Source organism: Pseudoalteromonas sp. XMcav11-Q (assembly GCF_040104525.1).
In the GTDB taxonomy this organism is placed as follows: Bacteria; Pseudomonadota; Gammaproteobacteria; order Enterobacterales; family Alteromonadaceae; genus Pseudoalteromonas.
The window spans coordinates 1-57,671 of record NZ_JBECOX010000023.1 but is presented as its reverse complement, the minus strand read 5'-3'; the positions used below and the strand labels follow the sequence as shown (position 1 = coordinate 57,671).

The 57,671-nt window shown below is 43.0% G+C and carries 48 protein-coding genes and 1 pseudogene (1 of these 49 running past the window's edge); 23 read left to right on the top strand and 26 right to left on the bottom strand.

The features are described from left to right. Positions 1–264, top strand: the final stretch of a protein-coding gene (locus ABMY45_RS22610; RefSeq protein WP_010607591.1) for a response regulator. The gene continues 1,368 nt to the left of window position 1, outside the view; the window shows 264 of its 1,632 coding nt (coding positions 1,369–1,632); the start codon falls outside the window, past its left edge; it ends in the stop codon at positions 262–264. Between the two features lie 23 nt (positions 265–287). Here ABMY45_RS22610 and msrB read toward each other — a convergent pair whose 3' ends face one another. From msrB to ABMY45_RS22580, 6 genes are all read right to left on the bottom strand, one after another. After that, entirely contained in the window at positions 288–728 is a 441-nt protein-coding gene (msrB, locus tag ABMY45_RS22605; protein ID WP_174169730.1) for a peptide-methionine (R)-S-oxide reductase MsrB, read from the bottom strand. Between the two features lies 1 nt (position 729). Beyond that, positions 730–1,242, bottom strand: a complete 513-nt coding sequence (locus ABMY45_RS22600; RefSeq protein ID WP_206473052.1) for a DUF2919 domain-containing protein — start codon at positions 1,240–1,242, stop codon at positions 730–732. 4 nt (positions 1,243–1,246) lie between these two features. Further along, on the bottom strand, positions 1,247–3,265 hold the full coding sequence (ligA, locus tag ABMY45_RS22595; RefSeq protein ID WP_206473054.1) for an NAD-dependent DNA ligase LigA: 2,019 nt from the start codon (positions 3,263–3,265) through the stop codon (positions 1,247–1,249). A 66-nt stretch (positions 3,266–3,331) separates the two neighbouring features. Then, positions 3,332–4,057 (bottom strand): cell division protein ZipA, encoded by a 726-nt coding sequence (gene zipA, locus ABMY45_RS22590; protein ID WP_174169728.1) that lies wholly within the window; start codon positions 4,055–4,057, stop codon positions 3,332–3,334. Between the two features lie 18 nt (positions 4,058–4,075). Further along, complete coding sequence (locus ABMY45_RS22585; RefSeq protein WP_349289531.1) at positions 4,076–7,465, bottom strand: AAA family ATPase; 3,390 nt, start codon at positions 7,463–7,465, stop codon at positions 4,076–4,078. 64 nt (positions 7,466–7,529) lie between these two features. Then, on the bottom strand, positions 7,530–8,264 hold the full coding sequence (locus ABMY45_RS22580) for an RNA methyltransferase (protein ID WP_349289530.1): 735 nt from the start codon (positions 8,262–8,264) through the stop codon (positions 7,530–7,532). A 127-nt stretch (positions 8,265–8,391) separates the two neighbouring features. On the opposite strand from ABMY45_RS22580, the gene ABMY45_RS22575 reads away from it, so the two are divergent. After that, the gene (locus ABMY45_RS22575; protein WP_010378819.1) at positions 8,392–8,688 is read left to right on the top strand and encodes a hypothetical protein; all 297 of its coding nucleotides are present in this window, start codon (positions 8,392–8,394) and stop codon (positions 8,686–8,688) included. A 32-nt stretch (positions 8,689–8,720) separates the two neighbouring features. Here ABMY45_RS22575 and gpsA read toward each other — a convergent pair whose 3' ends face one another. The 4 genes from gpsA to ABMY45_RS22555 all read right to left on the bottom strand — a co-directional run bounded on the left by gpsA (position 8,721) and on the right by ABMY45_RS22555 (position 11,005). Further along, positions 8,721–9,728: an NAD(P)H-dependent glycerol-3-phosphate dehydrogenase gene (gene gpsA, locus ABMY45_RS22570; protein ID WP_349289529.1), complete on the bottom strand. Its 1,008-nt coding sequence runs from the start codon at positions 9,726–9,728 to the stop codon at positions 8,721–8,723. A 3-nt stretch (positions 9,729–9,731) separates the two neighbouring features. Beyond that, positions 9,732–10,220 (bottom strand): protein-export chaperone SecB, encoded by a 489-nt coding sequence (gene secB, locus ABMY45_RS22565; protein WP_010607582.1) that lies wholly within the window; start codon positions 10,218–10,220, stop codon positions 9,732–9,734. A gap of 83 nt (positions 10,221–10,303) precedes the next feature. Further along, positions 10,304–10,561 carry a glutaredoxin 3 gene (gene grxC / locus ABMY45_RS22560; protein WP_010607581.1) on the bottom strand — a complete coding sequence of 86 codons (258 nt, stop codon included), beginning with the start codon at positions 10,559–10,561 and terminating at the stop codon, positions 10,304–10,306. A 12-nt stretch (positions 10,562–10,573) separates the two neighbouring features. Continuing rightward, positions 10,574–11,005, bottom strand: coding sequence for a rhodanese-like domain-containing protein (locus ABMY45_RS22555; protein ID WP_010378806.1), 432 nt, complete (start codon positions 11,003–11,005; stop codon positions 10,574–10,576). A gap of 277 nt (positions 11,006–11,282) precedes the next feature. Here ABMY45_RS22555 and gpmM point away from each other — a divergent pair, with 277 nt between their 5' ends. From gpmM to ABMY45_RS22530, 5 genes are all read left to right on the top strand, one after another. Next, a complete protein-coding gene (gene gpmM / locus ABMY45_RS22550; protein WP_045990307.1) occupies positions 11,283–12,824 on the top strand; it encodes a 2,3-bisphosphoglycerate-independent phosphoglycerate mutase in 1,542 nt (513 codons plus the stop codon). A gap of 12 nt (positions 12,825–12,836) precedes the next feature. Further along, on the top strand, positions 12,837–13,982 hold the full coding sequence (locus tag ABMY45_RS22545; protein WP_174169725.1) for a peptidoglycan DD-metalloendopeptidase family protein: 1,146 nt from the start codon (positions 12,837–12,839) through the stop codon (positions 13,980–13,982). Positions 13,983–14,020: 38 nt separating this feature from the next. Next, on the top strand, positions 14,021–15,232 hold the full coding sequence (locus ABMY45_RS22540; RefSeq protein WP_349289528.1) for a S41 family peptidase: 1,212 nt from the start codon (positions 14,021–14,023) through the stop codon (positions 15,230–15,232). An 81-nt stretch (positions 15,233–15,313) separates the two neighbouring features. Continuing rightward, positions 15,314–16,057 carry a divergent polysaccharide deacetylase family protein gene (locus ABMY45_RS22535; RefSeq protein WP_045990310.1) on the top strand — a complete coding sequence of 248 codons (744 nt, stop codon included), beginning with the start codon at positions 15,314–15,316 and terminating at the stop codon, positions 16,055–16,057. A 9-nt stretch (positions 16,058–16,066) separates the two neighbouring features. Further along, entirely contained in the window at positions 16,067–16,540 is a 474-nt protein-coding gene (locus ABMY45_RS22530) for a GNAT family N-acetyltransferase (RefSeq protein WP_174169723.1), read from the top strand. Between the two features lie 21 nt (positions 16,541–16,561). Here ABMY45_RS22530 and ABMY45_RS22525 read toward each other — a convergent pair whose 3' ends face one another. Further along, positions 16,562–17,215 (bottom strand): DUF2987 domain-containing protein, encoded by a 654-nt coding sequence (locus ABMY45_RS22525; protein WP_174169722.1) that lies wholly within the window; start codon positions 17,213–17,215, stop codon positions 16,562–16,564. A 137-nt stretch (positions 17,216–17,352) separates the two neighbouring features. Here ABMY45_RS22525 and ABMY45_RS22520 point away from each other — a divergent pair, with 137 nt between their 5' ends. Next, positions 17,353–17,772: a CBS domain-containing protein gene (locus ABMY45_RS22520; RefSeq protein ID WP_010378791.1), complete on the top strand. Its 420-nt coding sequence runs from the start codon at positions 17,353–17,355 to the stop codon at positions 17,770–17,772. 60 nt (positions 17,773–17,832) lie between these two features. Here ABMY45_RS22520 and pepB read toward each other — a convergent pair whose 3' ends face one another. Then, the gene (gene pepB / locus ABMY45_RS22515) at positions 17,833–19,128 is read right to left on the bottom strand and encodes an aminopeptidase PepB (protein ID WP_102057504.1); all 1,296 of its coding nucleotides are present in this window, start codon (positions 19,126–19,128) and stop codon (positions 17,833–17,835) included. Between the two features lie 76 nt (positions 19,129–19,204). Between pepB and sfsA the strand changes: the two genes are divergently transcribed. The 10 genes from sfsA (at position 19,205) to ABMY45_RS22465 (ending at position 27,404) form a co-directional block, all read left to right on the top strand. Then, positions 19,205–19,924 carry a DNA/RNA nuclease SfsA gene (gene sfsA, locus ABMY45_RS22510; protein ID WP_349289527.1) on the top strand — a complete coding sequence of 240 codons (720 nt, stop codon included), beginning with the start codon at positions 19,205–19,207 and terminating at the stop codon, positions 19,922–19,924. A gap of 174 nt (positions 19,925–20,098) precedes the next feature. Then, entirely contained in the window at positions 20,099–20,542 is a 444-nt protein-coding gene (dksA, locus tag ABMY45_RS22505) for an RNA polymerase-binding protein DksA (RefSeq protein WP_017216564.1), read from the top strand. A gap of 10 nt (positions 20,543–20,552) precedes the next feature. After that, positions 20,553–21,500: a tRNA glutamyl-Q(34) synthetase GluQRS gene (gluQRS, locus tag ABMY45_RS22500; protein ID WP_349289526.1), complete on the top strand. Its 948-nt coding sequence runs from the start codon at positions 20,553–20,555 to the stop codon at positions 21,498–21,500. Between the two features lie 173 nt (positions 21,501–21,673). Then, positions 21,674–22,990 (top strand): polynucleotide adenylyltransferase PcnB, encoded by a 1,317-nt coding sequence (gene pcnB / locus ABMY45_RS22495; RefSeq protein ID WP_029215927.1) that lies wholly within the window; start codon positions 21,674–21,676, stop codon positions 22,988–22,990. Continuing rightward, complete coding sequence (gene folK, locus ABMY45_RS22490; RefSeq protein WP_349289525.1) at positions 22,991–23,473, top strand: 2-amino-4-hydroxy-6-hydroxymethyldihydropteridine diphosphokinase; 483 nt, start codon at positions 22,991–22,993, stop codon at positions 23,471–23,473. It begins immediately after the preceding gene. Positions 23,474–23,493: 20 nt separating this feature from the next. Next, entirely contained in the window at positions 23,494–24,288 is a 795-nt protein-coding gene (panB, locus tag ABMY45_RS22485) for a 3-methyl-2-oxobutanoate hydroxymethyltransferase (protein WP_102057507.1), read from the top strand. An 85-nt stretch (positions 24,289–24,373) separates the two neighbouring features. Beyond that, positions 24,374–25,222, top strand: coding sequence for a pantoate--beta-alanine ligase (gene panC / locus ABMY45_RS22480; protein WP_102057508.1), 849 nt, complete (start codon positions 24,374–24,376; stop codon positions 25,220–25,222). A gap of 9 nt (positions 25,223–25,231) precedes the next feature. Further along, positions 25,232–25,462, top strand: coding sequence for a hypothetical protein (locus ABMY45_RS22475; RefSeq protein WP_349289524.1), 231 nt, complete (start codon positions 25,232–25,234; stop codon positions 25,460–25,462). 329 nt (positions 25,463–25,791) lie between these two features. Beyond that, a complete protein-coding gene (locus tag ABMY45_RS22470; RefSeq protein ID WP_349289523.1) occupies positions 25,792–26,985 on the top strand; it encodes a porin in 1,194 nt (397 codons plus the stop codon). Between the two features lie 11 nt (positions 26,986–26,996). Further along, positions 26,997–27,404, top strand: coding sequence for a phosphate ABC transporter substrate-binding protein (locus tag ABMY45_RS22465; RefSeq protein WP_102057510.1), 408 nt, complete (start codon positions 26,997–26,999; stop codon positions 27,402–27,404). Here ABMY45_RS22465 and ABMY45_RS22460 read toward each other — a convergent pair. The 13 genes and pseudogenes from ABMY45_RS22460 to ABMY45_RS22400 form a co-directional block, all read right to left on the bottom strand. Continuing rightward, a pseudogene (locus ABMY45_RS22460) lies at positions 27,294–27,553 on the bottom strand (hypothetical protein). The gene ABMY45_RS22465 and the pseudogene ABMY45_RS22460 overlap by 111 nt on opposite strands. Before the next feature lie 183 nt (positions 27,554–27,736). Continuing rightward, positions 27,737–29,359: a HAMP domain-containing methyl-accepting chemotaxis protein gene (locus tag ABMY45_RS22455; protein WP_349289522.1), complete on the bottom strand. Its 1,623-nt coding sequence runs from the start codon at positions 29,357–29,359 to the stop codon at positions 27,737–27,739. Between the two features lie 209 nt (positions 29,360–29,568). Then, positions 29,569–30,537, bottom strand: coding sequence for a phosphate ABC transporter substrate-binding protein (locus ABMY45_RS22450; RefSeq protein WP_010607562.1), 969 nt, complete (start codon positions 30,535–30,537; stop codon positions 29,569–29,571). A gap of 77 nt (positions 30,538–30,614) precedes the next feature. Next, positions 30,615–31,943 carry a phosphate regulon sensor histidine kinase PhoR gene (gene phoR / locus ABMY45_RS22445; RefSeq protein ID WP_010607561.1) on the bottom strand — a complete coding sequence of 443 codons (1,329 nt, stop codon included), beginning with the start codon at positions 31,941–31,943 and terminating at the stop codon, positions 30,615–30,617. Between the two features lie 51 nt (positions 31,944–31,994). Beyond that, on the bottom strand, positions 31,995–32,684 hold the full coding sequence (gene phoB / locus ABMY45_RS22440; RefSeq protein ID WP_010378755.1) for a phosphate regulon transcriptional regulator PhoB: 690 nt from the start codon (positions 32,682–32,684) through the stop codon (positions 31,995–31,997). A 301-nt stretch (positions 32,685–32,985) separates the two neighbouring features. Beyond that, a complete protein-coding gene (locus tag ABMY45_RS22435) occupies positions 32,986–33,939 on the bottom strand; it encodes a porin (protein ID WP_010607560.1) in 954 nt (317 codons plus the stop codon). Between the two features lie 528 nt (positions 33,940–34,467). Further along, entirely contained in the window at positions 34,468–35,532 is a 1,065-nt protein-coding gene (fba, locus tag ABMY45_RS22430; RefSeq protein ID WP_010607559.1) for a class II fructose-bisphosphate aldolase, read from the bottom strand. A 198-nt stretch (positions 35,533–35,730) separates the two neighbouring features. Beyond that, on the bottom strand, positions 35,731–36,909 hold the full coding sequence (locus ABMY45_RS22425) for a phosphoglycerate kinase (RefSeq protein WP_010607558.1): 1,179 nt from the start codon (positions 36,907–36,909) through the stop codon (positions 35,731–35,733). 127 nt (positions 36,910–37,036) lie between these two features. After that, positions 37,037–38,047 (bottom strand): erythrose-4-phosphate dehydrogenase, encoded by a 1,011-nt coding sequence (epd, locus tag ABMY45_RS22420; protein ID WP_010607557.1) that lies wholly within the window; start codon positions 38,045–38,047, stop codon positions 37,037–37,039. Positions 38,048–38,156: 109 nt separating this feature from the next. Further along, the gene (locus ABMY45_RS22415) at positions 38,157–38,774 is read right to left on the bottom strand and encodes a 3'-5' exonuclease (protein ID WP_102057514.1); all 618 of its coding nucleotides are present in this window, start codon (positions 38,772–38,774) and stop codon (positions 38,157–38,159) included. 3 nt (positions 38,775–38,777) lie between these two features. Next, the gene (locus ABMY45_RS22410) at positions 38,778–40,616 is read right to left on the bottom strand and encodes a DUF294 nucleotidyltransferase-like domain-containing protein (protein ID WP_102057515.1); all 1,839 of its coding nucleotides are present in this window, start codon (positions 40,614–40,616) and stop codon (positions 38,778–38,780) included. A 90-nt stretch (positions 40,617–40,706) separates the two neighbouring features. Next, positions 40,707–42,431 carry a sodium:solute symporter family protein gene (locus tag ABMY45_RS22405; RefSeq protein ID WP_017216580.1) on the bottom strand — a complete coding sequence of 575 codons (1,725 nt, stop codon included), beginning with the start codon at positions 42,429–42,431 and terminating at the stop codon, positions 40,707–40,709. 11 nt (positions 42,432–42,442) lie between these two features. Next, a complete protein-coding gene (locus ABMY45_RS22400) occupies positions 42,443–42,706 on the bottom strand; it encodes a DUF4212 domain-containing protein (protein ID WP_010607553.1) in 264 nt (87 codons plus the stop codon). 412 nt (positions 42,707–43,118) lie between these two features. On the opposite strand from ABMY45_RS22400, the gene ABMY45_RS22395 reads away from it, so the two are divergent. The 4 genes from ABMY45_RS22395 (at position 43,119) to ABMY45_RS22380 (ending at position 50,464) form a co-directional block, all read left to right on the top strand. After that, positions 43,119–46,544 carry a PAS-domain containing protein gene (locus ABMY45_RS22395; protein ID WP_349289521.1) on the top strand — a complete coding sequence of 1,142 codons (3,426 nt, stop codon included), beginning with the start codon at positions 43,119–43,121 and terminating at the stop codon, positions 46,542–46,544. A 275-nt stretch (positions 46,545–46,819) separates the two neighbouring features. After that, positions 46,820–47,056: a hypothetical protein gene (locus tag ABMY45_RS22390; protein WP_211867030.1), complete on the top strand. Its 237-nt coding sequence runs from the start codon at positions 46,820–46,822 to the stop codon at positions 47,054–47,056. Between the two features lie 60 nt (positions 47,057–47,116). Further along, positions 47,117–47,665, top strand: coding sequence for an ECF-type sigma factor (locus ABMY45_RS22385; protein ID WP_349289520.1), 549 nt, complete (start codon positions 47,117–47,119; stop codon positions 47,663–47,665). An 18-nt stretch (positions 47,666–47,683) separates the two neighbouring features. Beyond that, on the top strand, positions 47,684–50,464 hold the full coding sequence (locus tag ABMY45_RS22380) for a serine/threonine-protein kinase (RefSeq protein ID WP_211867034.1): 2,781 nt from the start codon (positions 47,684–47,686) through the stop codon (positions 50,462–50,464). A gap of 172 nt (positions 50,465–50,636) precedes the next feature. Here ABMY45_RS22380 and ABMY45_RS22375 read toward each other — a convergent pair whose 3' ends face one another. Then, the gene (locus ABMY45_RS22375; RefSeq protein WP_349289519.1) at positions 50,637–56,216 is read right to left on the bottom strand and encodes a choice-of-anchor U domain-containing protein; all 5,580 of its coding nucleotides are present in this window, start codon (positions 56,214–56,216) and stop codon (positions 50,637–50,639) included. Between the two features lie 257 nt (positions 56,217–56,473). Here ABMY45_RS22375 and purU point away from each other — a divergent pair, with 257 nt between their 5' ends. Beyond that, positions 56,474–57,304: a formyltetrahydrofolate deformylase gene (gene purU, locus ABMY45_RS22370; protein WP_349289518.1), complete on the top strand. Its 831-nt coding sequence runs from the start codon at positions 56,474–56,476 to the stop codon at positions 57,302–57,304. Positions 57,305–57,671 lie beyond the last annotated feature (367 nt).

Below are 57,671 nucleotides of genomic sequence, written 5' to 3'. Positions count from 1 at the left end.
ACACAGTTTAACAAAGGACAATATGAAACCGCTTTGGAGGCATTCACTCAAGCATTTAGAATTATGCCTAAAAACTCAGGAATAGCGCTAAATTTACTGCAATGTATGAGTGATAGTTGTGCTAAGTCAGGAAGTACTTTTAATTCCAATTTAGCAAAGCGTTGTACTACCTTGCTAAATCAGTCTGAGTTGGATAGTGAACAGCAGATCCGCTACGGTAAACTCAAAGCTAAACTACATGAAATGAAACTCGACTTTGAGTAATCACTTGTTTTATCGCAATTGAGCTATTTCTTTTCCATTGCAAGGGCATTAACACAATAACGCAGTCCACTTGGTTCAGGGCCATCAGGGAATACGTGACCTAAGTGGCTATCACACACGTTACAAGTGATTTCGATGCGCGTCATTCCATGGCTCTTATCGCCATGATACGCCACCACTTCCACTGCTGCAGGCTGTGTAAACGAGGGCCAACCAGAGCCACTATCAAACTTTTCTTCGGCATCGAATAACAGCTCGCCACAGCATACGCAGTAGTATTTACCAGGTTCAAAAAGCTGACAACTTTGTGAACTAAACGGTCGCTCGGTCCCCTTTTTCCGAGTGATCATGTAAGTTTCTGGAGCAAGCTCTGATTGCCATTGCTGGTCCGATTTATCAACTCTGCGAGGAGCAACAGGATTACCATTTCTGGCAAAGTTTAGTATATCTAACCACTTTAACATCTCAATTCTCTCTCTTGTTTACTTCTGTCTTTTGCTCTTCAACAGGAAGTGGCCAATCGCCAAAAAAGCAGCTTAGATAGCGACTTTTAATTAAATATAAAAGTACCCAACTCACCAATACAATTTGTACGGCAATATAAGGAGAAAAACTATAATGGGTTTTCCCAGCTTGCAGGATCAACCACGCCAAATCGAGTACTGCTGTTAATATAAGTGGCAAACGCATATAACGCCAGACGGCTGCGAGCTTTGAAGAGCTTGTTGGCCGCCGAAGAGAAAACACAACGGTTGGTATGAGCGCGATACAAGCGATCCCTGTCGCGACAAAAAAGTGAAACTTAGACTCAAAAAATAGCGACATCAAATCCAAGTCAGGGCGTCTCGCAAGTGCGGAAAACACCCAAATAAGCAACGGGCGGAGCAACACAACCAGCGCTAAATTAAAAGCGATTGGCGTACGATAAACGCCATATTTATCCCAGTATTCAGGGCCGTATCGTGTTACTGATTTCATTTTACTACTCGTATTTGTTTAACAGTGCGATCAGCGCCTCTTCATCGAACACCTCAACACCTAGCTCTTGTGCCTTAGTGAGCTTAGAGCCTGCTTTTTCGCCGGCATAAACTGCATCCGTATTTTTCGACACACTACCCGCGACCTTAGCGCCAAGCGCTTGCAATCTCGCTTTAGCATCGCTGCGGTTCAGTTGGCTCAAGGTTCCAGTCAACACATAAGTTAGCCCTGCTAAAGGCTGTGCATCCTCTGACGGTGCTGCCACATCTTGCCAAGTTACACCCACTTCAATCAATGCAGTTACCACCTCTTGATTGTGCTGCTCGGCAAAAAAGCTATGAATGTGCTGCGCAACAACAACACCAACATCACTTACTTGCTGTAGAGTATCAATGGAGGCGGCCATCACTTTTTCAAGCGTCAGGAAGTGATTTGCCAAGTTTTGTGCTGTCGCTTCACCGACTTCTCTGATCCCAAGCGAATACAAAAATTTGGCTAACGTTGTTTGCTTTGCTTCTTCAAGTGCCGCAACCAAGTTTTTAGCAGACTTAGGTCCCATACGTTCAAGAGACTCAAAATGCCCTTGTCTTAAGATAAACAGATCGGCAGGGGTTTTGATTAGCTCGCGCTCAACTAACTGCTCAACTATTTTGTCGCCAAGGCCATCTATGTCGAGGGCCTTTCTCGATGCAAAGTGCTTAATTGCTTCTTTACGTTGTGCACGGCACACTAAACCGCCAGTACAACGCGCAACCGCTTCTCCTTCAACGCGTTCAACATGAGAATCACACACCGGACAAGTATCTGGGAACTCAATCTCTTTGGCATCATCTGGACGCCTATCTAACACGACCTGAGTTACCTGAGGGATCACATCCCCAGCTCGGCGTACAATAACGGTATCACCAATCTTTACACCTAAACGCGCAATTTCATCACCATTATGAAGCGTGGCATTCGATACCGTAACACCACCAACAAAAACAGGCTCTAAGCGTGCGACGGGCGTGATCGCCCCAGTACGACCGACCTGAAACTCAACATCAAGCAGCTGAGTGATCTCTTCTTGTGCAGGGAACTTAAATGCAATCGCCCAGCGCGGCGCACGAGCAACAAAACCAAGCTGCTCTTGCTGCGCTTTATCATTCACTTTGATCACTACGCCATCAATTTCATAGGGAAGCTCAGCACGGCGCGTCATGATATCTTGATAATAAGCCAAAGCTTGCTGTGCATTATCGACAAGCTTTGTCTCAGGGCTCATTGGCAAGCCCCAACCTTGTAATTGCTGTAGCTGCGCATAGTGCTCGTTGGCCAGATCACCGCCTTCAACTAAACCCATAGAATAAGCATAAAACATCAATGGACGCTTAGCGGTAATTTTTGAGTCTAATTGGCGCAGACTTCCCGCTGCCGCATTCCTTGGGTTTGCAAAGGTCTTATCACCTTTCGCTTGCGCCGTTTCATTTAGCTTAATGAAACCCGCGGTATCCATAAAGACTTCACCACGCACTTCTACTTCATGCGGAATATGTTCTCCACGCAGTTTCAGCGGAATATTGCGAATGGTTTTGACGTTCTCAGTGATGTTTTCCCCAACTTGACCGTCTCCCCTTGTCGCCGCTTGAACGAGCACACCATCACGATACAAAATAGACACCGCCAAGCCATCGAGCTTTGGTTCACAGCAAAAAGTAACATCTTTACTTGTCAATAGGCGCTCTTTTAAACGGCGATTAAATGCCGTAAATTCACTCTCGTCGAAGGCATTATCGAGCGACAACATAGGTACTCTGTGTGTTACTTGCTCAAACTTGCTAAGCGCTTCACCACCCACTTTCTGTGATGGGGAATCAGGACTTTGTAACTCAGGATGCTGCTGCTCAAGCGCCATCAACTGGCGCATCACACGATCATATTCCGCATCAGGCACACTTGGGTTATCTAAAACATAATATTGGTAATTGTAATCTTCGAGTTGCTGCCTCAGAGCAGCAACTTGGCTTTCAATGTTGTCTGACATTTAAACCTCTAAACGTAAAAAGCCACCAGCGGATGCCAGTGGCTTAAAAATGATTCTAAGTAGCGATTAAGCGGCGAATTCACGCACTTTTTCAACATAACCGCGCACGGCTTCAACCGTTAACGGTTCGCGGTCTTTATCAAGTACAGTTGCGCCAAACTCTTCAGCTAGTTTTTTCGATGCACTGTGAAGCATATTAAATGCAGCCAAGTTATCGCCTTCACAAGGTAAGGTCATAAATAGGCTAATGCCAGCGGTGCTAAATTGCTCCATGTTATCGATATCAAACGTACCTGGGTTGTACATGTTTACCAATCTAAATAACACAGGACCGTTTCCGGACGGCTCTAAATGGCGATTGAAGAAGCCCTCATCAGAATATTTAAATCCAAGGCTTAACACGGTTGGTAACAACCTTGAACCTGCCATTTTCAGGCCTTCAGGCATATCAACGTGAAGAATAATAAAGTCTTGTGGCTCTAATGTACTCTCTTCAGGCTCAGCCTCTTCAGATCCACTGCTCTCAGTTTGCACCTCAGTTTCAGACTCTTCCGTCGTTATAATGCCCTCAGTCGCAGGCTCGTCATCTACCGCACTAAAGGTCATCTCTCCAATTTCAGGTTCGTCAGGCTCTTTATCGTGATTCGGCGTTTGCTCTTTGAGTTCATTGGGCTCCTTTTTAGAAGCTTTATCGCTGCTCTTCTTACGAACAGACCAAAGTCCATGTATGAGTAACCCGCCTATGACCAACGCACTGATCACGATTAATGCCCATCTTAACTCTGTGGCCATTGCTCACCTTTTTTGTTGTTATGCCTGTGCCATTTGCACCGCTTGTTCTATATCTACGGCAACCATGCGCGACACCCCGGGTTCTGCCATGGTTACCCCCGTCAGTCTACCCGCCATTTCCATAGCGACCTTGTTATGACTGATATAAATAAATTGCACTGTTTGCGACATTTCTTCAACCAAACGACAGAATCGCCCTACGTTTGCGTCATCAAGCGGTGCATCTACTTCATCCAGCATACAGAATGGGGCTGGATTAAGCCTGAATATTGAAAACACCAATGATAATGCGGTCAGCGCTTTTTCTCCACCACTTAACAGATGAATTGTCGAGTTTTTCTTACCAGGCGGCCTTGCCATGATAGAAACACCACTTTCTAACAGGTCATCGCTAGTCAATTCTAGATATGCATTCCCTCCACCAAACACTTTAGGAAACAACTCAGCTAAATCTTCATTCACTTGATTAAAGGTGGCACTAAAGCGGGTTTTGGTCTCTTTATCAATTTTTCTGATCACCGCTTCTAACGTTTCTAACGCATTAGTGAGATCATCCAGCTGTGTATCTAAATAGGTTTTACGTACCTTCGCTTCTTCAAACTCTTCAATTGCGGCTAAGTTTACAGCCCCTAACTTACCAAGATCATTACTGACTCGACTCAAATTGGCTTGATACTGGCCCAAGTTTGCGTCTTCAGGTAATTCCGCCAGTTCCGCTTTTAGCGTCCGACCAAGCTCCTGCAAAGGTTCAAGTACCGCTTGCGCCTTTATCATCAAGCTTTGCTCTTCAAGTTTCACTTGTTGCAAAGACTCATTGAGTTTACTCACTTCGCCTTGTGCATCTTTTAATGCCGCTTGTTTTTGGGAAAGGTTTTCCTTGGCTTGGTTGAGCGTATCCAACATCGTTTGCTTTTGCGCCTTAGCTTCTAGATGTTGGGCGAGCAATAATTCAATGTCTTCATGTGCCTCCGCGAGCGGCTCTTCACAAAGCAAAATATCTTCTTGTGTTTGCTCGATGCGCTGGTTTATTTCATCGCGACGATGTTGCAAGTGTTCCAACTTAGAATTGCTGAGCTGTAGTTCACTTTCTGCCTGCTGCGACGCAAGTTTAGTGGTATGAACTAATTGCTGCGCTTCTTGTAATGCGGCCCGTCGAGATTGACTATATTGCTTGAACTCGGTCAACTTAGCCTCGGCCAGCTGTTGTGTTTGTTGTGCTTGCGCTAGCAGCTCATCACGTTGTAATTGCTGTTCAGTATAAAGCTCAAGTTGTTCGATGACCTCGCCTCGTTCTTGAGCAATGACATCAAGCTGTTCCTGAATTTTCTGTCCTTGCTCACGCCAAGCGCTCAGATTCTCATCCAGCATTTCAACTTTGGTTTTATGGCTGGCGATTGCTTGGGCCTTTTCGTGAACACATTGCTGTATTTCTAATAAACCAACTTGCGTGTCTTCAAGAGCAATACGCTTTTGTGCTACAACCTGTTCAGCCTCTTCTGCGAGTTGTTGCAAATGAGGAAGTTGAGTATGACATGACTGCAATTGGGCATAGCGTTTTAACGCGCCACTCTCTTCATTGCTTTTCGTCTTGGCCTTAAAGTTATCTCCCACAATAATGCCACCGACCGTCACGCCGAGAAGGAATTGTTCACACGATTTAAAGTCTGTAGATTCAGCACATAATTTTATTTTCGTTAAAAAGCTGGGGAACAGCCCTGAGCTTATTTTTGTCGCAACGGAATCAGCGGGAACTTCGAGTTCAGTGGGCCATAGCGTATTCATTTCGCGTTGCTCAACGACTAAATGCGTCAACCCAAGCAGTGCCGCCTCCACGCACTCTTCATACCCAGACTCAACAACAAGCTGCGATAACATAGTCGTAGCAGAAGTCTCCGACGTTTCCTCTGCCCAGCGTGATAACGCCTTTATTTCAGATTGCACTTCTTGTAACGCCTGAAGCGCTTTTTGAGCATGAGTCTGTGCCTGTAAGATTTCTTCTTTATTGGTTTTCTCTTGACCTTGCAACTTACCAGCTTGGCTTTGTAATTTAGCCATCGCTTGAACTAACTGATGATGTGCATCCTGAGCTTTAGCCAAGTCATTTTCCAACATAGATGCGTGATGCGCGTCAGCCTGTTCCTGCAACTCAGCCTGACGCTTATCTATGTGCAGTTTAGCTTGCTGTTGTTGCGCTAATTGGCTTGCCCCTTGCTGTACCTGAGCATGTATTTGTTGATACTGCTTCTGCGCGTCATTATACTGTGCTTCTAATTGAGTTTGCTCTGTGTCACTTTGCTCATTTGTGAGTTGAATTTCTTCCAATTGCAATAGCGCAATCTCAAGTCGCTCAGAAACTTCAGCGACTTTTTCAGCACTGCTCGCCACATACTCGGCTTGCTCGTCTTGCGCCTCAATCACTTCTTGCTGTTGTGATTTCAGTATTTGGGACTGCTCAATAAGCTGACGCTTTTTTTCAGTTAGATTGACCTTCTGTTGCTCAAGCGTTGCCAACTGGGTTTCAATTCGGTGCACGCTATGTTGTGCTTGCTCATAGCCATCATTGAAATGCTTAATTTCATGTTCTAGCGTCGCCAAAATGCTGTCATGGCCACTGTGAGCTTCATTAAAAAATGCTAATTTTTCGTTGAGTTTGGCAATTTCTTTGGCTTTTATTGCCTGCTTTTGCTCAAGGCTTTGCCACTTTAAAATTGCTATCCACGACTTTAAGTCACGCTCTTGCGACTTTAAAGACTTATATTCGCTCGCCTGTTGTGCTTGAAGTGCCAGTTTATCTAGCTGACTCTGTAGCTCTTGCCTAACATCGAGCAAACGCTCCATGTTTTCGCGAGTACTCTTGATGCGAGTTTGAGTTTCTCGTCGACGCTCTTTATATTTTGAAATTCCGGCGGCTTCTTCTAAAAAAACTCTTAACTCTTGCGGCTTACTTTCGATCAAGCGAGAGATCATCCCTTGCTCGATAATTGCGTAACTGCGAGGACCTAGGCCAGTACCTAAAAAGATATCCGTGATATCGCGCTTACGGCACTTACTACCATTTAAAAAATAAAGAGATTGGCCATCTCGCGTCACTAAGCGCTTAATAGCAATTTGGTTACGATCTGCAAACGTGCCGGGCAACCGGCCTTGAGTATTATCAAAAATCAGTTCTACAGAAGCTTGCGAGATAGGTTTACGTTTGGTCGAACCGTTAAAAATAACGTCCGTCATGGCATCGCCACGGAGGTTTTTCGCGGAGCTTTCTCCCAGTACCCAGCGAACTGCATCAATAACATTAGACTTACCGCAGCCGTTTGGCCCAACCACACATGTCATCTGGTCAGGAAACGGGATCTTGGTTGGCTCTACGAAAGATTTAAAGCCGGCCAGTTTGATGCTACTCAGTCGCATAGCTTATTATTATTGTTCGCGGTTACTTTTGAGAATAAGACAATTCATTAGTAAGATCTATGAGTTAGCAATGACAGCGTTTAATATTATCCAAAATGATCCCGGTAGCCATCGCCACATTCAATGATTCAGCACCACCAAACGCAGGAATAGTCACCTTTTTATTGATGTGCGCCGCTATGGTATCGCTAATACCATGAGACTCGCTGCCCATCACCAACACGGCATTACGACTAAATTGGCACTGATGTACGCTCTCACCACCAAGGAATGCACCATAGCACTCGCCTTGATATTGTTTTAAAAAGGCCTCGAGATCGGTTCTCACCACATTAACACGCACAAATGAGCCCATAGTGGCACTGATCACTTTAGGGTTAAATTGATCGGCGCAGTTTTCGCTTACCACGAGCTGCGTTAATCCATACCAATCAGCAAGACGAATAATGGTACCGAGATTACCCGGGTCTGAGACTCCATCTAATGCCAACACCAGCCCAGCAGTATTGATTTCTTCTGCTGGCGGCATTGCAACGACCGCTATCGCCGCATTATTTGACACCAAAGTACTCACCTTGCTCAACACTTCCTCTTCTGCTTCTACACAGTCAATATTAACGAGTTTGGATTTATACTTTGTCATGAACTCATTGGTCGCGAGCAGCTGTTCAACAGCCAACCCAGCATCAACTAACTCAATCACATTCTTTTCGCCTTGTACTAAATACAGGCCATGTTGTTTGCGATATTTTTTTTGCCCTAAAGCACGAAGTAGTTTTTGTTGATTCTTGGAGATCATGTGCACCTCAAAAGTTGGATTTACCATTATACCTGTTCAGTATCAGATAAAAAGCGTTTCCACGAGGCATTAAGCTAAGAAATTATGTTATCTTGTGCCGAATGACACACAAGGCATAGAGGTAATCATGTCACCTGAGCTAACGCTTATTTTACTCAACTTTATTCTACTTTTTGTGGCCTACGTATTCGTTTACCCAAAGTTAAAAGAGAAAAGTCTCGCCAGTATCAGCAAACAAGATTTATTGGTTACTGCGGTTTCTTTAGTCGTGTCTGGAAGTTTGTACTATGGCAAGGATATCGAATTTTCGTTAGTGTTTTTTAAGAGTAATTGGGTGGTGTTTACGATTGTCGCATTTAGCGTGATTGAAATCCCATTTTTACTGTGGTTTAAGCGTCGCTATAACATTAAGTTTGGAGAGTAATAGAGAGGTAGCTACGCCTCTCTATTCGATTATCACTCAGCTCGCTTCTCGCGACCAAGTAACGCCATTGCGGCTTCTTTCACATCTTTTTGCTCATAAAGCACTTGATAGATCTGCTCAGTGATAGGCATTTCAATACCCGTGCGTTTGGCAAGTAGATAAACTTCTTTGGTATTGCGATAACCTTCGACCACCTGACCTATACTCGACATCGCCTCATCGACCGACTTTCCCGAGCCAAGTGCAAGGCCAAAACGGCGATTACGCGACTGGTTATCCGTACAAGTGAGAATCAGGTCACCAAGCCCCGCCATACCCATAAAGGTTTCAGAGCGCGCGCCTAACGCACATCCTAAACGACAAAGTTCAGCGAGTCCTCGGGTGATAAGCGCCGTTCTAGCATTCGCACCAAAACCAAAGCCGTCAGACATGCCCGCGCCAATTGCGATAACATTTTTGACCGCGCCGCCGAGCTGAATACCAATAAAGTCTTCGTTGCTATACACCCTAAACGAGCGACCGCAATGCAACAGCTCTGCGAGCTCTTCACGAAACTTTGCACAAATCGAAGACACTGAAATAGCAGTAGGTAATCCTGCGGCCATTTCTTTTGCAAAAGTAGGTCCACTTAGCACCGCCAGCGGCACATCGTCACCTAACACATCCAGTGCCACCTCTTGCAATAATCGCCCAGTATTTGGTTCGAGCCCCTTGGTTGCCCAAGCTACTTTTGCATTCTCAAGTAGCATAGGTTTAATCTTCTTTAAGGTGTCTGCAAACGCATGACTTGGCACAACCACCAAAATACGCTCGCTAGACTTAACAGCCGTTTCTAAATTGGCCTCAAGTTCAAGCGTGTTTGGAAACTGGATGTCAGGAAGATAACGTTGGTTTTTGCGCTCAGCTGCTAGCGCCTCAACGTGTTCACTATTGCGTCCCCATAGTGTCACTTGGTGACCATTTCGGGCGAAACAAATAGCAAGGGCGGTGCCATAAGACCCCGCCCCCAATACAGTTACAGCTGATTTTGCTGTACTCATCAATTATGCGTCAGCAGTTTGCTCAGGCTGTGCTTGAGCCGCACGTTGCTGCATATACTGAGCGAATAATGCGTCAAAGTTAACTGGCGCAAGGTTTAACTGTGGGAAAGTACCACGGTTAACCAGGCTAGCTACCGCTTCACGCGCATATGGGAATAGGATGTTAGGGCAGAATGCGCCTAGCATGTGTGCCATTTGCATTTCTTCAAGATCTGCAATTGCAAAGATACCAGCTTGTTGGATTTCACATAGGAATGCAGTTTCTTCACCAATAGTTGCCGTTACCGTTAGCGCGAGAACAACTTCAAAAACGTTGTCATCAAGCTTTGCTGAACGTGTGTCCATGTCTAGCTTAACTTCTGGTGTCCACTCTTTTTGGAAGATACCTGGTGAGTTTGGCGTTTCAAACGATACATCTTTAGTATAGATACGTTGAATGTTGAACTGAGCGCCTTCTTGTTGTTGTTCTGCTGCTTGGTTTTGTTCTGCCATGATAATTTCCTAAATTCTGTTGTGATCCTGCTAGTTCCTAGCAGTCATTATAAAAAGTAAGCTGAGCCAAAGCTCAATCAATCTTATGCTTGTAATAGCTTATCGAGTTCGCCTTTCGCTTCAAGCGCCATAATATCGTCGCAACCACCAATATGGCGCTCAGCGATAAAGATTTGTGGCACGGTATAGCCACCGTTGGCTTTTTCGATCATCTCGTCACGAAGCTCTGGCTGTGCGCCAATATCATACTCAGTGTATGTGACACCTTTTGCATCTAATAGTGCTTTTGCACGATGACAAAATGGACAATAGTCTTTGGTGTAAATTACGACTTGGCTCATCATAGACCTCAGTTATTTTCCGTTAGAGATTGGTAAACCCGCACTTTGCCATGCGCCAATACCACCTGATAATACGTACACTTGCTCGAATCCAGCTTTGTGCATGTTATCAGCAACAGCAGATGCCGTCATACCTGTGTTACAGACCAATATAATGGGCTTAGATTTATGTTTTTCAAGACCAGCAAAATCTTTTTGCTTGAGTTTTTCCGCATTCACCTGCTCAGAACCTGCAATGTGACCCTGGTTAAACTCTTTTGCTGCACGCATATCGAGTACCTGACCATCTTGGCGGTTAACAAGCATAGTCAACTGCTGGGGGTTAATTTGTCTAATTTTAGAAAACTGACTCTTAAACCAACTACTCACTAACATCGCGGCTAACACAACCCAAATGATGCTAAGTACCGGATGGTTACCTAAAAACGCAACGTATTGTTCCATTAATTTATCAACCAAAAATTATTAAACGATAAAGTGGCAGCAAGTATACCTGCTTTATTCTCGACAAAACAGACTTGTTCAACATGAGCAAATATCAATCTCAAAGTTGATAATTCATCACTGTGGGGCTGAATATTCATACAAAAACAGGTATTCTACTTACCAGCAACCAGAGCAAGCTTATCGAAGCGCTGCAGCCCAAGTTAGTAAATCTAACCTTGTAGCGTTTGCTATAAGACATCAACATCGTGCCTAATTCAGGATTTCAGGAGCGCAAATGACAGCTAAGAAAAAGCCATTGGTATTAATGATTTTAGACGGTTGGGGCTATCGCGAAGAAAGCGAGAGCAATGCTATTTTAGCAGCCAATACCCCAGTATTAGATGAACTATGGCGCTCTGCTCCGCACACCTTGATTTCAGGTTCAGGCCTTGATGTTGGTCTACCGGATGGACAAATGGGGAATTCCGAAGTTGGCCACGTTAACCTCGGTGCAGGACGTGTGGTTTATCAAGACTTCACGCGGATCACTAAAGCGATTGACGATGGTGAGTTTGAGCACAATCCAGCTCTGGTTGAGAATATCGACAAAGCCGTGGCAAAGGGAAAAGCCGTTCACCTAATGGGGTTATTGAGCCCAGGTGGCGTTCACAGCCATGAAGATCACATTGTTGCGGCAATTAAATTAGCAGCTGAGCGCGGTGCAACCGTTTATTTGCACGCATTTTTGGATGGCCGCGATACACCACCTCGCAGCGCACAAGCATCAATTGAAAAAATGGAAGCCTTGATGCAGTCACTCAATTGTGGCCGACTAGCGTCTATTATTGGTCGCTACTATGCTATGGACCGTGACAATCGTTGGGACCGCGTCGAGTCTGCATACAACCTGATGGTAAGTGGCGACGCTGATTTTACTTATAGTAATGGCGTTGAAGCGCTACAAGCAGCTTACGCGCGTGATGAAAATGATGAGTTTGTTAAAGCATCAGTGATCACCGAAGCTGGGCAACCTGCCGCTACTATCAATGATGGTGATACGGTTATCTTTATGAACTTCCGTGCAGACCGAGCGCGCCAGATGACCCGTGCTTTTGTCGATGCTGACTTTAACGGCTTCGAAAAACGCAAAGCACCGGACTTAAGTGCGTTTGTTATGATGACTGAATACGCTGCCGACATTAAAGCCCCTATCGCTTTCGCGCCTGAAGCACTTGTCAATGTGCTAGGTGAATGGCTAGCTAAGCACAACAAAACTCAGCTGCGTATTTCAGAAACGGAAAAATATGCCCATGTCACTTTCTTCTTTAGCGGCGGTCGCGAAGATCTCTTTGAAGGTGAAAAACGTGAACTTATTCCTTCTCCACAAGTTGCCACTTACGACTTACAACCAGAAATGAACTCAGAAATGCTAACTGATAAGTTAGTTGAAGCCATTCATAGCGGTGAGTTTGACGTCATTATCTGTAACTACCCGAATGGTGATATGGTTGGACACTCTGGTGTATTTGAAGCCGCAGTAAAAGCATGTGAAGCCGTTGATAAGTGTATCGGTCGTGTGGTTGCAGCGTTAAAAGAAACCGGTGGTGAAGCTCTGATCACAGCAGACCACGGCAATGCTGAGCAAATGCAAAACCCGAAAACGGGCCAAGCTCATACAGCACACACTAGTGAGCCTGTACCGTTTATTTATGTAGGTCGTGATGCAGAGCCACAAGCAGGAAAAGCACTAAGCGATGTTGCACCAACAATGCTGCATTTACTTGGTATGGAGCAGCCTAGCGAGATGACAGGCACTCCAATTATGCGTTTAAAATAACGGCCTGCCTGTATGCCGTTAAAAACGACATTTCACTATGCCGCACTTCTCGGTGCGGCGTTACTCATGACAACAGCGCCCGCTGTTGCCAACGAATCTAGAACCAAACAAGACTTAAGCGAAGTTCAGCAACAGCTTAAAGCTAGCCAACAAGCATTAGAAAAGCAGCGCGGTGAAATTAACAGTCACGAAGCAAAGCTCAAAGCCTTCGAACTTGATATTGCCAAAAGTGCCAAAGCTATCTCACTCACAGAAATCGGGATCAAAGAAAACCAAACCGAGCAGGCCGAACTTAAAAAGCAAGAAAGCACGCTGTTAAACGACAAGAAAAAATTTGAAAAGATCCTTGCGGCTCAGCTAAAAAGTGCCTACATGACGGGCTCTCATGATTATTCTAGAATGTTACTTAATCAAGAGCATGCAACAAAGCTCGAGCGCACCATTGCCTATTATGATTACCTAAATAAAGCACGTATTAAACAACTCGAACAACTGAAATCTATCGGCCAAGAATTGGCACAGACTCAAGCTGAGTTAGCAAGAACACAAGCACGCTTAGAAGCGCTACAAAACCATCAGAATGAACGCTTGGAAGCGCTCAAGAAGGCGCAGCAAGAACGTCAAAACCAGCTTGCAAACCTAAATAACAAACTCAGTGAAACACGCTCTGCCATTGCTTATTTAAAAGAAAATGAACAAACCTTAATCCAAACGTTAGAAGAGCTTGCCAAGGCACAAAGAGAAGCCGAAGTACGTTTAGATGGATTAGCCAAACTCAAAGGCAAAATGAGTTTACCAACCAAAGGTCGAATTAAACATAAATTCGGCCAAAGCAAACATGCAGGCATGAATTGGAAGGGCGTCCTCATTGGTGCAAAAGAAGGGGCTGAAATTGCGAGTGTCGCCCCCGGTCAAGTTGTGTATGCAGATTGGTTAAATGGCTTTGGCTGGGTTATTGTGCTCGATCATGGCCATGGTTTTATGAGTCTATACGGCCACGCACAAACGCTGCTTCGCGATGTTGGCGATCAAGTTCGCAGTGGTGAAGTGATCGCTTTGGTAGGACAAAGCGGCGGACAAAGAGATCCTGGTCTATACTTTGAAATACGGCATAAGGGAAGCGCTGTAGATCCGATAAAATGGTGCAGATCCAGTTAACTGAATAACCCGTGCTGCACCTTGATGAGGAGCAGCACATGAATAGACAAACCCGTTTTTACGCGCTCGCAGCGCGCTATGTTGCATTATTAAGCTTCCTGCTTTTGTTAAGTTTTAGCGCTTTTAGTCACGCGTCTACACAAAAGTTCTCGGCTCAAGAAATCGATGAAATCCTGTATCATATTCACACCTATTATGTTGAAGACTTGCCTCTCAGTCGCTACAACGCGGGCAACTTATCGAGCCTCTTTGATAATTTAGATCCCTACTCTAAATACCTCAATGAGGAAGACTTGGAATCCATCTTCAGTGCAGCAAATGGGCGCTACACGGGACTCGGTATTGAAGTCGAAGAGCAAGATAATTACGTGATTATCTTGGATACCCTGCCCAATTCACCAGCAGCCCAAGCAGGCATAGAGAGCGGTGATAAACTCCATGCAATCAATGGCGCTAATGTCGCGGGTAAATCGATAGAAGAAGTGTCTGCCCTACTCAAAGCTGCAAATAAAAATCTCATCAATTTAGTAGTATTAAGACAAGACGAGCTGGTTGCACTTGAGCTTAAACGTCAAGAGATAGTCATTGAAAGTGTCGCCAGTAAACTCTTAAACGACGGTACCGGTTTTTTAAGCGTCAACAATTTTAATCATCACACCTATCATGATGTTGCAAGACACATAAACCGACTACAAGTACAGTTAGGTAGTCCGTTGAAAAAGCTGGTTATTGATTTACGTGACAACCCAGGTGGTACACTTAATAGTGCCGTGGCAATCTCAGATCTTTTTTTAGATAGTGGCACAATCGTCACGACCAAAGGCCGCTTCTATGACGCCAATCAGGCTTACATTGCAAAGCGGGGAGATATTTTAAATGGTGCGCCTATTTTGGTATTAATCAACAATAATTCCGCTTCAGCTGCCGAGATTTTAGCCGCCGCACTCAAGGATAATAAACGTGCCTTAGTCGTTGGCTTACGTTCCTATGGTAAAGGCTCGGTTCAATCCTTGATCCCGATTGGCAATGGCACTACTGCATTAAAGTTAACGACAGCGAGATACTACACACCTGCAGGTACATCAATTGAAGGTAAAGGCATAGAGCCCGATGTATATTTTACCAAACAAGCGCTTTCCCTGTTGGATAAAAGCGCTATAATCACTGGTGAAGAATCAATCAAAACAACAGGTATTGAACAACTTGCCTCGCATTGGCCTAAGGCACTGGCGTTAGTTCAATCACAGTAAATAAAAAACGGTCCTGTAGGGCTGTAAACTATAATAATAATTTGTGTGCTAAAAAAAATAATCGGGATAATACTGGCCTGCATGACTTTTGCAGTGCCAGCAAAACAGTTTGCCATTGTTATAGACGATATTGGCAATCACCAACGTGACTTAGAGTTGCTGTCCTTACCGGGTGGGATCACCTTTTCGATCCTGCCCCATACGCCTTTTTCTCAACAATTTGCCTTTGCAGCCAGCCGCCAACAACGCGAGCTTTTATTGCATGTGCCAATGCAGGCACAAGACACGGAAAAGGCCCTTGGTCCGGGCGCATTAACCACCGATATGGAAAAGTGGCAGTTGCAAATGACACTTGGCAATGCGCTATCGACACTGCCTCAGGTTAAAGGCGTAAACAATCACATGGGCTCAGCATTAACAGAACAAATAGAGCCAATGAAATGGACAATGGAAATACTAAAAAAGCGCGGATTATACTTTTTGGATAGCCGTACCACTAGCCACAGTCAAGCCCAATATGCTGCCAACCTTTACGGCGTAAAAAACGTCGCTCGACAGGTCTTTCTAGATAATGATATATCCACTGAGGCGCTCAACAAGCAGTGGCAACATATGCTTAAGCTACTTGATAATCACGAGCATGTTATTATCATTGCGCACCCATATAAGGAAACCGCCGCCTTTCTTGCAGCCAAGTTAGCTGAGCTTGAAAGTATTGATGCCAAACTGGTACCCGTCTCTCAACTGGTTGAACAAAAATACGTACGACTTGCAGAAATTGCTGAGCAGCATGCTATTTCCGGACAATTAAGACTCCAAGAATAAAGATTAACAATGATTATCATCAGACAGTTTCAAAACGGCGAAGAAGCCGTGCTACGCAAGCTTATGTTTGACACAATACGCTCGGTAAATGTACAGCATTACTCCAATAGCCAAGTTAATGCATGGGCACATAGCGACGTTGCCGATAAAGGCTGGCAAGACCGATTAAGGAACAATCAGCCCCTTGTCGCCGTACTAAATGGTAAAATTGTTGGCTTTGCCGATATCCAAGCTGACGGTCTTATTGATCACTTTTTTTGCCATGCGGAACATCAAGGCCAAGGCATAGGTAAAGCACTTATGCTCGCACTCTTAGAACACAGCAAAATAACCAACACAACGCGCTTATTTTCCCATGTTAGTAAAACGGCTAAACCTTTCTTTGAATATTTTGGTTTCCAAGTGATAAAGGAACAACAAGTGACGGTTCGTGGCGAAGTGTTAACTAATTACCTGATGGAAAAGAGTATGCCTGCCTGCTAGCAGGCATACGAACTTTCTTCCCTAATCTATGGGCGCAAACCGCGTGGGTAAGGCACTAAATTGCAAGGATGGATTTTGCTTCATCCACGTTTTCTTATTAGGGATTTGGATCTTAAATTCATCATCCGTCACAAACTTTTGGGTTTTACCCTTGGCATTCACAAACTGAATTGATGCAGGCTCGGTAAATGTAAACTCTAGTTCATCAAAGCTTGGAGCAAACCAAGACAAGCTACCTGCCATCAACTCAACAAAAGCGTCCATATCCTCTAAAAGAATAAACAAATCGCGATACATAACCTGCTGCTTAGTCAACGGCGCTATATCGGTATTGACCAGAATCGCAACGGCACCTTTTTCTTGATTGATCACTAAATTAACTTGATCTGCACGAGACTGCGGGAGAATAGGTAAATCAATATTGCCGTCTTTGTCTATGATACCGTTGGCAATGATCTTGTCATCTTGCTCCAGCCAAAGTTTAACATCCTCTAGCGCGATATCAGGCTGCTTCACTTCCACAGTAAATTTAGACAAGATATATTGCGACTGCGCTTTGTTGGCGATTAAATCTAGAATTTGATTAATCTCACCATATTCAACACTTCGCTCAGCGGCGAAAACAGAGTTGCAAAGTAAGCTCGCAACAGCACCTAACATCAGTAACTTTTTCATTGGGTTATCCTTTATTATTGTTGTCTTCATATGAGGAGTTCTTCGAGAAATAGTTCAAAACTTGATCTCAATTCCATACATGCCAAATAGATCAGGCTAAACTCAACATAAGCATATGGAGTGAAAAGGAGTAGCAGATGACCCAAACCGTAGCTGATTTAATGACCCCAGATCCGTTCGCAGTGATTGCTGAAAATACCTTGCAAGATGCGCACAATTTAATGAAAGAAAAAAATGTTCGTCACATTCCAGTGATTGACGAAGCAGGAGCCTTGGTTGGTATGCTCACGCAAAAGATTATGATCGCCAAGGTAATGGGAATAATGGCAACCTATGGCGCAAATGCGCTTGCAAGAAAAGAAAAGCAAACAAAAGTACAAGATATTATGGCGACCGATTTTGCGAGCGTGCGCCCAAGCCAATCACTACAAGATGTGGTGCGCTTTTTTGTCGATAATCGCCATGGCTGTATGCCTGTGGTAGACGAGCAAAACAAATTGGTTGGTATACTGACTTCATCAGACTTTGTGCGACTCGCTGCTGCACTCTTGTCTTAAACGTGGTAACAAGCGAGTGTATTCCACTGACTCGCGGAATACACTCAGCTATTAGCATGATTACGCTTTTTCTTGGAGCGTTCTCGCTACAGTTCTCATACCTAAAGTCGTTGCACCCGCAGCCCATTGACCACTAGCGCTATTTTGGAAAGAAGCCGCAAGGTCGATATGCACCCAACCTTGACCTTCATTTGGTACAAAGCGAGATAGGAAACCCGCTGCATTTGATGCACCACCAAAACCGCCACCTTTTTGCGCTCGGCTGTTAGCAGTATCCGCATAAGGCGATGGACAGTTATTTTGGTGCCACTTTTCTAGAGGCAATGGCCACGCGGCTTCAAATTCGTCACTCGCGAACTGCTGTACATCACCGACAAGTGTTTTGTCTAAACCAAATAATGCATTGTACTCTTGGCCTACAGCAACGAGCGCGGCGCCCGTTAATGTCGCGGCATCAATGATAAGCTCTGCGCCTGTTTCACCGGCAGCCATCAAGCCATCAGCAAGCACCAAGCGACCCTCTGCATCGGTATTTACGATTTCAACTGTGGTACCATTTTTGTAGGTAAGAATATCACCTAACTTATAGGCATGGCCTGAGATAAGGTTCTCAGCACAACATAGGAACAACTTAACACGACGGTCAAAACCACGTTGAATAGCCAGCGCTAAACCAGCCGTTACGGTTGCCGCACCGCCCATATCACACTTCATCGTAAGCATGCCTTCGCTTGGCTTAATCGAATAACCACCTGAGTCAAACGTGATCCCTTTACCCACAAGTGCTGCACTAACTGGTGCGTCATCATTACCTGTTGGGTTGTAGTCAAGCTCAAGCAACACAGGAGGACGCTCACTGCCGCGTCCCACTTCGTGGATACCAATCCATTGCTGCTCTAACAGCGCATCGCCTTTAATAATTTGATAGCTAACATGCTCAGGTGCCAATGACTGAATAAACTCAGCCGCTTTTCCAGCGAGGCTTTCAGGATAAATATCTTCGGCCGTCCCGTTGATCATCTGACGCATCCATGTTGCCGACGCTTTTAGTGCATCAAGTTCGTTAAGACTTGACTGGTCGTTGTCAACAAACACCACACCATCTAATGCTTTTGGTGACACAAAACCTTGATAAAAAGCCCATTGAGATTCAGTACACCACAAGCCACCTTCTAGATGAACTTGTTTAATCCCTTGTTGTGCGATGCTACGAGCCGCCTTTTGAATATTCTTCAGCGTTTCGTCTTGTTGTAAATGGATAAAAGCACCGTCCTTTTCAAACGACAATGCAGCACCAGCAGATAAATACTCTGGTTTTGCGTCTTCACTCAGTCGTACAATAAATTTCTCTGACATTCTCTTTTCACTCTTGTGCTTGTAAGTGTGGTTAAGTGTACACTAGCCACTAAATACACCCAACCTAAAGCGACCAATGAAGTTTTCTAGGCAATTACAACAAGCAACCTTGCTCAAACGATATAAACGCTTTCTTGTCGATTTACGCGCCCCAAGTGGTGACGAATTCACCGTACACTGCGCCAATACTGGTAGAATGACCAATTGTGCTGACCCGGGATTTACGGCCTATTACTCCACCAGCGATAACCCTAAACGAAAGTACATTCATTCGTTGGAGCTGACGCAAGATAATGATGGTCATTTTATTTGTGTAAATACAGCGGTGGCCAATAAAGTGTCTGTTGAGGCCATAGCGCAAGGAAGAATAACGCAACTGCAAGGCTACAAAACACTTCAAACTGAGGTGAAATACGGGGCTGAAAATAGCCGAATTGATATTTTGTTGAGCGACCTCGAAAATGGACAATCCTCGCAATTCTGCTACGTTGAAGTAAAGTCGGTGACTTTGCTCGAGCAACAGCAAGGTTTTTTCCCTGATGCAGAAACCTTAAGAGGTCAAAAACATCTTAGAGAATTAATCCACATTAAACAGCAAGGTCATCGTGCGGTGTTACTGTTTGCCGCGCTCCATACAGGGATAAATTGTGTCAAACCAGCCAGCCATATCGATCAAAAATATGCAGCGTTAGTAAAAGAAGCAATTTCTCATGGAGTAGAAATCATTGCTTACCGAGCGCATATTGACGACAACCAAGTACAATTAATTGAAGAAATTCCTTTTGATTACGCTTGACTTTTTTCATGCTGCCCACATATAGCCGTGATAGTTTTCTCCCCCAAATAGTTAAACATTGAAAAAAGTGGCTGACATTTGCAGTAAAAAAGTGTTTGCTAAGGGGTAAAGATTTTGCTATTTATACCCGCCGGCGAAAGCTGGGGTTATGTATTAAGGATTTAGGAGAATGGTATGCCAGACCAGAAAAAACTAGGGTTATTGGCTCAAGCCGGTGTAGAACCTTATCAAGAAAAGCCAGGCGAAGAATACATGAATGAAGCACAACGTGCTCATTTCAAAGCAATATTAGAAGCATGGCGTGCCGATCTACGTAATGAAGTAGATCGTACTAAGACACACATGCAAGACGAAGCGGCAAACTTTCCTGATCCTGTGGACCGTGCAGCGCAAGAAGAAGAGTTTTCTCTTGAACTGCGTACTCGCGACCGCGAGCGTAAGCTAATCAAGAAAATTGAGAAAACACTTCAACTTATCGAAGATGATGACTTCGGCTTTTGTGAGTCGTGCGGTATTGAAATCGGCATTCGCCGTTTAGAAGCGCGTCCAACAGCTGATCTTTGTGTTGATTGTAAATCTCTCGCAGAAATCAAAGAAAAACAACAAGGCAGAGGATAATCTCAGCCCTGTGTCCCCAAGCTTAAAGCAAACTGGGAGCTATCGCGGTCGATTTGCTCCCTCGCCTTCTGGACCGCTTCATTTCGGCTCTCTTGTGGCCGCCCTGAGTAGCTATTTAGATGCAAAAGTCAATCAAGGTAAATGGCTCGTTCGCATCGAAGACATAGATACACCGCGTGTAGTTACGGGTGCTGCCGACAATATATTAACCACTCTTGAAGCATATGGCCTTTACTGGGATGAAGACGTTGTCTATCAATCACAGCGCCATGCTCTATACCAAGCCTATTTGACGACACTGAAATCAGACTCCCTTGTGTATGCATGTCAATGTACAAGAAAGCAAATTAAAGCAATGGGTGGGTTTTACGACAATCATTGCCGAGCTTTAGCGCTAAGTTGGCAAGATAATGCTTTACGCCTACAGCAGCGCTGTCCAGTTACTGAATTTAATGATGCAATACAGGGCATGGTTGTCATTCCCCCTGCAATTGCGCATGAAGATTACATCGTTAAACGCCGCGATGGCTTATTTGCTTATCAATTGGTGGTGGTCGTTGACGACATAGAGCAAAAGATTAGTCATATCGTGCGTGGTGCCGACCTACTAGAACCCACAGCAAGACAAATTAGTTTATTTCGGCAACTCAATCAGCCATCACCTAAGTACGCTCACGTACCACTGGCTGTCGCAGAGCCCAGATATAAGTTATCTAAGCAGAATCATGCTCCAGCTATTGATAACCATAACCCGTTACCAACCCTTTATGCCGCGCTGCGTTATTTGCATGTGCCGGTTGATTCTCTCCATAATTATCAAGATGTTGAGGCATTACTGACTCACGCTATTGACATTTTTAGTCTAGATAGCGTTCCTAAAGTACAGGAAATTCAACTAGACTCTCTAGAAAATGGTGATTTTGCTTTTCGCCCACTGTTTTCAAGTACTTCAATTTAGTCTCATTTGAGTATATGATAGCGAGCCTTAAATGCGACCTGTTTTAAGACAAAAGCAGTGGTTCACAACGACTAGAATAGAAAACTTGATTGCTCAGGAGACGAGTTATTATTTCCAAGCTTGTAAACTTTTGCCGCCAGTTTGTATCTGGAAAAGGCGATGAGACGGTGAAAATGGCCAGCCCGACACCTGCGATAATTCCTCGCAGCGAGCATGGTATATCTCGTAAACAATTTAGCCCTAACGCTATCAAAGTGCTCTATCGCTTAAAAGACGGTGGCTATGATGCCTACCTAGTTGGTGGTTGTATCCGCGATATCATGCTAGGAATTGAACCTAAAGACTTTGATGTCGTTACCAATGCAACACCTGAACAAATCAAAAAGCTCTTCCGTAACTGTCGCTTAATAGGTCGTCGCTTCCGCCTTGCGCACATTGTTTTTGGACGGGAAATTATTGAAGTTGCCACCATGCGTGGCCATCACCAAAGTGATGACTCTTGTGCCACGACAAGTCAAGCCAGCGAACACGGGCAGCTATTACGCGACAATGTCTACGGCAGTATTGAAGAAGACGCCGAGCGCCGCGACTTTACTATCAATGCGCTATATTATTCGATCAATGACTTTACCTTACGCGACTTTGCAGGTGGTGTTGCTGACATTAAAGCGCGTAAAATTGAGCTGATTGGCGATCCTGAAACTCGCTATCGCGAAGATCCGGTACGTATGCTGAGAGCTATCCGCTTTGCAACTAAACTGGATATGGAGATTGCTACCCCGACCCGCACTCCAATTAAAGCATTAGCGCCGTTACTTGGGCACATCCCAGCTGCACGCTTGTTCGAAGAAACGCTAAAGCTATTTTTAAATGGTAAAGCGGAAGAAAATTTTCTTCAAATGCGTGAATACGGCTTATTTGCACAATTATTCCCCGCGCTCGATAAAATCCTAGCACAGCCTGATAATGACTTTGAACGTCGCTTTATTCAGCAAATGTTTGCCAATACGGATAGCCGTATCAACGCGGATAAAAAAGTAACCCCTGCATTTATCTATGCAGCACTTTTATGGTTCCCTATTTTAGCTAAAAGCGAAGCGCTCGCGGCCGAAGGTATGAATGAATATGATGCCTTTATGCAAGCCATTAATCACGTCCTTGCTGAAAATGCTAAACACGTTGCAGTGCCTAAACGCTTTACTTTAGGTGCCCGAGATATCTGGCATATTCAACAACGCCTAGATAAACGTTCAGGCCAGCGTGCATATCGCCTAAGCTTGCAGCCGAGATTCAAAGCCGCATATGATTTCCTATTATTGCGTGTTGAAAGTGGTGAGCAAGAGCAAGAAGAACTTGCAGCTTGGTGGACTGATTACCTAAAGAATGACGTCACCGGCCAAAAAGACATGGTGCGCAACTTAGGTAACCAAAGCAAACCTAAGCGTCGTTATAATAGACGTAAGCCAAAAAGAAAACCAAAAGAAGATTAAATGAATATTGCGTACATTGGATTGGGTGCAAACCTATCCGAACCGATGGCACAAATACAGCGAGCACTCGATGTGCTCGCCGCCCATCCAGACCTCTCGCTTGTCCAGCACTCTAGCCTGTATGGCTCAAAACCTATGGGCCCTCAAGATCAACCTGATTATGTGAATGCCGTAGCAAAACTGGCGACATCATTAACAGCAGAGTCTTTACTCGATGTGTTGCAACAAATAGAGCTTGAACATGGTCGTGTACGCAAAGCTGAGCGCTGGGGACCGCGCACGCTCGATTTAGATATTCTGCTTTTTAATACCGACACCATTAACAGTGATAGACTGACGGTGCCACATTACGGCTTGAAAGAAAGAGAATTTGTCGTCTATCCACTATTAGAGATAGCGCCAGAACTCAAATTACCTGATGGCACTGAGCTTAGCTCTTTAACACAAAAGTTACCACTTAACGGATTAACAATCCTCAAATAAACCAATCCAAGGGGTTTACCATGGCAAAAATTTCCGTCTCAACACTTGCCAAAATGAAGCGTGAAGGAACAAAAATAACAGCCCTCACCGCATACGATGCAAGTTTTGCAAAGTTATTTCACGACAATGGCGTAGATGTCATCTTAGTGGGTGATTCTCTGGGTATGGTTTTACAAGGTGGTGAAGACACTTTAGCCGTTACCACGGATGACATTGCCTATCACACCCGTTGTGTCAGAGCTGGTAGTAAAGAGCTATTCGTTATCGCCGATATGCCTTTTATGAGCTATTCAGATCCGCAGTCAGCCTGTCAGAATGCAGCTACCTTGATGCGCTCTGGTGCTAATATGGTTAAGCTTGAAGGTGGTGAATGGCTTTACGACAGCATTGCACTGCTTACTCAGCAAGGGATCCCTGTTTGTGGTCATTTAGGTTTAACCCCACAATCAGTGCACGTGTTTGGCGGCTTTAAAATTCAAGGTCGTGAAGAAGCACAAGCGCAAAAGATGATAGCCGATGCACAAGCGTTAGAACGTGCTGGTGCACAAATGATTGTGATTGAATGCGTGCCTTCAGCACTGGCTAAACGCATTACCGACGCAGTGACAATTCCAGTCATTGGTATTGGCGCGGGTAAAGACACCGATGGACAAATTTTGGTTATGCACGACTTAGTTGGTATTTCTGCAGGCTATATTCCTAAGTTTTCTAAGAACTTCCTGCTAGAAACTGGCAACATGCCAGATGCGGTGAAAAAGTTTTGTGCAGACGTGCAATCAGGTGAGTTCCCGGGGCCTGATCACGAATTTAATTAAATTTGCGATGAGCGATGCTTATCGCTGAGTCTGATCCAAGCGTTTTGTTTGGGTTGGTATTGTTATTATTGAGTTAGAGTACAACATGCAATCAGTTACTGAGATTAAATCGTTACGAAGCCAGATTAAAGCTTGGCGCCAACAAGGGTTGAGCATTGCCTTCGTACCAACGATGGGCAACCTTCACCGTGGTCATTTTTCCTTAGTAGAAAAAGCAAAAACCCTAGCGGATAAAGTCGTTGTCAGTATCTTTGTAAATCCAATGCAATTTGGTGCGAACGAAGACCTCGACAGCTATCCACGTACGCTTGAGCAAGACAAGCAAGGCCTTGCAGAACTAGAAACTGATATTGTGTTTACGCCTACCGTTGAGACCATATATCCTAACGGCCTAAATGCGCAAAGTTTTGTTGATGTACCAGGAGTATCAGAAGGACATTGTGGTGGCACACGCCCAGGACACTTTCGTGGCGTTGCAACGGTTGTCACTAAACTGTTTAACTTAGTACAACCTGATTTTGCCTGCTTTGGTGAAAAAGACTTTCAACAGTTACAGGTTATCAAAACAATGGTGAAAGACCTGTCTATGCCTGTTGAAGTGATTGGTGTTGCGACTCAAAGAGAAGTTTCTGGACTGGCGATGAGCTCACGTAATGGCTACCTCTCTGAATCAGAAAAAGACACTGCTAAAGTACTTTTTCAAGCACTAAAAGCAGCAGCTGGCGCTTTAGAAAATGGCGAAAAAGATTTTTCGAAGGTAACAAAAAATGCAACAGAAATGCTGCATAATGCAGGTTTAAAGTTGGATTATTTTAACATTTGTCAAAAAGATAGCTTGAAACCTGCTACACTCGAGGATAGTCAACTCGTCATTCTTGCCGCAGCTTTTCTCGGTAAAGTCAGACTGATTGATAATATTCAAGTCACAGTCTAAGGAATAATAATGAAAATTGCGTTCGCCTTGTTAGTATTTTCTACCACCCTACTGGGGTGTAGTAACTCTATCTCACCTGAGTTGAATCAATGTGCACAACAGAATTATCAATGCGAGCGCAACTGTGAGATGCAAAACACGCCAGAGACAATGTCGTTACAGATATGCACTGATAAATGTATTGAGCAGTATAATGCCTGTAAAGTACAGGCTGAAAAAATTACCGAGAGCAAACGATAGTTTGCTCTTTTTTAGCAAAAAATCCCCTTTATTCTTTTAAATACAAATACCTCCTGACTCCAGCAGTTATTTTTTATTCACCTTTTTAGAATATTTTGCGATACAATAAACTGGTCTGATGAGATAGACATACAACACCAACTTAGCTTGGCTTAAGGCTTGATTTACTAAACAACGCAGGTTGTAAGCAATAACTTTTCTTAATAACTTGTTATTTCTGGTTTTTATTCTAATCTCTAAGATGAAAGTAACACGATTATTGAGCTCAGTATCAGCGCTTTTAATGCGTGTTACAGACACGACTCTTTGCAAAGAAAATGGGAATCAATATGAAAAAATCTGCAATTGCATTAGCGATAGCGCTTGGGACAGTGAGTTTTCAAAGTGCCGCTGAGATCAGAATTAATGGTTTTGCTTCCATTATTGGTGGTCAAACGCTAGATAGTGACGACACACTATATGGCTATGATAATGACTTTGATATGGAAAATCGTAGCTTATTTGCTTTACAGCTGTCCGCCGATCTACAAGAAAGTCTAACTGCCACAGCACAGATCGTAGGTCGTGGCCAGAATGACTTTGATGCCGAGTTTGAATGGGCATACTTAACTTATGCGATTTCAGACTCGTCACAGATAAGCGCAGGTAAAATGCGTATACCATTCTATCGCTATTCTGACTTTTTAGATGTGGGCTATGCATACCGCTGGGTTAAACCACCTCAATCTGTATATAACCTAAGCTTTAGCACTTATAACGGATTGAGTTATATCCATAATTCGACATTAGGGGAGTGGGAAAGCACTGTACAGCTAGCTTTAGGCAGCGTAGATGACGACATTGTTGCTATTACCTACTCAGATGAAGCTGAGTTAAATAACACGGTAGGTATTAACTGGACACTAAGCAGAGATTGGTTCAGTGCGCGTGCGGCCTACTTTGCTACCGAAGCGAGCATTAGCGCAGCTAATAGCCCCGAACTATCTGGATTGTTAGCGGGGTTGACTGGTTATGGACTAACGCAACAAGCGGATGACATCGCAGCCGACAAAGATGATGCTTACTTTGCCGCAATAGGTATTGCTATCGACTATAACGATATCTTGTTCGATGCAGAATACACTCAGTTCGACGTAGACAACAGCATACTTGCTAAACAGCAACAGTACTATGCATCTATCGGTTATCGGATTGATACGTGGACACTCCACCTAACCTACGAACACAATGAAGATAAGAATGACAACGACGAGTTCAACTCTGTCCCACTCACCATCACCGCTCCAAATGGTGTAACCATTCCTGTCACGACCGATCCGACCAATCCAAATGCACCTTATTTAAGAACACTTGTTAATGGTGCGCTTGCAGGCGCTCGTTCAGAATCAGAAACGTGGAGTATTGGTGCACGTTATGACTTCCATCCGTCAGCTGCATTCAAGATTGAACTAAACCAATTCGATAACACGCTAACAGATCAAAAAGTTGAACTGTTGAGCTTCGGTATCGATTTAGTATTCTAACGGAGGTTAATATGATTAAAAAAATAATGACCTTAGGGCTACTATTAGCCAGTCAGGCAGTTTTAGCAGATGTTGCTGTTATCGTGAACTCAGCAAATGCATCTACTGTAGATGATGGTACTATCAAAAAGTTATTCCTTGGCAAAAGCAAATCATTTGCCGATGGCAGTAGTGCGACCCCTGTGAATCAGGATGGTAACGCGGTATTTGACGAGTTTAACGACAAAGTGATTGGTAAATCTAGCTCTCAGCTAAATGCCCATTGGTCTAAATTAGTATTCACCGGTAAGGGAACACCTCCGAAGAAGCTAGATAGCGATCAAGCGGTAATCGATTTTGTTTCGAGCAATGCAGACGCAATTGGTTATATTGATGCTACTAAAGTAACCGGTGCCGTCAAAGTGATTGGTAAATACTAAGGCCTGTTGTCCTTTGCTGTTTGATTTTTGTTCTTCTGAGTGGGTTTTGGTCGCGACGCCCGACTTTTGCCTAGTGATCTAGGCAAAAGTTGAGCAACAATGAACAAAGCGCACTCAGGTGAACCCAAAGGGCAGCGCTTGATTGGCATTTCTACTGTGTTCTCGCCTGACTCACATAGAATGACTATGCTACGCAGGCTCTGCCTTGTATAAATACCAATCAAACTGCTGCAAAAGCAAACTTGAAAGATAAACAGGCCCTAATATTCCTTATCAAATAAAAACAGCCACTTAATGTGGCTGTTTTTATTTATCGTTTAAAAATTAAAGCATTAGACTCTAAATTTTGAGGTTGCATCTTTCAAGTTGTCGGACAGTACATGGAGATTCTCAGCAACGTCTTGTACTTCATTCAACGCTTGCATTGTGTCTTGGAAAGACTGGTGCATAGATGTCACATTGTTTACTACCATAGCGGCTACCGAGGTCTGCTCTTCCGTTGCCGCAGCAATTTGGCCATTCATGCTATTAATTGACAAGATTTGTGCTGCTATCTGCTCAATCGACTGCCCAGTTTGTGCTGCAGCTTCAGCATTATTAATTGCCATACTGCTTGCACTTGTCATTGCTTTCACCGCTTGATTTGCCGCTTCTGTTAGCACATTTAAAAGTTCTCTTATCTCATTGGTCGACTTTGCTGTTCTTGAGGCTAATTCGCGGACTTCATCAGCAACCACCGCAAAACCTCGACCTTGCTCACCAGCACGAGCCGCCTCAATCGCAGCATTCAAGGCAAGTAAATTGGTTTGCTCTGCAATTGATGTGATCACATTTAAGATTTGCGTCACGTTCTGTGTATCATCAGCTAGCTTATTGATCGTCTCTGCTGCGTGATTAATTTCTTCACTTAACGCTTGTGATTCGTTAACTGACACCTGAATTTGGCGCTTACTCTGCTCAACTTCTTGTTCGGCCAGCTGAGCAGCATCAGAAGCTTGTGACGCTGAATGAGAGATATCACCCACACTTAACCGCATTTCTTCCATAGATTGACGTACCACTTCCGCGTCATGCGTTTGTTGATTCGTTGCTCCTTCAGCTTTTTCCATGCCCTGAACAAGACGACTTGAGTCTTTCATCAAAGGCTCGACGACACTCATCACCTCGACAACCGCCCCTTTTAGTAACGCAACAAATTCATTGAAGTTTATGGATACTTGGCCAATTTCATCGTGAGAGCGCACATTGAGCGTAGTAGACAAAGAACCCTGCCCCTGCGCTAATAGTTTCAGATTTTGCGCCGCATCCTTAGCAGAGTTGCCTATACCTCTTGCAATCACAACCGCTAAGAAAACCAAAACAAGTAAAGAAATAACGGCCACAATCAACATTATCGTGAGCGCGTTTGCTGAACGCGCTTCGGTATTTTGAAGTAATTCAACAAAACGATCATTCGCGTTCGTTTTAGCCTTGGTAAAATCTGCGACTAGGCCTTCGTAGATTTCAGTTTTCTTTTTGGCATCTTCTTGGATGCGGGAAAAATCAGCTGTACCATCTATCATTCCCCCAGCAATTTGTTGCGCAATTTTGCCGTATTGTGCAAGTTCATCGCTATTATCTGAAGGCATAAAGCCGCTTTGTACCGACTCAATTTTTTGCAGGTTCGCTTGGATTTGCTGTTGATATTCTTTTGCTTTATCTAGTAATTCAGCATCCCCGAAGGTTACAGCTTGAGTGAATAGCTCATCTAAATTCTGCAGCTTATTTGCGTTTTCTGTGGCGAGGTTAAGAATTTTGTAAGTCTGCTCCTCTAATTCATTTAATGCCCTTTGATTAGAACTAATAGCGTTGTAATTAACAAACACGATAATCACAAAAGCGACAACCGCAACGAGCGTAATTGCGTGGATCTTTTTGGTGATACTAAGATCAGCAAAAGCAGTACCTAGACTCATATATACACCTTTTGAAGTAAGACGAGTTCATTATCGACTGATTTATTATAAATTTTAACTAAATATAGAATATTTCCAGCTTTTTTGCCGCTTGAGGATGAAGATTTAAACAAATTATTCAATCTGGGAACATATAAGTGTGAAAATAAAAAATGCCGCTCAATGAGCGGCATCAATAACAACAAGTAATTAGCGGGTTGAGTAATTGATTAAAGTAAACCTAACTTTTTCAATTCACGTGTCGCCATTTCGCTAGAAAGAGGAACGTAACCATCTTTCTCAACAATCTTTTGACCTTCTTTAGACAATACCATCTTCAAGAATTCAGCCTCGATAGGTGCTAATTCTTTATTAGGGTGCTTGTTCACATATAGGTATAGGAAGCGAGACAGTGGGTATTTGCCCTGTGCCACATTTTCTAATGTTGCATCAACGTAGTTCGTGCCTTTTTTCGCTAATGGTACGGTACGTACGCCTGACGTTTTATAACCGATACCAGAATAACCAATCGCATTCACTGAAGACGAGATAGACTGTACTACAGACGCAGAACCTGGCTGCTCGTTAACATTATTGCGGAAGTCACCTTTACACAGTGCTTTTTTCTTGAAGTAACCATAAGTACCAGATACTGAGTTACGACCATAAAGCTGAATATCTTTTGCTGCCCAATCACCCGATAGACCAACATCACTCCAGCGATTTGCCTGTGCTGCCGAACCACACTTGCGCGTTGAAGAGAAGATTGAATCAACCTGTTCAATTGTTAAGCCTTCAATTGGGTTATCTTTGTGTACAAATACTGCGAGCGCATCAATTGCTACGCGGATTTCTGTTGGCTTATAACCATAACGCTTTTCAAAAGCTTCGATTTCTTTTGATTTCATCTTACGGCTCATTGGGCCGAAGTTTGCCGTTGCTTCCGTTAGTGCAGGTGGCGCAGTAGAAGAACCAGCAGCTTGGATTTGGATATTTACGTTAGGGTAAATTCTTTTATATTCTTCTGCCCAAAACGTCATCATGTTGGCAAGCGTATCAGAACCTACAGAAGAGAAGTTTCCTGAGATCCCGCTGGTTTTATTATACTCTGGTAACTTTTCGTCTAAAGCAGATACTTGAGTAGAAACTAATGTAGTAATAGCCACACCCATTGCGGCAACTAAGCTTTTAAATTTCATTGGGGTCACTCCAGTTGTTGGTCCCAGTTATTTTACGCAGCTCATTGTGCAGCGATAAAATGACAATAAAATTACTCTTAAATTACACTTTTATGACTTTCATCATTTGTCATAAAAATTCGCTTTTGTTTGGGGAAAGCAAACCAAAAGCGAGAGCCTTCACCCACTTTGCTTTCAATATGTAAAGCTGAGTCATGACGAGATAACACATGTTTAGTAATTGCTAAACCAAGACCCGAACCGCCTGTTTTTCGGCTTCGTGCTTTATCCACACGGTAAAAACGTTCAGTTAGTCGGTTAATGTGTTCAGGCGCAATACCATCACCATTATCGACGACACTAAAGGTCGGCAAGTCATTTTCTAAATACCAACGTACACGAATGTGCCCACCGGGTTTGGTGTAATGAATAGCATTAAAAATTAAATTTGAGTAAGCACTGCGTAACTCATCCCCAGCCCCTTTGATATCCAAAGTCGGATCAATATCAAAAACGAGCTCATGGCCCTTTTCCTGATTAAGTGACTTGGCTTCGGTATGAATAAGATCAAGCATGGCAGGAATATTCACGGCTTTGTCATTGTCTTGCTTTCTCGCCCCTTCGATTCGAGACAAGGAAAGAAGTTGATTTACCAGACTATCCATCCGTTTACACTGATCTATCATAGTGCCATGTGCTTTAGCCCACATCGCGGGGGGTGGCATATTATCGCTATCCATCATCTCTAGATAGCCAGCCATGACGGTTAGCGGCGTCCTTAGCTCATGAGATACATTTGCGACAAAGTCTTTGCGCATTTGCTCTAATTGCTTTAGTCGGCTGACATCACGCGCCACTAGCATAAGCTGCTCGGCATAAGGCATGACTCGTATTTCCAACACTTGCTCATGTGCAAGTCCGGTCTCAAGCTCTAATGCTTCATCAAAGCGATGTTCATGCATGTATTTTACAAATTTAGGATCTCGGATAAGGTTATCCAATCTTTGACCATGATCTGTAGGCCATTGCAAACCTAACACTTTCAAAGCTAATTGGTTACACCACACAATACTGAGATCTTGTTGCAGTACAACGACCGCGTCTGGGATAGCTTCAGCCCCCTCACGAAAGCGTCGGATCAGTTCCGCGAGCTCATTACGCTTTTTACGATTACGTTGCTGAAGCTGATAGATCCCTTCAAACACTTGCTCCCAAGCGCCCTTACCTTCAGGTGGATTAAAACTACGTTGGTTGAGCAGCCAGTCGCTCAAACGATAGAGTTGTTTGTAATGCCAAACTAATAAGACGAAAGCACCTATGAAAAGAAACAGAAAAGGTGCACTGACTAAATAGCCAATTAAGGCTAGTGGTAGGAAATACAAAAACAGGCGTCTCGTTAACGCCTGTTTATCAATCACTCGATACATAGACTAAATCCATTTAGGAACCAAATAATTCAGTTCCTCTTGGAATACTAATTACAGTTTACTCGAAAAGCGGTAACCTGCACCACGTACGGTTTGCACTAAGCGATCGTGGCCAAGCGGTGCGATAGCTTTACGTAAGCGACGAATATGAACGTCTACAGTGCGATCTTCAACGTACACATTAGTGCCCCATACGTGATCTAACAGCTGTTCACGGCTATAAACACGTTCAGGGTGTGTCATGAAGAAATGTAATAAACGAAACTCTGTCGGCCCCATATCTAACTCAGTGCCCGCAGATGTCACTCGGTGAGAAATAGGGTCTAAACGTAATCCGTGAACTTCTATCGCTTCTTCTAGCGACGTCGGTGAAACTCGACGCATTACCGCTTTAATACGAGCCATTAGCTCTTTAGGAGAGAAAGGCTTTGTCACATAATCATCCGCACCAACCTCTAATCCTTTAACTTTGTCTTCCTCTTCACCTCTTGCCGTTAGCATGATGATTGGGATCTGACGGGTATATTCACTTTGCTTAAACTTTTTAGCAATTTGAATACCACTGCCTCCTGGCAGCATCCAGTCTAGTAGCACCATATCTGGATAAGGTTCTACCATAGCAGCAACTGCTGAATCATAGTCTTCCGCTTCAATTGCTTGAAAACCATTTTGCTCTAGTACGAACACCAACATTTCTCTGATAGGTGCTTCATCATCAACTACAAGTACTTTACGTGACATTCCCAATGTTCTCTCGTTACCGACGTTGTTGATGTCATTATTATGACTAACTGTGACATTTTTATGAAAGTGTAACGTGTAAACGCAAAACAAGCCAAAAAAATCTCTTTTTTGGCTACAAAGGGAATACCTTATTTATTTGTAATAATATGATTTTAAATATATTTTATACTAAAATATTGGTCTCAAAATAGTGTTTTCGAAATATGGACTACGATCTCCAAACCATACTACAAAAACTACGCTGCAATTCACCGCAAAATCAGCATGCTTTTTGTAAATAGCCTTACGCCTTTGTAAATTAAAAGTCATATCTCAATGTGACCGCCATCGTGTTGTGATCTTCGTTGTTATCCAAAGAAAATTTCGAATACCAAAGATACATACGAGCTTGTTTACTTAGACTTTTTTCCACACCTACTGAGGCTGCATTGCCAGAGTCTTTCAGCTTACCTGCAGCCCCATCCGAATCTTGATATTGAGCCAGTAAGGTATATGACTCAATCTGGTAAGCAGCACTCACCATGAAGCTATCTACTTCTTCATCACTATCAATCGCTTCATTTTGTTGATACATACCGCCGAGTTTAAAGTCCCCTAGTTTTCCTTGTACCGTCACGCGATTAATGTCTTGTCCCGCAACTTTATTGTCGTGGGCAACAGCAACATATACATTGGTTTTTTTGAGTTTGCTATCACCGTAACTTGCCGACAAAGATAAGCCATCTTCACCGTTTTGTTTGCTGTTGTCTTCGGCAATATAACTCACTGTAAACTGCAAATGATTAATAGCCGGAGTTGTATATTGCACGGTGTCACCAAGGCGATTTTCACCAACAAAGAACGAATTAATATCACCAGAAAAGTCATTCATTAAGTCCACTTTGCCTTGCGACTTTTTCATCGGTGTATCATCACGGCCGATCAGGAGCTGACCATAGCTCCCTTTAACCCCAAGATACTGAGAGCGTGCTGTAAGGTTATCACCTGACTTACCATCTTTGTCTTGATCTGTGATCTCAACTTGGAATTCATATTTATAAAAGACCTCAAGCCCATCCTGCAGCTTTGTCGATCCCTTTAACCCCATGCGAGAGTTATAACTCTCAATTGAAGTATCGCTATCACCGTCTTTATCAGAGTTTTGCACCCCGACATGAGCTCTACCGTATAGAGATACAGCTTCGTTTGCATAACTACAAACACTCATAGAGCAAAGGCTTAGAGCAACAAATGGTAGGTATTTCATTTTCATCTTTGATCACCTTGGATAGTATTTGGGCGCAGTACAACAAGGTTTGAGATGCTGAGGCCAGACAGAGAGGAGGTAGCGAACAGATCTCGTATTGTTAAAGTTAGACACTTTTAGCTGGAGATCAAGAAACTGACTCCGGGATCAGTATTTTATTAACTGGTAGGGATCATCCATAGTCAGGATCAGATTTTTACTAACAAGATCGTCCCCAAGATCATTTTCTTACTAACCTCTTACTACTTAACACTGGATCACGTTGGTATAAAAATGATCTAAGCGAGGCTAACTTATTGATCTGAGGTTTTGAAATATATCTACTTAGTTAAACAATGATCTTTGTTAGTAAAGATCTGATCCCTATTTACCTCGCTAGTAAAATGGCGGTCCAAGTGTATTTTCACTTTGCAAACCCTATTAAACATTGGCTTTCAATCAAGGATCAGATACAAAAAAGCCTCTATTTCAGAGGCTTTTTGAAGTATCAGCGTGCGATGCACAATTTTACTTAGTCAAATTTTGATCCGTAAGTTATTTCACTTTAGGATCTAACTCACCAGTTAGATATCTCAAGTGCATATCATCAAGTGAAATTGGCTTGATCTTAGCAGCTTGACCAGCTGTACCAAACGCTTCGTAGCGCGCAACACAGATCTCAGTCATCGCTTTCGTCGCTTCCGCTAAGAATTTGCGAGGATCGAAATTGCTTGGGTTTTGCGCAAGGTGGCGACGAATAGCACCTGTTGATGCTAAACGTAGATCAGTATCAATATTAACTTTACGAACACCGAATTTAATACCTTCAACAATTTGCTCGACCGGTACACCGTAAGTCTCAGGGATTTCGCCACCAAACTCATTGATGATTGCTAACCAATCCTGCGGTACTGAAGACGAACCATGCATTACTAAGTGAGTGTCAGGAATACGAGCGTGGATTTCTTTGATGCGGTTAATTGCTAAGATATCGCCCGTTGGTGGACGAGTAAATTTATAAGCACCGTGTGATGTACCGCATGCAATAGCAAGCGCATCTACATTGGTTTTCTTGACGAAGTCTGCAGCTTCTTCAGGATCTGTGAGTAGCTGATCTTCTGTTAATTTACCTTCAGCGCCAATACCGTCTTCTTCACCAGCTTCACCGGTTTCAAGAGAACCAAGTACACCTAACTCGCCCTCAACAGACACGCCACAAGCGTGCGCCATTTCAACAGTACGACGAGTAACGTCCACATTATACTCGTAGCTTGAAGGCGTTTTACCGTCTTCCATTAGAGAGCCGTCCATCATGACTGATGAGAAACCAAGTTGAATTGAGCGCTGGCATACAGCAGGTGAAGTACCATGATCTTGGTGCATTACAACTGGAATATGAGGCCATTCTTCTACAGCCGCTAAAATCATGTGGCGGATAAATGGTGCACCAGCATATTTGCGTGCACCAGCAGAACCTTGCACGATAACCGGACTATTTGTCTTGTCCGCAGCTTCCATAATCGCACGCATTTGCTCTTGGTTATTCACGTTGAATGCCGGAACGCCATAACCATGCTCAGCTGCATGATCGAGAAGTTGACGCATACTGATTAAAGCCATATTGCTTTTCTCCAATTGTTGATAGCCACCGCTATCGGTTTGAACGGATAATATGTTTACACCAGCCAACGCTGATGAAGTTAACCACTTTATTTGTTGGCTAACCGGACGCTACGCGTCGTCAAGCAAACATCAAGTATGTGAGAGAGTGATGTTTACCTGATATTAAGAGGCAGCTTAACGCTACCTCAATCAATTTTAGTCTCTAGCTCGCTGCTCAAGCATGGCGACCGCAGGAAGCGTTTTACCCTCAAGAAATTCAAGGAAAGCACCACCACCTGTAGAAATATAAGAGATATCTTGCTCAACACCATACTTATCGATAGCAGCTAACGTATCGCCACCACCAGCAATTGAGAATGCTGACGACTTAGCGATAGCATTGGCAATCGCTTCAGTACCATTACCAAATTGATCAAATTCAAATACACCCACTGGGCCATTCCAAACCACAGTGCCAGCATTTGCAATGATCTCGGCAAGTTGAGTTGCAGTATCAGGACCGATGTCGAAGATCATGTCTTCGTCTGAAACTTCGCTCGCATCTTTAATGGTAGCAACTGCAGATTCTGAAAACTCATTACCGACAACCACATCAGTCGGAACAGGAATATCACCGTCATTCGCTCTGGCAGCGGCCACTAGCTTGTTCGCTTCAGGGATCAAGTCCGCTTCGTACAGAGACTTACCAACAGGGTTACCCGCTGCAGCAATGAAAGTATTCGCGATACCACCACCAGTAACGAGTTGGTCAACAACCTTAGACAATGAATCAAGCACGGTTAGTTTGGTTGATACTTTAGAGCCGCCAACGATAGCCACCAAAGGACGAGCTGGATTATCTAGTGCTTTGCCAAGCGCGTCGAGTTCTGCCGCAAGCAATGGACCTGCACAAGCCACCTCAGCGTACAAGCCAACACCATGTGTTGAAGCCTGTGCGCGGTGCGCAGTACCAAAGGCATCCATCACGTAGACATCACAAAGCGCTGCTAGTTTTTTCGCAAGTACTTCATCGTCTTTCTTCTCGCCAACGTTAAAACGCACGTTTTCGAATACGATAACTTCATTGTCTTGTACATCCACGCCGTCAAGATAGTCAGTCACTAAACGTACATCTTGAGATAACGCATCATTAAGATAATCCACAACCGGCTGCATGGAGTATTGTGCATCATATTCTCCCTCGGTTGGACGACCAAGGTGAGACATCACCATCACTTTAGCACCTTTTTCTAGCGCTAATTTGATACTAGGTAGTGCAGCACGGATCCGCGCGTCCGACGCGACTTTGCCATCTTTAATTGGCACATTTAGGTCTTCGCGGATCAACACACGCTTGCCGTTTAAATCTAAATCCGCCATCTTAATGACTGACATTGGACATCTCCTTAAAGAACGATACATTTTGTTATCTACAAGGCAGCAATCGTTTGCTACCTCGGTTTGAATTATTGTTTTAATTTTGTGCAGACAATTTGATTATAACAGCGTCTGAAACAAATGATTAGCCACGCATCATCACGCAAGCGGTATCAAGCATACGATTAGCAAAACCCCACTCGTTATCACACCAAACTAGCAGCTTAACCAAGCGCTTGTGACTCACTCGAGTTTGCGTACCATCTATAATACAAGAATGTGGATCGTGATTAAAATCAACCGATACTAGCGGCTCTTCAGTGTAGCTCAATACCCCTTCTAAACGACCACCAGCGGCCTGCTTTAGAACCGAGTTTACCGCATCAATTGTGACATTTTCATTGAGCGTAACGCTCAGATCCATCGCCGTAACATTGATTGTTGGCACCCGTACCGCGATCGCCTCAAAACGACCTTGAAACTTAGGTAAAATACGCTCAATACCGCGAGCCAGCTTAGTATCAACAGGAATGATGGATTGGCTTGCCGCACGCGTACGCCGCAAATCACTGTGATAAGCATCAATCACTTGTTGATCATGCATAGAGGCGTGAATAGTCGTAATAGCACCGGACTCAACACCAAACTTATCGTCTAGCACTTTAATTACCGGAACAATACAGTTTGTTGTACATGAGCCGTTAGACACAATGGTGTGCTCAGGTAACAATATCTCTTCGTTGATACCGAAGATCACCGTCGCATCAACATCAGCATCCGCGGGGTGTGAAAACAGTACTTTCTTTGCCCCAGCCTGAATATGCGCAAGTGCGTGCTGACGAGAATGATAGACGCCAGTGCAATCGAGCACCACATCAACATCCAGCGCACGCCAAGGCAGGTGACTTGGATCTGGCTCTGAAAATAACTGGATCTTATCCTCAGCTACTTCCAAAAAAGATTCTGTTAACGAAACTGGAAAAGCAAAACGCCCATGTGAGGTATCGTATTTTAGAAGATGCGCGATCCCTTTAGGATCCGCCAACTCATTGATGGCTACAATTTGTATTTCGTGGTGACGACCCGACTCATAGAGTGCTCTTACGATATTACGCCCTATTCGACCAAAGCCATTAATTGCAAGCTTGATTGTCATTAAATTGAAAATCCATGAAGTCGCAAGTACGAAAGTTCCCCTTCGTTTTGATGGCGCTATTGTAATCGACCTGAGTGAAATGTGTAAGAGGCTAGGGCAATTTTTTAACTCAAGTTAAATCCGCAATTTTACATTTACCACCGGCACAGATGGCCTGAGATTGCGCCAACAGTAGCTCCGCTGTCGCTAAAGCATCGCTAAGCGCATCATGCAATTGGTGAGGAGGTAAACCATAACGCATTCTACAAGCGTTTAGTGTTAACGCATCTTGCGCCAGCGGATAGCCTTGCTTTAACACACGACGCTTATCTATCTGCATGGTATCTAACAGCAAGGCAGGTCTTACGTTTAGCTCAAAGCGCTGAAATGCCGCCTTAAGAAACGCCCAATCCATCTGTACGTTATGACATACCAACACTTTACCGTGGAGCGCATGCTGAAGCGCTAGCAGCAGAGTTTGTAAGGACTCACCTTCAGCCAATCTGCTACTATCAATACCGTGGAAAACTGGACTTTGTGCAAGCGTTCTCACTTCACTGTTCAAATGATACTGTGCATCTTTCACTTGGATCCGCATATTTTTAATCGGCAACCAACCAGCCGACACAATTTCATGGCGCTTAGGATCAAGCCCGGTGAGCTCAAGGTCAAGCACCACCAACTCGGCTTGCGCAAACGGCAGATGTTTATAGCGCCACTTAGCAACTGAGTGAGAAAACCAGTTCATTGCTTATAAACTCCCTCGAGCAAACTTAAACGCACTCGCCTGCTGTGCTTGTTTGACTAAATAAAATGCTTCTTTGAGTTGATGGCGTTCAAGAGAGGAGAGGTTTTCTGGGTTAATACAGTTTCCTGGTAATCCTTCACGGTTGATTTGGGTCTTTAACCGCAATTGTGTTAAAAACCGCCAACAGTCTTTTAGATTGTCGATATCCGACTTGGCAAGTAATGGGCTTTTAGTCAGTGCTTCCAGGCGCTCTAATGTGTTAGCTCTTGCAACCCCTACCTTGAGCGCATACAACCTAACCACATCGTTGATAATGGCAACCCCACGTTTTTTCAGATCTAAATACTTATGTTTGCTCTTGTCTTTTTCCAGCTTAAATTGTTGAAAGATCCCAATCGGTACCGAATTTGCGTTGATGTCTGTCGCCATTGCCGCATAAAACAGCTCGTTTCGACTGATCTGATCCAAAGATTGGCGCAGGGTCGCATAGAGATCGCTGGCGCCATCAATAAAACGCATATCAAAGTAGATCTTGCAATTAAGCATCGCTTTTGGCGTAGGAGACAAGATCCACTTGCTAAATTTGGCGGTCCACTGGGCAACTGTGCCACGGCAATCTGCATTACTAGCCATGATATTTCCTGGGCAAGATTGAATACCGCACTCGTTGAGTTGCTCACAGACAAACGCGCCTAAAGCAGCAAAGTAACGACGATCGTTTTCGCTGATATTGTCTGGTAGCAATAAACCATTGTCTTGATCTGAATGTAAGGTCTGCTCTTCTCGTGCCTGAGAGCCAAAACAGATCCACGCAAAACGGCATGGTGCAGCACCGTGCTGCTGTTGATATAAATAGATTAATCTTGATGTTAGCGCATCAGTGAGGCCACTTAATAGCTTGCCAATCAGTGAAATATCTTCGATATGATAGGAAAATTGGCGTAACAGATCTGGGATCTCCTGAGCGCAGTTTTTGATAGCCAGAAGATTTTGCGCTTTATAGATTCTGCCAATAAGTTGCACCGGATCACTTTTTTGCTGTCTCAGCAGATCGGTGCTGGTCAGCATGCCCAGTGGTTTATATGCTTCATTTAACACTGGCAAGTGATGAATATTGTGCTTAAGCATTAAATGCAGGGCCGAAAACACACGGTTGTTTTCGAAAATATGTTTTGGCTTTTCCGTCATGATCTCAGCAAGTGGAGCACTGGGATCTTTGTCTTGCGCTAGAACTCGATTGCGCAGATCTCTATCCGTCACAACGCCAACCAAGCGCGCTTGCTCCGTGACCATAATTGATGAAACACGATGCTGGCTCATCAATTTGGCAGCGTCACGAATACTCGCTGTCGGCGCGATAGTAACCGCGTCTTTAGTCATTAGCTCAGATATTTTCCGCTCTGACCAAGTTTCGCTTTGCTGTTTATAACGAGAAGAAAGTAGTCGGTTAGCATGTGCTCTAACAAAGTATTGCTCAAAAGGTTTATATTCTCGGCGCAAAAAATCAAAGTTCTGCTCATTGAGAATATAAACCAAGCCATCTTTTTGAACTTCGATGCGATTTTGAATGGCATCACCGGTTAATAAAGAAGGATAACCAAAGTAATCTCCCTCACTCATACGACCAATGACTTCGTCTTTTGCAGAGATCAGATCAACCACACCTGAGCGCAGCAGATATAGATTTGGCTTGCCATCTTGAAGCCAATCTTGTTGATTCGTCTGGCTAAGATAAACAATTTCGATATGTTTTGAAAAGTAGCTGGCAGCCGCTTCGGGCAATTCAGAAAACGGGGCTTGTTTATAAACAAACTGAAAGACATCTTGAATTTCTGGCGTCATACCTAACTGTCCTTTTAATCGTCTACAATTTTGCACTATCAAAAACAAATTTGCCCAGCACGCTGGCTGGGCAAATTCGATTAGCATTGCTTAGTGTGCGTGAGCAGCGCTAGACCCTTTAGGGTTACGGATCCCATCAACCATCACTTTGACTTCTTCAGGTGTATCCGCAGTCACCTTCATAACCAGTGCAGCTACAACGAAGTTCACTAGCATACCTACAATACCAATCCCTTCAGGAGAAATCCCAAACAACCAGTTTGCAGGGGCATTTAGCTCAGGGCTAACAAACTTAAAGTAAATAATATAAGCCGCAGTGAAACCTATACCCGTTACCATGCCGGCAATCGCACCTTCTTTATTCATTCGCTTAGAGAATATCCCCATGATAATTGCAGGGAAGAAACTCGCCGCAGCCAACCCGAAGGCAAATGCAACCACCGAGGCAACAAATCCTGGCGGGTTTATACCAAAGTACGCCGAGATTGCGATAGCGACCATCGCTGCTAAGCGTGCAGCCAGCAATTCTTGTTTATCGTTGATATCCGGCTTAATGGTACGCTTCAACAAGTCATGTGATACCGATGTTGAAATAACCAGTAGCAAACCAGCGGTTGTCGATAGCGCTGCTGCAATACCACCTGCAGCGACCAATGCAATCACCCACGCAGGCAAATTTGCAATTTCTGGATTCGCCAATACCATAATATCGCGGTCAATCTTCACTTCGTTTGCACTGGCAGGATCGTCAATCTTACCTGCAGAGTACTGCATTTTGCCATCACCATTCTTATCATTGAATACGATAAGGCCCGTCCTTTCCCAGTTTTTCACCCACTGTGGTGCTTCTTCATATACCGTGCCACTACCATCTTTACCGTTGATAGTATCGATCATGTTTACACGAGCGAACGACGCAACAGCGGGTGCAGTTGTATATACGATAGCGATAAACACTAAGGTCCAAGCGGCTGAAATACGAGTGTCTTTTACTCTAGGAACGGTAAAAAAGCGAACAATTACATGTGGCAGACCAGCAGTACCAACCATAAGTGCAGCGGTAATAGCAAACACATCAACCATACTCTTAGAGCCTTCAGTGTACTGCGCAAAACCGAGCTCGGTACTGAGTCCATCTAGCTTGTCGAGTAGATAGGTGCCCGAGCCATCAGCCAACGTTGCACCAAAGCCGGTTTGTGGTAGTAAATGGCCCGTCATCATCAGTGAGATGAAAATAGCAGGAACTAAGTAAGCAAAGACAAGTACACAATATTGAGCGACCTGTGTATAAGTGATCCCCTTCATACCGCCAAGTACCGCGTAGAAGAATACAATCACCATACCGATGTAAACACCCGTTTCAATATCCACTTCGAGGAAACGAGAGAACACCACACCAACACCACGCATTTGACCGGCAATATAGGTAAAACAAATGAAGATAGCACACAGGATCGCAACCACACGTGCAACCTGAGAATAGTAACGATCACCAATAAAATCTGGTACCGTGAACTTACCAAATTTACGCAAATAAGGTGCTAAACACAGGGCAAGTAATACATAACCGCCGGTCCACCCCATGAGGTAAACACCGCCGTCGTAACCAGCGAAGGAAATAATCCCCGCCATTGAAATAAAGGACGCTGCACTCATCCAATCTGCAGCAGTTGCCATACCGTTTGCAACAGGAGGTACACCGCCGCCAGCAACATAGAATTCATTCGTGGACCCAGCTCTCGCCCAGATAGCGATACCGATATAGAGCGCAAAACTAAGGCCGACGATAATAAAAGTTAAAATTTGAACATCCATCGATTAGCTCCTCACTCATCCACGCCGTATTTTTTATCTAACGCATTCATTTTTGAAACGTAGACAAAAATTAACGCAACAAAAGTATAAATTGCGCCTTGCTGAGAAAACCAAAATCCGAGTTTAAATCCAAAAAAACGAACTTCGTTGAGCACATCAACTAACAGGATGCCGAATCCAAATGAAACGACAAACCAAATAGCGAGTAGCTTAAACATCAAGGCGAGATTTTCTGACCAATATGCTTTCGCTTGTTCTTCACTTTTAAAAGCCATTTTAAATCTCCTATCACCCGCTCCAACATGGAGCAAGTTGTGTTAATAGACCTTAATGAGAGTAGCAACGGCTTGGTAAGTTGAAATTGAGACCTTAGTCGTAACGGCAAATTAACGTTTACGTAAACTACAGATACGTGATATTCATTAGAATTAAAAAGTCTTTATAAACAAATAGATAAGTCAAAACAGGTTGGATAAAGATGTATTTTCAATGAGTGGATACGACAGTAAGACATTAGTCTAACTTGAATGGTGAATGAACCTCTTTACTCACCAAAGAAAACTCTAACACTTTGATTTTAAGTCACATGTAAAGCTCAAATTAAATTATAAGAGTAAACTAGACTATGGGTGCCATTTGTTTGCTAAAGTATGACAATATTAATACCCAAAAACTATAACAAACATTATGACTGCCATTTTACTCCTTGTTGCCGCTGCTTATATTGGTGTACTTTTTTGGCTCGCCAACTGGGGAGATAAAACCACCCCCCGCGCACTCAAAATTAGTCATCATCCGTTTGTTTATGCCTTTTCCTTAGGGATTTACTGTACCTCTTGGACTTATTACGGCTCGGTAGGTACTGCGGCCACCAGTAGCTGGCATTACTTCCCTATTCTTTTGGGGCCCATTTTACTGTTTTTGTTCGGTCAGGGGTTTTTGCGCAAACTCATATTGGTCAGTAAAAAGCAGAATATCACTACCATTGCCGACTTCATTTCAGCACGATACGGTAAACGCCAAACTACGGCCGTCATGGTAACGATGATAGCCCTATTGGCAACCATTCCATATATTGCACTCCAGCTCAAAGCCTTGAGTAGTAGCTTTTTGTTATTACAGCAGGATGAGCAAGTGTCTGGCACTGCGCTCGCATTAGCTGGCACCTTGATCATGGCATTATTTGCGATTTTCTTTGGCACCAGAAAGGTAGATGTGACTGAGTATCGCTCAGGGTTGATGTTGGCCGTTGCTTTTGAATCTATCGTTAAGTTACTCGCACTCGGTATTGTTGCCGTGCTTGCATGGCAATCTTTAGCTCAAGTTCCAGACTCATTTGAAGCATTGAGCGAACATTGGCAATCTTTTGACTTCTTTAACTTCAACTTCGTTGGACAAACGCTTATGGCAGCGGCTGCCATCGTCTGTTTGCCCCGACAATTTCATGTTGTGGTGGTAGATAACCACAATACTTCACACTTAAAAACCGCACGTTGGGCATTTACGCTTTACTTGTTATTGATAGCAGCCATGATCATCCCAATCGCTACCGCCGCTATCCACCCCGATATTGGCTATGGTGCGGCACCGGATAGTTTCGTACTCGCTTTACCTATCATGATGGAGCATCCGATCCTAGCTACATTTGTATTTATCGGCGGTTTATCTGCGGCAACGGCCATGATAGTCGTTGCGACTCTCACACTTAGTACCATGTTATCAAACGATGTGGTATTGCCTCTGTTGTTCAAGCGTAAATTTAAGAAGAACATTCTTAACAGCAGTTTTAAGAGTCAAATACTCTTAGTCCGACGCTTTGTTATCGCCGCAATCTTATTACTTTCATATATGTACCAGCAATGGTTTGGTCATGGTGAAGCACTCGCAAATATGGGGTTAGTTGCCTTCTCATTGGTGACTCAGCTATTGCCTGCAATTGTCGGTGGACTTTATTGGCGCAAAGGCCATGCGTATGGCGTATATGCGGGGCTCATCGCAGGTTTTATCTGCTGGATGCTATTTCTTATGTTTCCAATTCTGGAAGCTGGAGGATTACTTGATTACGAAATGCGCCAGACCCTTATCACCCGAGGAACTTTACTTGCACTGCTCGCCAACATTAGTTGCTATATTAGCTTTTCTATCGGCGCACAGGAGCGCCTAATCGACCGTATTCAGGCCGCGGCATTCGTAAACCCTAAAGATCAGGCTGCGCTCTCTAAACGCTTGAATAAACAAGTTCGCGCTACCGTGTATGACTTTAAAGTGCTACTACAAACCTTCTTGGGGGTTCAGCGCAGTCAGCAATTACTCGGGCACTATGCTCAAAATAATATTTTAGAAGATAATGACGCGTACCCAGCTCCTGAATTTATCTCATTCTGCGAGCGCGCACTCACGGGAGTGCTCGGTGCTTCATCAGCCCAAGCTCTGATCCGTACCGTGTCATCGGGTCGCCAAATGGCATTTGAAGAGGTGGTTAACTTTTTTGATGAAACCACACAAGCACTACAGTTCAACCAAAACCTACTTTATACCTCATTAGAAAATTTAAGCCATGGGATTTCGGTTGTTGATAAAGATCTAAAACTAGTTGCATGGAACAGGCGTTATCACGAGATGTTCGCCTACCCTGATGGTTTCTTAGAAGTAGGACAACCGATAGAAGAAGTGATCCGCTTTAACGCCGAGCGCGGTGAATGCGGACCTGGAGAAATTGATAAACACGTCGATAAACGAGTTCAACATCTGAAAAATGGCACTCCTCACCACTTTATTCGCCACCGCCGTAATGGCCAAGTATTTGAGATGACGGGAAACCCGCTTCCTGAAGGCGGGTTTGTGACGAGTTTTTCAGATATCACCACGCATATTGCGACGCAAAACGCACTGGAAGAAATCAATATGGATCTAGAGAACCGTATTGAAGCCAGAACCCAAGAGATCCGCACCATTAATATGGATCTTAAAGCGGAAATAGCCAATCGTCACGAAACAGAGCAGGCACTAATGGCCGCTAAAAAAGAAGCAGAACAAGCAAATGAGAGTAAAACTCGCTTCTTAGCGCTTGCCAGTCATGATATTTTGCAGCCACTCAATGCCGCACGCCTGTACTTAGCAGCGATTGATACCCACAATCTAATAAGTAAAGATCAGGGTAACTTTGAAAAACTCACCGATAGCCTAGACTCCACCGTGCACCTGATGAGCGCGCTTTTGGATATTGCAAAACTTGAGCAAGGTGCAATGAAGCCCACTCCTAGGCACTTCAACATTGACGATATCTTATTACCACTGGCAAATGAGTATGCCATCATTTCAAAAGAGAAAGGTCTCGAACTTAAGGTAAGAAGCTCCCACAGCATTGTACACAGCGACACCACTTACCTACGCCGAATCATTCAAAATCTGGTTTCCAATGCCGTTAAATATACCGACAGTGGCAAAGTGCTTATCGCCTGTCGACGCCGTAAACATAGTTTGAGGCTTGAAGTATGGGATACCGGTCCAGGTATTTCAAACCATGAGCAAAATAAGATATTTAACGATTTTTATCGTATTCAAGCGGGCGATAATAAAGGTATTGGGCTTGGGCTTGGTGTTGTAAAACGTCTATGCGATCTCTTATCCATCACAATTTCAGTGAACTCGGTTGTCAATCAAGGCAGCCGCTTTGCCATAGACATACCCTATGGCAATGTGGATTTACTCCAAGTAAAAGAAGATATTAGTCAGAAACCGCAAAGCAAAACTCAACTTAATGTCATCGCGGTTGATGACGACCCGAAAAACCTAGAAGCCATGGCGAGCCTGCTAGATAAATGGCATTGCCACTATCAGCTGTTTTACAAAGTAGAAGACGCGCTTGCTTACGCAAAACACAATCCCGCACCTGATGTTATTTTAATGGATTACCAACTTAACGATAACTGTGATGGGATCTCTTTGATCAAATCGCTACGCACCGTTTGGCAGAATACGATTCCTGCTATTTTAATTACCGCCGTGAGGGATGAAGAAGTAAAAATCGCCGCTAAAAGTGAGCAGATCCATTACCTGTCTAAGCCAGTAAAGCCAGCAAAACTCAAAGCTCTGCTCAATCATGGACGGTGATCAAAAAAGCCTAAGTAAACTTAGGCTTGAGTCGCGGATATCAAAGCTTTACCATTATTGTAAAGCTAAGCAAGAACTAGTGTGATGCCAGTGCCAGTAATTGATTTTCAGCTTCTACGACGTCGCTAACTTATTCGGCTGTATAAAAATCTCTCCCTTCACAGTCATCACTAAACTAAACTGGCTCTTGTGCTGTGCAATAAACAACTCATCAACAGTCACATCCGAAATCTCTTCTACCAGTGGTCTTATCCCCTGAATTATCATTATTTGGAATGTCTGAAGATGAATCATCAGAGCCACAACCCGCCAATAGCAAACTCAAAGCAATACAACTCAACGTAAATCTATTGGATATCCCTCCTCGGTCCTTTAAAGTAACGCAACACGGTTCTTTACGTGCTTTCATTGCGATGCAGTTACACCTAAGTGATAGCTTCACTGTTGAACTGTCTGACAAAAATCGTCTTAACGAAAAACCTGTGAGATTTTTTCTGCCAGCTAGAAATTAATTACATTTGATACCTATTTGTTGCTAGGATAATGAAGTAATAACAAGATAGGGAATGCGCATGGATATCATTGCACTGCTGGCCGATTGGCAAAGAGGCTGCAAAGAAAGTGAGAAAAAGCTTAAAGCCTTAGTTTATAACCACTTAAAAACCGTGTGTAGTTTACACCTTGAAGCACACAAGAAACAAATGGACGCGACATTCATTCTAAGCCATTTGCCTAATACTACCTGCCTCTTGCACCAATCCTTAATGGAATTGATCCCTCCAAGCTATGGCATTGAGCATAAGACACACTTTAATCGCTACCTAAGCCTTTTTGTACGTAATATGCTACGAGATGAAATTCGCAAATTAAAAGCACAAAAGAGAACACCACCAACTTATTGGATTGAAGAAGCTACAGAGGCACCTCCTGACCAATATCTAGCACTAGATAGTGCCCTTTCACTGCTTGCGAAACAACACCCAACAAAAGCAGATATTTTTTCACAGCATTATTTTTTGGGCCTTGAGCCTGAACAATTGGCTCAGCAACTTAATATTTCAACAGCGACTGTTTATAGAGAGCTCAAAGCCGCAAAAGCCTTTATCAGGGTAAATGCGTAAAATAATAAAGGAAGCCCTATGACTTTTAATGATGCGCTCAGCGTATTTGATCACTTACTTGACAATTATTCTCAAAACCTGACCGCGGGTTTAAATAGCATACCCGAATTGTCGCCACAACTGAGAGATGAAGTAACGGCATTAATCTCAGCACATGAACAAAATGTGCAGCAAACTTTGTTTAGCAATATCATTGCGGCTCAAGTAGATACTTTAGATGCAGATAAAGATTTGCTTTCACTCACCGGTGAACAGATCCAACACTTTAAACTCAAAACGCTACTGGGCTCGGGCGGTATGGGGGTGGTGTATCTTGCTGAGCGCTGCGACGGCCAACTAGAACAACAGGTCGCCATTAAAATTATTGCGCCATCAATCACTTTGTTAACCTCAAAAGAACTCGCGTTTAAAGAAGCGCAATATTTGGCCCGCTTAAACCACCCCAATATTGCTAAAGTGTACGACGTTGGCACAACAGAAAGTGGCCTAATTTACCTAATCATGGAATACATAGAAGGCGACCCCTTACAGCAGTTTTGTGCAACTGCGACTAATGATGAAATGCTGAAGCTACTGATTAAAGTATGTGATGCAGTAAGTTACTCTCACCAAAATCGAATTATTCATGGTGATTTAAAGCCCGATAATATCTTGGTGGATAAGCTGGGTGAGCCAAAACTGGTGGACTTTGGCGTAGCTCATACGCTAAGCGAGCAAAGTAACGCAACCTATTCAGCATATATCAATGGGCTAAGTAGAGACTACGCCAGCCCAGAGCAGCTTGCTGGAGAGCCATTAACCACACAAAGTGATGTGTATAGCTTGGGCAAGATCTTAAAAAAACGATTAAATTCGGAAACTAATAGGGCTAAAGTTAATGCTGATTTACTTGCAGTATTAGACAGAGCAACTTCAGCGGCCTTATCAGTAAGATATAGTTCAATCGCCTTATTGCAGGCCGATCTTCATGCAGTTTATGAAAAAAAGCCTTTATCAGCTACAACAAAGAAAAATACAATTCTTTATAGGTTGCAAAAACGATTCTACCGTCAGCCATTTCTTACCTCACTTTTATCTGTAGCAGTACTTGCAATCATCACAATGACTGCAGCACTGATTGCTAAAAACCAACACTTAAATGAACAGTATCAGCAAAAGTCGGCAATTGTTAACTACTTAAAAGATGTCTTTTATGCCGCAGATCCGAGATATTACAACGGAGAAAAGCCTGATTATGCACAGCTTCTATATTCTGGTAGCGCTAATTTAGACACTCAATTACCTAAGCAGAACGACGCCAGAATAGAAATTAAAGAAATTATCGCTCGCGCACTATTATCACTCGGAGATTATGAAAGGGCACGAATGCTGTTAGAGTCAGATATAGATAGCAACAAGCTCAATATACCCTTGGCAGAAACCATGTTCTATCAAGGTGCTTATGACCAAGCTGATGAGCTATTAAGCAAACTCACTCTAAGGCATGGTAGTGAAGAGTGGATAGAAAAAATCATCATTAGAAGTGCGATTCAATTAAAGCGAGGCAACAATAAAGAAGCCGTTGAAACGCTAGATAAACTTGCAAACCTAGTTCCAAGCACCGCAAACCAACAAAGACAGCTCATTCAAGCATCAGTAAAAAAAGCCATAGCTTACGATGAGCAGAGCATGTTTCAAGAAGCACTGCAAGAAATACAAAAAGCTTCTAAACTGGCAGAAGCCACCTACCCTGCTGACCATATTGGCCTACTTGATGTTTACAATACTCATGGCAACATTCTAAGTAGCTTAGGTGAGCTTGAAAAGGCCAGTAAGATATATAAAAAGCACCTTAACATTACCAAAAAGGTACTCGGTGAGCAGCACCCTTCCACCGGTAATGCATACAGAAACATCGGCTTTATAGAAGAAATGCAGGATCATTTCGAACTCGCGATCGAGTATTACAAGTCTAGCGAGTCCATTTTTTTAGAAAGTTATGGTGAGGACCATGAACAACTGGCATTTTTATGGAATGACATCGGGATAGCCTCACGCCTACGAGGAGACTTTGAGCAATCAGAGCACTATTTATTGAAAGCAGCTACAACCGCCAAAAAGGTGCTAGGTAAAAACAACCCCAATGTAGCTAGTATTTTAGGTAATCTCGCCATTGCTCAATTTTATTTAAAAAGACACGAGCAAGCTATCGATACGCTAAACTCCGCTTTAAAAATTGATTTATTATCATCGGGAGAGCTTCATAGCCGAACTGGTCATAGGTATTTCTGGTTAGGTTTTGTTCATGCAAATATTGGGGAGCTGGAACAAGCAAAAAAATATAACTCGAAATCAGTAGATGTATTTTCGCAGATATATCCTAAGGGAAATAAAACGACTTGGGACGCAATCATGCACAAGTTAACTATACAGTTGTCAAAAAAAGAGTATAAACAACTTGAAGAAAGCTTTATAGCTGCTGAAGAGTTTATACGAAGTTCAGCTGAACAGACTCGTTTTTCGAATGATATAAATAAGGTAAAGGTGCTTAGTGCGTTAATTAGAGGAGATATTGAGCAAGCGAAAATAGCATCATCTAAAATTGATGTAACGGTTTCGCATGATAGTAGCGAGGCATTACTTAATTTTTGGAAAAATATTCCGCATAAAAAACACACAGATTTATCTAAGGCTAAACAACAAACCTATAATCACCGAGGAGTCAGACGGATAGAAGAACTTCATAGCTTGCAAAACTGCTACATTAACAAGCCTATTTCTGAGTGCAAAATAGCAAGTCCAGTGTTACTTTTGCTCTAGTTTTGCAGAATAATGGTAATTTCTGGCAGAGCCTTAGCGATAGCGGTGCTTAACTTACTTTTCTCAGTTCAAAATTGGTCAATTAATTAACGCTATTGGTATTAAAGCCAGACTCAATCTTTAATAATTGAGCCTGGCTTACTAGTTATACGCAGTTCGTTTAAGCCATTGGCTAATGAGGGTAGACCTTGATGTAGCGTGTGTGTTCATTGACTTCAATGACCATATAAGACTTACCGTAGTAACCCAGTTCTGCATAGTTGCCATCAACGCCATTTGCTAGGTTTTGGTGGTTCAATACGTTGCTTGTTATGTAAGTTTGATACAAGTTTCCATTGTGATCCTTAACTGCATCAATGTGAGCATACTCATTGTCTTCGACCATAATGACGTAATATCTGTAAGAACCATAAAACCTTCTGGCTGATGCTGAGTCGGTATCACCAATTTTTTTGTATCCGTGCTCTAGCGGGGTAAGCCACTCATTATGATTGGCAAGCCTATTATTGCCGGCAAAAACAGAATATTTATGCCTGCCTGGCGCCGCTTGTATATATTTTCTTGCTAACTCTCTGTCATAAAAGAAGTATTCTTCTGCCTCACCAGAGCAATTATTGAATGCATCTCTTCCCCAGCACAACAACAACTTGTCTGGCTCTGAGCGATAGATACCTATGTAATCAACATCGGAGCCATCATCAATTCTGATGAAACCGTCAACGATTGTGTACTCAAGGGTGATGTTTCTTCCATTTACAACCGCACGAGCCTCTCTATCACTAAAGGTAATCTCTGTGAGCTGAAACGATTTGTCATTTCCTGAAAAATAAACATTGTACAAGGTTTTTCCATTCAACCATGAAGAACTAAATTTGGATATATTCCCCTGCTGTTTTGGATAAACTCTGAAATAAATCTGATCACTTGTTCTGGCACCTTCGTTGTCTTTTACTTCTAGATAGACTGTAAGTATTTTCTCTTCATCGGTTTCTGGAATAGTGAAGGTTGCAATACTATCAGATACGCTAAATGGTAAATATTGCTCCCCCATCTTCACATACCAACGCCGACTCAGAATATAACCATCAGGGTCATTGTAGTGTGCTGGCAAAGAAACATTTTCTCCAGAAGTAAGCTTGTTACTAACTGGGCTGATTATTGCTACAAAAGGAGAAATATTTGACTGGTTTTGAATAAAGCTTACCTTAAACTTTTCATCTTCCAGTTTATTATTCTCCGTCTCGATCGACAGTTTATAATCATAGACTTGAAACTCAGGAGAGACGTTATGCTCGCCACTACATGCAATTGTTGAATTTTCTGAGCTGACACAAGCAAGTAGTACTTTATCTCTGGATTCAGTTTCTATATTGACAATTAACTCATCAGCTTCAATGCTCGAAACTTCGTCTAATAACAGCGAAAACTTTATGGAATCTAATTCTTTAATCTCACTATTTGAAACTTTGATTTCTGTTTTCTTAGTGAAAAGCCCAAACTCATGAGATGTATTGAAGACCTTAAAATCAGCAATGTTTACAGATTCATCGTTAACTTTTCGTATGTGTTTATCAGCGCTTAAGATGATATCTAGCATTCTTCCATCTTCAGCTAAAATTTGTGAGTCACTGAAGATTTCTTTTAGGTTGCCAGTTGGCTCCTGATCAGAAACTGCTAATTTATATAGTTCATATCGTTGTAAGAACAGATCAAGGTTGACCCAAAAAGCCCTAATTTCCTCTGGCTCAGTAAGTGAACCAGCAGGAATATAGCTGCTAGAAGTAAGAAAACCATGTTGTATTACATAATCATTATAAAATGCATCACCATTAAAAGACATTTGTACTGCACTGATAAACTCCTCAAAGTCGAAGACTCCTTTATCTCTTAGTGACGCATAAGCTTCTATTTGAATCCCTAATATTTTGTCACTCACCTTCTTCATTTCCTTTATCGGGGTGGTGATTACGGCTTCTAGATACCAAGACACAAAGTCCGTAGGTAATATACCAATAGCGCTATTTATTAGTCCAGTTGCTCTGGTAATATTTCGTAGCGTACTGGCATCGAAAAAATTGAAACCAAACTCAGCGGCCTCTAAAACTAACTGAGCGTCACTTCTAAAGTCCGCGAATGAAAACCCAGCTTCAGCAAGTTTGTTATACTGGTTGGCTAAACTATTGGTGTAAATCTCCTTATCTTTAAACTTATGAAATGACTCAGCCAAATTTATGTAATATGCGTCTGTGTTGTCATCTTTTATGTCGGTTAGATTTTTATAAATTGATTTACCTAAATACCACGATGAGAAGATATCAAAGATTGTAATTTCTGACTCTTTATTACTTCTTCCATTTAAGTTTAAAATTTCTACCCATTCGTCATCGTTGAAGTCGTAAAGCCTTTCACAATCTTCTTCTGTAAGGCCGCTATAATTTTTATTATCACATGCCCCCTTTACCATTAACTCAAGGTTATGGATTACCTCTTCAGATTCACTTTTTCCAAAAATGTCTTTTTCAAGTATGAAGTCGGTAAAGTGTGTGGTCTGAAAATATGCATGTTTAGAAGAAGTGTCTACATATATTGGTTTTATGCTTTCAATAACATTACCTTGTGATATTCGTGTAGCTATGATGCTTTCAGGATCAATATCACCGTGATACGCTAGTTTTATTGTGACAGGTACATCGAAGGTCGTACCGGAGGGCTCTAAAGTTAATATATCGCTCTTTAGTACTCCATTAATACCATGAGTGCTTTCTGCAGAGCTTAGCTTTGCTGATATCGTAAGGTCTCCTCCAGATGAGCCGACGGGGAAATAAACTTCTGAGCTGGTGTTGGTATTATCAACAAGGTGCACCGTATTGTCCTGATCAGCAACGATAGTTGCTACTTCTACAGCTTCTTGCTCAAGGACGGTTAGCTGTCTATCAGTTTTATAGAAAACCCCGTTCTCTGTAGACAATGATATTGATACTTTATTAATGCCGCTTTGTTGTAGCTGTAGGCCTTCATTAGCATTCACAAAATCTGAGTTGTTTAAAGAAATTCTGACACTGGTGCCAAGGGGCTTTTCTGTTAAATTTGGATATATTTTATCGCCTATATTGAAATAGCTATCATTACTAATAACTAGTTTACTTTCAAGCTGCTTAAAAACGAAATTAAGCTTTTCAAGGTAGTTGGCTTTACTTTTATAATCACTTAAAAGGTACTTACTTTTCCCCATGAAAGTGCTTTCTAAACCTTTATGAAAGTAGGAGATATCACGATAAGATATAGTACCATCGCTATTTAGATCATTGATTAGAATATTTGCAAAGTGTGATAGTTGCTCATTTAGGTTGTTATTTCTAATATCTTGAGCGACCGCTTGGTAGATAATGTCAGAGAGAAGCGAGATAGCCATACCATTATCGAGTATATCGTGGTTGAAAACTAAACCATACTCCACAGCGTTTTGACTTTCCGAGTTGTTGATACTCCCAGATACAGTGACGTAATAAAGCTTATTTTTCTCTATTCTTATTTTTTCAAAGAAAGCTGCTTTTGAATTTTCATCGAATTCCCCTGTGCTAATTCGAATACCAGGGTTTTCAGTATGAAATACAGCAACGTTTGTAACAGTTAAATCATCAATCAGAATGGGGACTTCAATATTTTGAGTTATTTCAACTTTTACTCTATCTCTGGCTTCATTTCCCGAATCATCACTAACAGTGATTTCTAACTCAGCATATCCATAGAATGGTAAAGAAGGTAGCTCAACCAATGTCTCTAAACTATTAACGTTTTCAATCGCTAATGTGGGGCCACTTACTTGTTGCCACCTAACAGCTTTAATTTTATTTTGTGTATCTACGGAAGGTCTTAAATTTACAGTATTACCCGACACACCCAATATATCTTCACCAGCATCAACTGAAAGCTCTGGTTTTATCTGAGAAAACTCAGCTTGGACGAAGCAAGGCTCTCGAATTTCCCCCGTAGAATAAACGTAATTATTAAGGCTTCCTGAGCAACCACTCGCTTCACTAATTTCAAAGCCCTCACTAGGAATGAGGGTAAAGCTAACAGTGCCACCATAAGCTACCGTTTGCGTACTAGGTGAAATGGTACCGCCTTCACCTGCACTCGCATCCACAGTAAAGGATTTTTGGTTAAAACTTACACTGACTTGGCAAGCAGAAGTAATGGTGCCAGTGATGTAAGTGTTGCCAACAAGTGTTCCGTTACACCCAGATACTTCAGCGATGCTAAATCCAACATCAGGTGTTACAGTAAAGCGGGCAGTATCACCATAATTAATAATTTGTGTACTAGGTGAAATACCACCGCCTTCACCAGCACTCGCATCCACAGTAAAAGTTTGTTGACTAAAGCTAGCGTTGATTTGGCAAGCAGACGTTATCACGCCAGTGGTGTAGGTGTTGTCAGTAAGCGTGCCGTTGCATCCTGTTACTCCACTTATTTCATAGCCTTCATCTGCCACAAGAGTAAAAGTGGCGCTATCACCATAGCTTACCGTTTGTGTGCTGGGTGAAATACCACCGCCCTCACCTGCACTAGCATCTACATTGAAAGTGTGCGGACTAAAGCTAGCGCTGACTTGGCAAGCAGAAGTAACCATACCGGTAGTGTATGTGTTGCCCGTCAGAGTACCACTACATCCTGTAACATCACTTATCCCAAAGCCCTCATCAGGCGAAAGCGTGAAAATCGTTGAGTCGCCATAGCTAACAGTTTGTGTGTTAGGTGAAATACTACCACCTTCATAAGCAATGCCTTGTACTATTATTTTTTGTAATTCTGCTATACCCCCGGGATCTTTAATTATCCCATTGGCAACTCCATCACTATCACCATAACCACCATCTTGGAGATGTAAAACAATACTACGCTTATCAGCAGCAAGCTGGGCGAATTCAGTAGGCATAAAATACCACGTTTCCCCATCGCTCTTAATGTAACGAGATTGCTCTGAAACTGCACTTGGGTAAGTTAGTTCAACTAAGACATCTGCACCCGGAGTTGTTGCAATATCTATCGCAAGTAACTGGAATGGCAGTACAATATCGTTACTCATCGCTGGCAAGTTTGGTTCATCTTTTGAGATAATTCCTTGGCTGCTTGTAGCAATAACTCCAGCATTATCTAGAACCTTAACTTGAAGTTGCTGACCGCTTTTTTCATCAGTAAACGTTCGTTTTGGTGTTAAGGTTTTGAGTGATATTTCGCAACTTTCTACAAGTTTAGCTACTTGATAATACTCTCCGACTAATTGACCTTGACAGCCAGTTATACTCTCTACTTTATGACTAGCATCCAATATCAGTTGAGCAGAAAGACTATCACCGTAAAAGTAGTCAGGTTTATCCAGCGTCAAACTTGCACCTTCTGGAAAATTTGTTTTTATAGATAACTTTAAAGGCTTGAATGAAACGTCAATACTGCAACTGTCATTCACATTATTGACATGATAATTAAGCTTCTCCTTGTCCAAAAGACCGTGACACCCCGTAGCATCGGCAAGGTAATACCCTTCGTCAGGCCGCAGCTCAAAGGTGGCAGAGGAACCCGCTTCTATATTTAGACTCTCAGGAACTATCGACCCAGCCCCAGTATAAGTTGTGACCACTTTATAACTTGCTTTAGTGTTTTGTTCGTTTTTTTCTGGATTAGCGTCATTACATGCAGATAAAAAACCACAAAGTAGTAATATATAGAGGCGGAATGTAAAAGTTCTCATTTAATATCCTGAGGTAGTAAAAGCAACAAAAGTTGCAAACGAATTCACGATTAGTCATCACAGTAATACCAACCTTAAAAAGGTTGATCACGTATTTTGAAGTGAACTTTCTCAACACTTAGTGCTTTTTTTTAAGACGTGACATTTTATTTGTCGTGGTCAAATAAAATTGGCCAAAGTTTTTTGTTGGTAAGCATTTATCTCACTGCCAATTAGCAGTATTCTGAAAGTTCGCTTGGACGAATTGGAATGAGGAAATGAGTTACATACTAACGACAGAGTGCAAAGATGACATAGGACTGATCGCGAAGATCACGAGCCTTTGCCATGAGCACGACCTAAACATCACGCGTAATAACGAATTTGTAGATAAAGAAGGACAGCGCTTCTTTATGCGTACAGAGATTACAGGCACACCCAGTGATAACTTTCTGACACAACTTCGTCAGTCATTACCAACTGGCGCCAAATTAAACCTATACGGACAAGAACGAACAAAAGTGGTGCTGCTTGCGACGAAGGAAGCGCACTGCTTAGGCGGCGTGTTGCTTAAACAATATGAACAAGCATTCAATATTGAAGTACAAGCAGTTATCGCAAACTATGATACGTTGGAACCCCTTGTTAAAGGCTTTGGTATTCCTTTTCATCTGGTATCACATGAAGGGTTGAGTAGAGCTGAACACGACAGTGCAATGGCCGACTTAATCGAACAATATGATCCTGATATTGTTGGCTTGGCAAAGTATATGCGGATCTTAACACCGGAATTTGTCTCACGCTTTGGCGGGAAAATTATTAATATCCACCACTCATTCTTGCCCGCCTTTATCGGTGCAAAACCCTACCATCAGGCATTTGAACGTGGCGTGAAAATTATTGGTGCTACTGCTCACTTTGTTAATGATGAATTAGATGAAGGGCCTATTATTGCCCAAAATGTCACGCAAGTTAGTCATGCTCAAAATGCCGAGGAGATGGCAAAAATCGGTAGAGACATTGAAAAAACAGTATTTTGTAACGCGTTACAATTAGCCTGCGAGCATAAGCTTTTCATTAACGGCAATAAAACTGTCGTCTTTTCATAATCAAGTTCAGAAACGCAATTTAGCAACTCAGGAAATGAACGCATGGATGCGTGCACTCCCACAATGCTGTGTATTCGGTGGTAGGAGCGAGTTTACCTCGCGAGGTTTTTCGGAATTTCATTGCAACCCCTCGGCGGGTAAACCGCCTCTTAGCATGTTGCACTGTGCTGATATTGTGGTGGGAGCGAGTTTACCTCGCGAGGTTTTTAAATCACACATAGCAAAAAACCCGTCGCATTGCTGCAACGGGTTTTGATGTACATGGATGTTCGAATGTCGATGAAGTTCATGGATGAACGCTTTTCATCAACCTCTTATTTGGCCCTGGCTCGCTACGAAGTAGGATGTTCTCATTTTTTAAATAGAG

Excerpts from the sequence above, each read along its gene's own strand:
- msrB (WP_174169730.1), bottom strand. The coding sequence starts at position 728 with ATGTTAAAGTGGTTAGATATACTAAACTTTGCCAGAAATGGTAATCCT.
- ABMY45_RS22600 (WP_206473052.1), bottom strand. The coding sequence starts at position 1,242 with ATGAAATCAGTAACACGATACGGCCCTGAATACTGGGATAAATATGGC.
- ligA (WP_206473054.1), bottom strand. The coding sequence starts at position 3,265 with ATGTCAGACAACATTGAAAGCCAAGTTGCTGCTCTGAGGCAGCAACTC.
- zipA (WP_174169728.1), bottom strand. The coding sequence starts at position 4,057 with ATGGCCACAGAGTTAAGATGGGCATTAATCGTGATCAGTGCGTTGGTC.
- ABMY45_RS22585 (WP_349289531.1), bottom strand. The coding sequence starts at position 7,465 with ATGCGACTGAGTAGCATCAAACTGGCCGGCTTTAAATCTTTCGTAGAG.
- ABMY45_RS22580 (WP_349289530.1), bottom strand. The coding sequence starts at position 8,264 with ATGATCTCCAAGAATCAACAAAAACTACTTCGTGCTTTAGGGCAAAAA.
- ABMY45_RS22575 (WP_010378819.1), top strand. The coding sequence starts at position 8,392 with ATGTCACCTGAGCTAACGCTTATTTTACTCAACTTTATTCTACTTTTT.
- gpsA (WP_349289529.1), bottom strand. The coding sequence starts at position 9,728 with ATGAGTACAGCAAAATCAGCTGTAACTGTATTGGGGGCGGGGTCTTAT.
- secB (WP_010607582.1), bottom strand. The coding sequence starts at position 10,220 with ATGGCAGAACAAAACCAAGCAGCAGAACAACAACAAGAAGGCGCTCAG.
- grxC (WP_010607581.1), bottom strand. The coding sequence starts at position 10,561 with ATGAGCCAAGTCGTAATTTACACCAAAGACTATTGTCCATTTTGTCAT.
- ABMY45_RS22555 (WP_010378806.1), bottom strand. The coding sequence starts at position 11,005 with ATGGAACAATACGTTGCGTTTTTAGGTAACCATCCGGTACTTAGCATC.
- gpmM (WP_045990307.1), top strand. The coding sequence starts at position 11,283 with ATGACAGCTAAGAAAAAGCCATTGGTATTAATGATTTTAGACGGTTGG.
- ABMY45_RS22545 (WP_174169725.1), top strand. The coding sequence starts at position 12,837 with ATGCCGTTAAAAACGACATTTCACTATGCCGCACTTCTCGGTGCGGCG.
- ABMY45_RS22540 (WP_349289528.1), top strand. The coding sequence starts at position 14,021 with ATGAATAGACAAACCCGTTTTTACGCGCTCGCAGCGCGCTATGTTGCA.
- ABMY45_RS22535 (WP_045990310.1), top strand. The coding sequence starts at position 15,314 with ATGACTTTTGCAGTGCCAGCAAAACAGTTTGCCATTGTTATAGACGAT.
- ABMY45_RS22530 (WP_174169723.1), top strand. The coding sequence starts at position 16,067 with ATGATTATCATCAGACAGTTTCAAAACGGCGAAGAAGCCGTGCTACGC.
- ABMY45_RS22525 (WP_174169722.1), bottom strand. The coding sequence starts at position 17,215 with ATGAAAAAGTTACTGATGTTAGGTGCTGTTGCGAGCTTACTTTGCAAC.
- ABMY45_RS22520 (WP_010378791.1), top strand. The coding sequence starts at position 17,353 with ATGACCCAAACCGTAGCTGATTTAATGACCCCAGATCCGTTCGCAGTG.
- pepB (WP_102057504.1), bottom strand. The coding sequence starts at position 19,128 with ATGTCAGAGAAATTTATTGTACGACTGAGTGAAGACGCAAAACCAGAG.
- sfsA (WP_349289527.1), top strand. The coding sequence starts at position 19,205 with ATGAAGTTTTCTAGGCAATTACAACAAGCAACCTTGCTCAAACGATAT.
- dksA (WP_017216564.1), top strand. The coding sequence starts at position 20,099 with ATGCCAGACCAGAAAAAACTAGGGTTATTGGCTCAAGCCGGTGTAGAA.
- pcnB (WP_029215927.1), top strand. The coding sequence starts at position 21,674 with ATGGCCAGCCCGACACCTGCGATAATTCCTCGCAGCGAGCATGGTATA.
- folK (WP_349289525.1), top strand. The coding sequence starts at position 22,991 with ATGAATATTGCGTACATTGGATTGGGTGCAAACCTATCCGAACCGATG.
- panB (WP_102057507.1), top strand. The coding sequence starts at position 23,494 with ATGGCAAAAATTTCCGTCTCAACACTTGCCAAAATGAAGCGTGAAGGA.
- panC (WP_102057508.1), top strand. The coding sequence starts at position 24,374 with ATGCAATCAGTTACTGAGATTAAATCGTTACGAAGCCAGATTAAAGCT.
- ABMY45_RS22475 (WP_349289524.1), top strand. The coding sequence starts at position 25,232 with ATGAAAATTGCGTTCGCCTTGTTAGTATTTTCTACCACCCTACTGGGG.
- ABMY45_RS22470 (WP_349289523.1), top strand. The coding sequence starts at position 25,792 with ATGAAAAAATCTGCAATTGCATTAGCGATAGCGCTTGGGACAGTGAGT.
- ABMY45_RS22465 (WP_102057510.1), top strand. The coding sequence starts at position 26,997 with ATGATTAAAAAAATAATGACCTTAGGGCTACTATTAGCCAGTCAGGCA.
- ABMY45_RS22455 (WP_349289522.1), bottom strand. The coding sequence starts at position 29,359 with ATGAGTCTAGGTACTGCTTTTGCTGATCTTAGTATCACCAAAAAGATC.
- ABMY45_RS22450 (WP_010607562.1), bottom strand. The coding sequence starts at position 30,537 with ATGAAATTTAAAAGCTTAGTTGCCGCAATGGGTGTGGCTATTACTACA.
- phoR (WP_010607561.1), bottom strand. The coding sequence starts at position 31,943 with ATGTATCGAGTGATTGATAAACAGGCGTTAACGAGACGCCTGTTTTTG.
- phoB (WP_010378755.1), bottom strand. The coding sequence starts at position 32,684 with ATGTCACGTAAAGTACTTGTAGTTGATGATGAAGCACCTATCAGAGAA.
- ABMY45_RS22435 (WP_010607560.1), bottom strand. The coding sequence starts at position 33,939 with ATGAAAATGAAATACCTACCATTTGTTGCTCTAAGCCTTTGCTCTATG.
- fba (WP_010607559.1), bottom strand. The coding sequence starts at position 35,532 with ATGGCTTTAATCAGTATGCGTCAACTTCTCGATCATGCAGCTGAGCAT.
- ABMY45_RS22425 (WP_010607558.1), bottom strand. The coding sequence starts at position 36,909 with ATGTCAGTCATTAAGATGGCGGATTTAGATTTAAACGGCAAGCGTGTG.
- epd (WP_010607557.1), bottom strand. The coding sequence starts at position 38,047 with ATGACAATCAAGCTTGCAATTAATGGCTTTGGTCGAATAGGGCGTAAT.
- ABMY45_RS22415 (WP_102057514.1), bottom strand. The coding sequence starts at position 38,774 with ATGAACTGGTTTTCTCACTCAGTTGCTAAGTGGCGCTATAAACATCTG.
- ABMY45_RS22410 (WP_102057515.1), bottom strand. The coding sequence starts at position 40,616 with ATGACGCCAGAAATTCAAGATGTCTTTCAGTTTGTTTATAAACAAGCC.
- ABMY45_RS22405 (WP_017216580.1), bottom strand. The coding sequence starts at position 42,431 with ATGGATGTTCAAATTTTAACTTTTATTATCGTCGGCCTTAGTTTTGCG.
- ABMY45_RS22400 (WP_010607553.1), bottom strand. The coding sequence starts at position 42,706 with ATGGCTTTTAAAAGTGAAGAACAAGCGAAAGCATATTGGTCAGAAAAT.
- ABMY45_RS22395 (WP_349289521.1), top strand. The coding sequence starts at position 43,119 with ATGACTGCCATTTTACTCCTTGTTGCCGCTGCTTATATTGGTGTACTT.
- ABMY45_RS22390 (WP_211867030.1), top strand. The coding sequence starts at position 46,820 with ATGTCTGAAGATGAATCATCAGAGCCACAACCCGCCAATAGCAAACTC.
- ABMY45_RS22385 (WP_349289520.1), top strand. The coding sequence starts at position 47,117 with ATGGATATCATTGCACTGCTGGCCGATTGGCAAAGAGGCTGCAAAGAA.
- ABMY45_RS22380 (WP_211867034.1), top strand. The coding sequence starts at position 47,684 with ATGACTTTTAATGATGCGCTCAGCGTATTTGATCACTTACTTGACAAT.
- ABMY45_RS22375 (WP_349289519.1), bottom strand. The coding sequence starts at position 56,216 with ATGAGAACTTTTACATTCCGCCTCTATATATTACTACTTTGTGGTTTT.
- purU (WP_349289518.1), top strand. The coding sequence starts at position 56,474 with ATGAGTTACATACTAACGACAGAGTGCAAAGATGACATAGGACTGATC.